The organism is Marinomonas sp. CT5 (assembly GCF_018336975.1).
In the GTDB taxonomy this organism is placed as follows: Bacteria; Pseudomonadota; Gammaproteobacteria; order Pseudomonadales; family Marinomonadaceae; genus Marinomonas.
In genome coordinates this window covers 768,572-826,242 of sequence record NZ_CP025572.1, presented here as the reverse complement: position 1 = coordinate 826,242, position 57,671 = coordinate 768,572, and the positions used below count along the sequence as shown (strand labels likewise).

The window sequence follows — 57,671 nt, the reverse complement described above, 5'->3', positions numbered from 1 at the left end:
AAACGAAACATCTTAGGTAAGCTGCGTAGTAACGATTCCGTTTTAAGCGCTTTGCCCGCTTCTTTGGTATCTAGTGGTTGCTCAAGCAAATCGATTACTGGTGGCATAGCGTAAAGGCCAACCAACAAAATAACCATGTTGATACCATCCAGTAACTCCAGTTGTCCAAACGTAAAACGGTCTTCACTGGTAATAGGGTCTGCACCAACCATGGAGACAAAAATCCCAAAGCACGCACTAATCAAACCTTTTATTGGGCTTTCACCTAGCAAAAAGATAATACTGCACAAACCAAATACAGCGATCCAAAAGACTTCTGATGGGCCAAATAGTAGCGTGACTTTTGCCAATGGTGGCGCAAGTAACATCAAAGCCAACGCACTAGCAATACCGCCAATTGCAGAAGAAACCACCGCAATTTGCAATGCGAAACCGCCACGACCTTGCTGAGCCATAGGGTAACCATCAAAGCTGGTTGCTACCGCCGCAGGAGTGCCAGGTATACGTAACAAGACGGCTGGGATTGCACCACCATACATGGCCCCATTATAAATACCGGCCATCAAGCCCAACGCCACTAATGGGTCTAGACCAAATGTAAAAGGCACCAAAACAGAGATAGCCATGGTCGCACTAAGACCAGGCATAGCACCCACTGCGATACCGGATAAAACCCCGATCACAATGGCAAAAAAGTTATCTAACGTGAGTACGCTCGGAAGAGCTGAAATAAGATCCATATACATAATCTGTCACCTCTACCAAATAGAACCCATCGGGAAATCTTTAGCCATCGCCATACCAAAGATCAAATAAATACCTGCAACCACAATAACATCCGCTGCCACTAGCACTTTTAGGCTTCGACAACCAAAAAGATACGCCGCTAGCGGCACAAAAATAGCCGTAGTCAGATAAAACCCGAAAAAATCAACACTGGTGACAAATACAAAAACGGACAACAACGCGCCAAATACACGTCCTGGCGATTGCAGAGCCGGTTTATGTGGCTCGGTATTAGTTCGAGCCTTTCTAATGTCAGTCACAACTAAAATGACAGACAACACCATTAAAGCGATCAGCATAGCAACGGGTAACAACGAAGCATTACCTGTCAACTTCAATGCTGGAATGAGGAACGCAGCTGATGCAATAAAAATGCAGAATGCAATTACTATCATCGGCCGCAACAATGGTTTTGTATTGTTATTATTCATCACAAGCCACTACCTATTAGGTAAATAATTGTGCGGAGGTAATCCTCCGCACGGTATACGTTATTTCCAAGGTGTGGTTTCCCACACTTGTTTCGCTAATTTATACAGTTCACCATTTAGCTTTTTAAAATCAGGGCCGATAGACGCTTCGACTGGATTAGCCGTCGCCCTCATTTTAGCTAACATTTCAGGATCACTCGCTGCTTGAGAAAACGCCTCAAGTAGTTTTAGCTCCACATCTTTTGGCAAACCTGCTGGTGCAACAAAACCACGCAATGCACCGTTATAAAAATCTACACCTTGCTCTTTAAAGGTTTTGACATCCGGAGCAAACTCAGAACGCTTCGCTTTCGCCACACCAATGACATTAAGCTCATCTTTAAAAGCCGCCACTTCTGAAATATTCAAAACACCGGCAGCAACGTGTCCACCTAGGATGGCAGTACGTGCAGCGGAAGAGCCTTTAAAAGGAATGATAGTGAATTGGGTATCGGTAAGATTTTGAAATTTGGTTAGACCAAGGTGATCATCACCGCCAAGGCTAGACATACCAACAGTAATAGAGCGAGGGGCTTTCTTAGCTGCTTCAATCAATTGTTGAACACTAGTGATGCCGGACTTCTTAGATGTCACGATCACGTTTGGATCACTAACGATATTGGCAAGAAAGGTGAAACTGTCCGCTGTATACTTAGCTTTTCGATCCAATGTACGTGCCATCATACCAGGAAGGTTGTACGTACCAATGGTGTAACCATCAGGATCAGAATGAGCCACTTCAGTAATACCTATTTGACCACTGGCACCAGGCATGTTTTTCACTACAATGCTTGCATCATTACCTAGGTACTTTTCAACATAAGGTGCAACATTACGCGCCATAACGTCTGTGCCACCACCTGCTGAGAACCCAACAATTAAAGTAATCGGTTTTTCTGGGTACTCAGCTAATGCAGCACCCGATGCGAATAATAAGGCACTCATAAGCGCAACTTTCTTTTTATAATTGAACATGCGTCTTCTCCGGAGATTTTAGGTTTAGTCGAGGGGCAATCCCCCTTTCTGTTGTTTAAGTCTTTCCTAAGACTTAAACACGCCAATAGCTAGCCACTTAACATTAAATGGCTAGCTAAAAACTTGCTGCTTATTCTGGGAATTTGCAGCCTTTTTCTTTAAGAGCAACATCAACCCAGCTACGGTCATTCGTTCTGGCGTTGATTGCGGCCATTTGTTTTACTTCTTTGTCTTGTTTTTCCATTGTGCTGGCGAGAATAGCTTCAGCGTGATCTAGTGGCACAGCTAAAACACCATCACAATCACCAATCACGATATCGCCTGGGTTAATGACCATGCCATCAATACTGATCGGTACATTGATTTCACCAGGGCCATCTTTATATGGACCACGGTGCGTTACACCTGCTGCAAATGTCGGCAGATTCGTTTCTACGAAAGCATCCAAGTCACGGATAGCACCGTTAAGAACAAAGCCTGCAACACCACGATTAATAGCGTGAGCCAACATAAGTTCACCCATCAAGGCGTTGCTTAAATCACCACCAGCATCAACCACAATCACATCACCTGGCTCCGCCATATCAATGGCTTTATGCAGCATCAAGTTATCACCTGGACGAGATTTCACTGTGATGGCAGAACCAATCATCGCGCCAGATGCGTGCATTGGACGAAGTGTCGGGCCCGCAGCAAAAACACGGTTCATTGAGTCAGAAACATTCGCTACAGGAAGTCCCGTAAAGGCTTTAATCATTTCTTCTGAGGCTTTGCGCTCACGTTTCAATATTTGAAAACCAATAGACATTTTTATTCTCCTTGCTGCACAAACTGTGCTGAATCTGCTAACAATTTGCGGTTAATAATGCGATGTGCTGGTAGGCGGTCACCTTCGGCAATCGCCACGACACCAGCGACGGCATCTTCACTGACTCGAGTACTGCCTTCCGTTGTGACACCACCAATATGAGGGGTCACAACAATGGCGTCTTCTTTTAGGAATGGGTGATCCGCTGTTGGTGGCTCTACTGCGAAAGTATCAAGCCCTGCACCAGCAAGATGACCGGATTGAATTGCGGCAACTAAAGCGGCCTCATCGATCAAACCACCACGAGCCGTATTGACGATGTAACTGCCCTTTGGCATACGAGCAATATTCTCGGCATTAATAATCTCGCGAGTTTGCTCAGTTAGTGGGCAATGTAGACTTAGCACATTGCTTTTCTCTAGCAAGGCTTCAATGGTGTCACAGCGAGTCACGCCATATTCAGCAAACACAGCATCATTAGCATAAGGGTCATAACCAAATAAATTCAGTCCGAAGCCTTTCGCCATCTTCGCGGTAGCTTGAGCGATTGCCCCCATACCAAAAAGACCCATATTTTTATTCGCCAGTTCAACACCAGAGAACCCAGGTTTTTCCCAACGTCCTGCTCGAAGACTATTATCTAGAGGCAACACTCGCTTCACTGTAGAAAGCATCAACGCAATAGAGTGCTCTGCCACAGATACCGCATTTGCCCCCGTCGCAACCACAACCGGAATGTTACGTTGCGCCGCGGCTTCGATATCGATGTTATCCACACCAACACCGTGCTTAGCAATAACTTTTAAATGAGGAAGACCCGCATCAAGGGTATCGGCATCCAAGCGACCCATACGGGAAATAATACCGACTGCTTGCGTTTCACGGAGCAAACTGGCAATCACATCGCTGTCTGCGTAAGGAGGAGTATGAATAGGGGTATAACCCTTTTCTTCTAAAAATTTGGTTGCACTAGGCGCCAAGCTAGGGCCTGTAACAAGGATATTTTTTGTTGTCATATTGTTTTTATCATCGTTTAGAAAAACTGTTATTAAAAAACGTCTTAACATTTAGTAAAAACGCTTAAAACCTAATGCAAATAGACTACAAAAAAGATTTAATTTAATATATCGAATAATATTTTACCTTTACTAAAGGTTTTCTTTATATATGAACACTAGGCATTTAAAAACTTTGCTCGCTATCCAAAAGTACGGCACTTTTTCTCAAGCTGCAGAAAGAGTAAATCTGACAGCCGCGGCAGTTGGTCAGCAAGTAGTTTCATTAGAACAAGAACTTAGAACCGAGTTATTTGATCGAAGCACTCGACCACCTACTTTCACACCACAAGGTTTAGAAGTGGTTGAAATGGCAAGCAAGATCATTCGATTGGAAGAAGATACGAAGTCGTCACTTCGAGGGGATCTAATCTCTGGCACCTTAATGATTGGTTCAGTGCGTTCAAGCGCGGTGAATGTGGTACCGGGAGCCATGGTCAAAATGCGTTCAAAATACCCTGATTTAAAAACAAACCTGCGTATCGGTCTTTCTTCACAACTGGTTTCAGATGTGGCTTCAGGTCATTTGGATGCCGCCATCATTGCGGAACATATTAGTATTCCTCAGCATTTGAATTGGCAGCCATTTTTAGACGAACCACTTTGGGTGGTTTTGCCAGAGGATATGAAAGTGCTACCACTGAAAGACATGCTCAACGAATCCCCCTTTATTCGCTTCAAAAGTGCGGTGCCCTTGGCCAATGTGATTGATACAGAGCTTTCCGCTTTGGGAGTCATTACCAATGACGTCGCTGAAGTAGACACTATTAATGCACTCATTACTTGCGTGCGTAGTGGCTTGGGCATAAGTGTCGTGCCGCATATGTTTCTTCAAGAACCGGAAATGGCCAGCCTGAAGAAAATTGAATTTGGTTCCCCACAGATTTCACGAAAAATAGGCATTGTGGAACGCATCACCAACCCTCGAAAAGTCATTATCGAAGAGTTACATAATCATTTGGCCGAACAGTGCGGCTTACATGGCATCCCACGAGCCAATGCAGCATCTTAAAGAAGAATGAAAGTATAAAACGAGGGTCAAGATTGCCCTCCCCCTCGTTTAGTTTTCACAACAATTTACTTCCAAGGCGTTTCTTGCCAGATTTTTTTAGCGATTGCGTTCTGCTCTTCCGCCAACGCTTCATAGGCAACACCGCTAGTATATTGAACTGGCGTGCCACGCTTTTTCATATCTGCTAGAAATTCAGGGTCTGTTGACAGCTTATCTAACGATGCTCTTAATTTTTTAAGAGTCGCATCTGGTAGACCGGCAGGAGCAACCAAGCCACGATAAGAGCCCATAACAACATTGTAGCCTACCTCTTTGCCCGTTGGGATATTTGGCGCTTGAGGCAAGCGTTTATCAGACAGAACAGCTAACACGCGTAACTCATCATCGAAACCGACCGTTTGACTAAAAGCCATAGTGCCCATATTGACGTGCCCACCCAAAATGGAAGTACGCGCCATAGCAGCACCTTTGAACGGAATATGCGTTAACTTAATATTGGCCGCTTTCGCAAACTGAATGGCTGAAAAGTGATCATTACCACCCAGTGCCGCCAACCCCACTGTCATCGCCCCATGCTTATCCTGAGCAACCTGAATTAATTGCTCAACAGAAGTGATACCTGACTTTTTGCTCACCACCAAGGTATTAGGATCAGAGACAAAATTCGCCAACCACGTAAAGCTTTCTGCATTGTAGTCTGCCTTACGGTCATAGGTTAGAGCTAATGCCGCTGGCAGGTTCATCGTCCCCAGGGTATAACCATCTGCATCGGCAGTCGCCACTTTTGTAAAACCAATTTGTCCGCCAGCACCTGGGTGATTTTTCACCACCACCGCGGCGTCTTTTCCAAGATAGTCTTCCAAATGCGTTGCAATCGTTCTAGCCATGACATCGGTTCCGCCACCAGCAGAATAGCCCACCACCACATCGATCGTTTTATCTGGGTATTCGCTTGCAAAGCTTAATGATGCAGACAGTGACGTCGCCAACACCAAAGCAGAAATCACGGAAGTCGGTTTCATTTTTTTCATGTTTCACCTTTTAGATTTATTTTATGTGAATAACCAAGCAGCGAATGACATCATTTACTGCCCATTTTTTACGGTATTACCTTGTAGCAGAACTCTTTTTAAAATCACTCTTTCCTATCAATTTGATACAGACAACTTGCGGTTGCCTGAAACACTTGGTTGCGTGCTTGAACACTCCAGTGCTCAGCGACTCGACAAAAGGCGTTCCACAACACGCCATAGGAATAACTCCCCTTATCGACAGGAAAATTACTCTCGAACATACAACGCTCATGACCAAACAGCTCAATACAAGTGTTGATATAAGGAGCGATACAACTAGCCAGCTCTATAGAAGAAGGCGGACGCGATTTTAAATGGAATTCAAACCCCATTATCGGCATACCGAACCCACCCAATTTAATAAACACATTAGGGCAATCCGCCAATTCAGTAAGCGCAGCTCGCCAATCAGCAAAATGCCGATCGCGATCAAACTGATAAGATCCAAGACCTAATGGACCACCCGCATGGTTAATAACAATGCGTAACTCAGGTTGGGCTTGGGCCAGCCTCGCCACTTCCGTCAATTGGGTTTGATATACCCACAAATCCAATAACAAGTCTCGCTGTACTAACTGCTCTGCCCCAGCGATGAACGCCTTTGTGAGCATAAGCCCTTCAGGCACTGGCACAGGGTTGGAACGAATAACGGGGTCAGGGTGGGAGGCAACAGGCGTTCGCACGCCTTTAAACAAATGCCCTCCGGCTTCTTGCATGGCATCGAGTACAGGCGCGACTTCTCGCCCTAATAACAAATCCGCACCACCGACAATGGCCGCTGCCACTTCTGTTTTGCCGTAATAACCACTACGAGCTTGCGCAGCTATGCCACGGACAAACTCCACTTCTCCAACTGGCCTCATCTTCTCTGGCCCATCTTGGCGATACATAGAGCGACATTGCACAAAGACAGAAGCCACCACATTGCGGCCACTAAAGCCGATGTCATCCACGTATTCTTCCAATAAATACCGAAAGCCAGAGCGATCCCATAGATGATGATGCGCATCGACAATCGCTAATTCAGGAAATAATGGCGCCTCTTCCACTTGTGACAACCATTCCTTATTAGGGTTAGGGTTTGGCGAATTAACCAACATGCGTTGCTGCCAAGCTTCCAGCACTTTGTCTTGATGAGTTGAATTAGAAGAATGAGACATTCGATTCCTTTAAACGCAACCGCGCTTTGTGCTATCTAAAATCGATAAAGCGTGGCTGGGTTGCGACTGAAACAGGCAATAAACTGTTCAGTCGTCAGCACATCTTTATAAAAATTCAGCATATCAGTCGTTTTGGGTAAAGGTTCCGCCGTCATCACATGAGGCCAGTCACTGCCCCACAGACAACGCTCCGTATACTGACCCGCTAAAGTCTGAACGATGGAGGTTAAATCTTGGTAGCGACCAACTTGCTGGCTCACCCGAGTCGGCGCCAGCTTGATCCATACTCGCCCCGTGTCAAGCAAACGACATAGCTGAGTGCGTTGCTCTAGGTTAAGTGGATCGCAATGTCCAAAATGATCGAGTACGACCGATTGGCCAGCAGGAAGCCTATCCAAAAGCGATCTCAGGCGTTCGTAGCGAGCCGGTTCAGTATTAATCTCCACATGCCAATCCACTTCAGCGCCTTTCGCTGCAAGCTCTGGCAAGCGATCTAGATCATTAATACCAAGCCGCGTCCTATCTTGAATCCTCAGTGCCCGCACTCCAGCACGGGCAAGTGTTTCAAGATCGCCACTTTGCTCATCAATCATAGCGACTCCACGTAACGACAATTGATCGTGATGCAACAGCGTCTCTAGCAACCTAGAATTGTCCGTTCCATCAATAGATGCTTGTATCACCACAGCTCGACCCATGTCTTTTGTAGTTGCTTCTACAATGAAATCGGACAGATCTTTAGCAGGCGCGACATATTTAGAAGATTGGATTACCTCATCATGGCTAAAAACATGCATGTGGCTATCACATAGGATGAAATCAGAATCAGGCATCAGACGATCCTTTTTGACGCTTATTTTTTAACACTGAAATCACCACACTGATCAATATACTGGCCGCTGTTAAACCAAATATTGATAAAGCAATGTTTGAGTGCCAAAAGATATCCAAACTGCCATTGCTGGTCAGCAATGCCTGACGCACACTCTGTTCGAGAGGTGTGCCAAGAATTAACCCAATAAGCAGCGGAGGTAATGGAAAACCACCTCGACGCAAAAGGAACCCAACAAAACCAGCTCCCAGCATGACCCAAACATCCACCAGGCTATTGTTTACGGAGAAGGCACCTAATAATGCCAAAATAGTAATAGTTGGAAACAAATGACGCGGCTGAATACGTATGACATGAACAGCCACTTTAAACAGTAACAAACCAAAAATAATTGTTGGAATCGATGACAAGATCAGGGCTTCAAAGATGGCATACACTTCAAGTCCATAATCACGGAATAAAAAAGGCCCCGGTGCTAACCCTTGCAACATAAAGGCACCAAGAATAACCGCCGTCACGGCATCGCCCGGAATACCCAAAGCTAATGTTGGTATCAGCGCTCCACCCGTTACCGCATTATTGGCCGCCTCTGGAGCCGCAATACCTTCATCCGCTCCATTACCAAATTTTTTCGGCTGTTTTGAACGAGCTCGCGCTAAGCTATAGCTCATAAACGCAGGGACAGTTGAACCAATACCAGGCAAAATACCTACAAAAGTACCAATCAAAGATGACCAAAGCAGCGTCGCACGCATGCGCCACATATCAATAAAGCGCACCTTGCTTGGCAAGATTTCCGGTATATCCATCTCCCCTTGATTTTCACTACGACGTTCAAATAACTTCAGAAACACTTCAGACATAGCAAACAGCCCAACCAATACAGGAATTAGCTGCAAACCATTCTCCATCGCAAAACTTTCAAAGGTAAAACGGGGTGTACCTTCTATAGGGTCTAACCCTACAATGCCAGCAAACACGCCTAATAACACCATCAAAGCCGCATCTAAACGAACCCCACCACCGAACAAGACAATAACAAGAAGGGCAAAAAACATCAGCGCAGCCATTTCAGCTGGGCCAAAGTTCAACGCCATGGAGGCAAGTGGTTCCGCCAGTACAATCAAAACGAGACAACTGAATATATTGCCCGCTACACTGGCATACAGCGCAATACGTAAAGCACGTCCGCCCTCTCCTCTTTTCGCCATGGCATGGCCGTCAATGGCCGTCGCAGCAGAAGAAGGCGTACCAGGTACATTTAATAAAATGGCAGAGATTGAACCACCGAAAATAGCACCTTGATACACACCAAGTAACAAGGTAATCGCTGGTATGGGCGGCATAGTAAAAGTAACTGGAATCAAGAGAGCAATGGCCATAGTCGGCCCAAGCCCTGGAATCGCGCCAATAATAATACCCGTTACGATCCCAACAACAGCGGCAACCAATACCCAGATATCCATTAATGCATTCAAAGCATCAAGTAACATGTTAATAAAGCTCCACCTACAGGATTATGGTAAAGGAATGGTGAGGCCATATTGGGCCCCAAAGGTTACGATTGCAGCAATAAGAAGAGGGAGGCCAACATATAGCCTAATATCTCGCTCACCAAGGATAAACGCCGTCACACTAGCGACCACAAATGAGCTAAGTAAAAAACCAACACTCGGCATAAACCATAGTGCCAAGCTTATAACCCCAACAACAAGAAACACCCGCGCCCATCCAACGAACGAACCAATTGGCTCATCCATTTTTTTCGCCCTAGCCATGCCAGACAGCAAAGCCAAAACAACAATGAGAACAAGTACGATGCGCGGAAAAAACCGCGCATCGAATGAAGAATCACCAAAGCTAAACACTTGCACTTGCGAATCAAGCAAGCAAAGTCCCAGCCCGGCGAAAACAGCTAACATCAGACAAATAAGTGACTGCAAGCCACTTTTTGCCAATAGCTTTGAAATGTACAAACTCATTACTTCTGACTCAACTCTTTAGCAACTTGACGAAAAGTCTCAAGATTAGCCTTGATCGTTTCACCTAGTTTCTTGCCCGACATTACCCTAACTGGCTGATTTAGCTTGGTCATGAAGGCTTTAAACTCATCGGATTTAGCAACTTTTGTGAAAGTCGCTTCAAGCTTGGCAACGATTTTAAGATCTGTTCCTGCTGGCGCCATGACACCAACCACAGATGGAAATTCAACATCGTATCCAGCTTCTTTTAGAGTTGGAACGGATTTAAAGTCTGGGTCACGACTGTCATCTAACACGCCCAATAATCTAAGTTTTGAATCCAAAACCAAATCACGGTATGCAGGTACAAGAGCCACATCTACATGACCACCTAACAATGCCGCTGTTGCCGATCCCGCACCATTAAAAGGTACATGTTTAAGTTTGGCTCCGGTTTCACGAGCAATCAATTCAAAGGACAAATGCGGTCCACCCATTGCACCCGCCGTGCCGTAGCTAATGGATTTGCCAGACTTAGCGGCCGCCATTAATTCTTTAAAAGACTTATATGGGCTATCGGCTTGCACCAACACGCCATGATATGGACCTGAGTAATTTAGAATCGGTGTAAAGTCTTTGACAGAGTCATAGCCAACTGGACGAACGGCCGGCGTAACAAACAAAGGAGAAGACGTTGTTGCGATGAGTGTGTAACCATCGTTTTTTGCTTTGGCAACAGAACGCATAGCGTTAGTTCCGCTACCACCTGGGCGGTTCTCAACAACGATAGGTTGCCCAAGCTCCGCTTCCGCTAAGCTGGAAAGCTTACGGGCAGAAATATCCGTTGTTCCACCTGCACCATAAGGTACAACCATAGTGATAGGGTGAGTGGGATAATCTGCAGCACTAACGCCTATAGAGACAACAGCAGATGACAATACTGCTCCTGCGAGGACTGTTTTAAATAAAGACATAATGGTGTGACCTTTTTTAAAAGTTATTTTTATAAGTTTAGCAGCAAAAAGGTATATCTCTTTAAGCTGTATTTACGAATTAATATTCGATATCATCGATAAATACTAATCGTTATTTTTTTCAAAATGATAAATATATTTGATCAATTAGACTTACGTGACCTCTACTACTTCCAATGTATTGCCACATTAGGCCATGTTGGTAAGGCCGCAGCTCAGCTCCATAAAACACAACCCGCCTTAACCGAAAGTGTCCGCCGCTTAGAAAGGAACCTAAATACCCAGCTCTTTATTAAACATGGCCGAAACATAAAACTCAGCCCTTCTGGTGAACTTCTCCTTCTGCGGTCCCACAAAATACTCAACAGCGCCAACGATATCGTTAAAGAAATTAAAGAATTCGATACCAGTGAGCATGGGCAAATTAAGCTTGGTGTTGTTCCTACGGCTGCACATCACTTGATATTACCCATCACGAAAATACTGACAAAAAACTTTCCTGATGTGCAGTTAAAGGCGGTAATAGGACAAACCGACTTTTTGTACGAACAGCTAGAGAAACGTGAAATTGACTTAGTTATTGGATTAAATGCAGATTTACACGAAAATTTTGAATGGATTCCTTTCTACCAAGACACCATGGTCGTCGTGGCCAATAGTTCTCATAAAGTGTTCCAAGAAGATATTAGTTTACAGAAATTAAGTCAGCACAAATGGGTGTTAGCACCGCCATCTGTTATGAGCCGACAATGGTTAGACCGAGCCTTTGAACTAAACAACTTACCCAAACCAGAGGTGCAGATTGAAACCAACTTATTATTGATGATTCCATCCGTTATCATGCAAACCGACCTGCTTAGTTTCATCTCAAGACGCAATTTAAGCTTTCCAATTACATCCGGTCAGTACCTAAAAGAAGTGCCAATAGCCGAACTTAATATGCAGAGGCAATATAATGTCATCAGTCGTAAAGACGGTTACTTATCACTGCCTGTGAACAACTTAAAAAACCTCTTAGTTGAACAGGGAGCCTCCATTTTCGAAAGCCAAGCCCAAAAAGAAGGTCTAATATAATTCCTGATCAGACTCTCGTTATCTAAGGAGTGCGATGCGACCGACTTTTACCTGCTGTCGACGAACACTAACCTTTGGCGCCAGTTGATATAAGTCACCATTGCGGCCAACTAACTGACTGGGTACATGACTCAGCTTCGCGACTTCACCATTCGCTTCTAAGTGCTGCGGCTCACCATGCACAGGAATCGCTACTTGCGGTTGCACCCAAGTGTAGAGTTGCTTTAGCTCACCTCGACAAGGGTGCCCGCTCACATGGATGGTTAAATCCGTTTCATGAGCTTGCAAGGTACGTATTTTTCGACCTTTAAACTGCTCGACCAACCGATCAATGGCTTGTTCGTTACCAGGAATACGCATCGAACTGAAAATCACCAAATCATCGGCTTCTAAATTCAAATCAAAACAATTGTCCGCGGCTAAGCGATTCAAGGTCGCCCTTGGCTCCCCTTGGCTTCCCGTCACCACAGCCAAGACTTCTTCTCTGGGCAAATAACCGAGATGCGCCGCGTCGATAATAGGCAAATCATCCGGCCAATGGCCTGTTACACGAGCCGCACTCACCATGTTTATCAGCGATCGACCAATCAAAGCAAGGTAACGGTCTGTTTCCTTTGCTATTTTTCCAAGCGCTACTAATCGCGCCACATTACTACTGAAACACCCCACCACCACACGATTCTTTTCCGCTGCAATGGTACTCAATAAACCTTTGTAACAATCGCTTTCTGAAGGTGAAAAACCCTCTTTAAGTGCGTTCGTTGAATCACAGACCATAGCAAGGATGTTTTCTTTGGCTAACGCTTGAAAGGCTGCGGGGGAAAACGCACCACCTAACATCGGTTTTTTATCGATTTTCCAATCACCCGTATGAAAAACACGACCCGCTGGCGTATCTATAGTCATCGCATAAGGCTCTGGAACCGAGTGTGTCAGTTCCAACCATTTGACATTAAACACGCCAATCTTTTTGGTTTCGTTTTCTTGCACTTCAATAATGGGCACTTGATCCGTTAAACCCACTTGAGCCAATTTACGGCGTAAAACTTCTGCCGTAAACGCTGTGGTGTAAACCGGACATTTGAAACGCCGCCACAAAAATGGCAAAGCGCCAACATGATCCTCATGGGCATGAGTAATAACAATGCCGGCTAAGCGCTCTTTTTGCTCACTAATAAAACGTGGGTCTGCACAAACGATTTCGGAAGTACGCAGATCATCAGGCGTTAATGGTTCATTAAAAGACACACCGCAATCGACCATTAACCATTGGCCATCATGGCCATATAGGTTCATGTTCATACCAATTTCACCGGTGCCGCCTAAAGGCAAAAACCATAAATCCTCTTGTGAGGGAATCAAAGATGAAATAACGCACTCCTAGTTGACCAATAAAGAAAAATTAACCGCTGTGTGTCTATAGTACGCACTTTCCGATAATATCTCAGCCTAGAAATCGGACGAAAAGTTTTCGTTTTTCTTTTACTTACAATGTTTTATCAATGGATTTAAAATTGAATATCTCTCCAAAGCTCCAAAACATACTTGGCAAAGCCATAACCTACTTTATTTTACTCTCCTGCGCGGCTATTTTTATCGTCTATCTTGTACAGCACTTTGGAGCACAATATGCCGAGAAAAAAATACAAGAGCAGTTAGAACTCTCAGGATTGGCTCCCCTTGTTCATTACGAAAGCATTCATTTAGACCCATTTACCCTAACGCCATCCTTAGAAAACGTGAGCTTTGGCAATGAATACTCACCCTGGTTACGCTTCGCAAGGATTTCCTTAAATAGTTACCCTATTAAATACCCTGATCTCGATATTGATTTCTGGATCAAAGAAAGTCCAATCGGCAGTTTGTCACGTGATACTCGTAGACTAATGAATGCAGCCAATATCGATACCTTATTAGGCAAAGGTTCTTTTACTTCCAAGATTGACAATGAAAACGTCACATCTCAATTCAAGTTAGATATAAAAGACGTAGGTAAACTGTCTTTATTTTCAAACATCAGCCTATTAGATAAAACCATCACTATGTCCAACTTTCGCTCAGATATGCTTGCCTCTCTGGCAATGGGTCAACCTGAAGCATTGCCCATTATTTACGGGGACGCGATTGAACTCCATTCAATAAAGATCAAGTTTGTAGAATCAGGATTAGCAGAACACCTATTTGCTCAATCAGACCTATTGCATAAATCAAGCACCATTCAACTAAAAGAGTTGAAATATGCAAGCCAAGCATTGGGCCTTGCAGCAGAAGATTCAAAAGAAGCGAAACACATTGCTGAGACATTAATGGCATTTTTAAAGCAGCCACAACAATTGAGCCTAGCAATATCACCTTCTTCAGCGATCAGCTTAAAAGAGCTTGCGTTAATGGCAAGACAAAATACGCTTTATAAAGACAGCACAATGACCTTGTCCAATGACTAAGGCGACTATGTGAGAAAAGCTCACTGCCTGCACTATACAGTCAGTGAGTGAGGACTATGATGAGCAATAGACAACTAAAAAGGCTTAAACGTTTCTCGGAAGGACTGATTAGACGTTGCTCTAGCAATGCCCTTCACCATTCTAAAAATCGACCACACCCAAATAAAAAACAATAAGATATAACCGATAAAAAAGAACGCCAGTATGACGCCAATTACACTCCAAAAGATGCCCCACCAAAAAGTACCAATTATATTGGCGTAATGGTCGTCAAAAAGTGTTCCTCGTGCTTCATCTACTTTCACCATCGCCCAGATGGCACCGATGAACCAAAAAACGCCGGTGAAAATTCCTAATAGCATAAAAATATAAGCAATCACCACATTACTTTTTGCATTTTCCTCGCGAGGCGTTAAATGCCTAAAGCGATTATCAGGTTCAAACCCAGACATATATAAACACTCCGTTATTCAATAAAATGTGTCTTAAAAAAATAATGGGGATACTTTTAAAATTATCGTCCCTTTTTCTCCAATTTTATGATTTCTTTTCAATTGGAATACTTGTAACGTGCTCTATTCCCAATCTATTTCTCATCAATACCGCCTAGGAATACCATGACAAATGTGACGATTTTAGTCGATGTTCAAAATGTTTATTACACCACCAGACAAGTATTTGGACGCTCTTTCGATTACAACACGTTTTGGCAGCAGGCCACAGAGGGCCGCAATGTTGTCAAAGCGATTGCTTACGCCATAGACAGAGGTGATGAAAAACAACGCCAATTTCAAAATATCTTAAGAGCGATTGGCTTTGAAGTGAAATTGAAGCCTTTTATTCAACGTTCTGATGGATCGGCAAAAGGCGACTGGGATGTGGGTATCGCCATCGATGGTATAGAACACGGTAAAGACAGTGATGTACTGGTACTACTTTCCGGTGACGGCGACTTCGATATTTTGGCCAAAACTCTAAGAGAGAAATACCAGACTAGAGTAGAAGTCTACGGTGTTGAATCATTAACTGCTCAGTCATTAATCAATGCAGCAGACGACTTCATAGCCATCGGTAACAAATTGTTACTTAAATAAATCTAACTCATCTATATTTTTAAGAGAGAATATGTCGGCTTAGTCACCACTATTGATTATTTTACATACTTAAAAAAGTAAAAAGATGACCACTCAGACAAATTTATTTTCAGAAACTCGAGACACCTTACATAAGTGGCTAAGCTTAGTAACGGGTGTGATTATGATGTTCTACTGCTTTGTTAATCTTGTCGTCTTGAACCAAATTTCTATTGGTGCTGCCGATGCAGTTTTTGGCCTTTTTAACCTATACTTTTTTAAATCTGCTCAGAAAGGAAAGATACTAAAATGGCATAGCCACATGTTAGTTCTTTCACTAACCTTATGCGTCTTCTTTGCATTTTATTCTGCCGACTTAAGAGCGGGCTCTATCTATTGGTTGCTTGTTTTACCGCCTTTATATTGTCTGCTTAAAGGCCTAAAACAGGGGCTTTTTTATACTATTCTATTCTCCATACCGGCCATCTTTATTCTCTTTATAAAATCAGATACAGAAGATTTCATTCCTTACCGATCTGTCCTAAATTTTATACTGGCTTATTTCTTGTCTTATTCCGTTTGCTTCTTATATGAAACGCAATATGCCAAAAGTGGCGTATTGCTAGAAAAAATGGCATTCCAAGACCCATTAACTGGTGCACAAAACCGCCATGCATTGAAATTATTTTTTGACGAATTTAATAAAGAACCTGTCGATCCATTTCAAGAAGAAGAGCAGGAAGAAACCCGCCTATTAATTATTGATATCGACCATTTCAAAAGTGTTAATGATGAATTTGGACATGATGTTGGTGATTCGGTACTGGTTGAAATGGCGGAGTTATTACGCGACTGCACTGATAATGGTCATGTTTATCGTATCGGTGGAGAAGAATTTCTTCTGGTACTAAAACAACACACATCTGTACAAGCATTTAACTTTGCAGAAGACATAAGAAAAACGGTTGAGAAAACAGTATTCAGAACTCACCACAAAAACATACAAATCACCGTCAGCATTGGCATTGCCCAACTTCAACAAGGACAATCCTTCAGAGAGTTTTTACGAATTGCAGATAAAAACCTCTACTCTGCAAAACATAAAGGTCGAAATGTAGTGCATTATGGGTCAACAAATTTTACTGAAGCCGTTTGAGGTAGGCCTTATTCACTAAAAACTAAGTGTTCTATTCCTTATATCCACATCGCTTAAGTGAATCACCAATGAGTATACGACAATACCCACATTCCTCTGTCTCTCCAGAAGAATTTCATAAATTTCTAAGTGCGTTAATTTGTGTTTTGAATAGCGTCTATTTTTTACTCAATATGATCACGTTACAGAAGTTTGGATTAGGTGCTGTTCAATTTAGCGTGGCTGTCTTTGCTGGCTTTTGCCTTTATAAGTCATCTAATGGCTTATATCGTCCTTGGCATAGTTATACCCTTCTGATTTCATTAACCATTAATATTCTACTGTCTATTGCGGTCATGGAGTTGGTAGCAGGAGCAACCTATTGGGGACTGGCCTTACCCTTTTGGTACTACAGTTTATTTGGTTTAAGAAAAGGTTTCATTTTTAGCGCCATTATTGTGCTATCAGCTGCGATGGTTATTTTCTTTCGAACTGACACTCAAGTCTTCATGCCTTATAGGACAATATTCAACTTTACCTTAGTTTATTGCTCTATTTGGCTTGTTTGTCATATATACGAAGTGCAACGGCAAAAAACCAGTGCCTTCCTACATACACTCGCTTTACAAGATGATCTAACGAACCTGAAAAATCGCCACGCGTTAAAAGCAGATTTTCGGGGTATCTATAAAAACTTTCAAAGCATCCACATGCTCATGATTGATATTGATCATTTCAAAAGCATCAATGACAAATATGGGCACGATATTGGCGACTCAGTACTTAATAAGGTCGCAGACCTACTTATAAAATCGGTTCAAGTAAAAGAGGTTTATCGTTTAGGTGGTGAAGAGTTCGTTACTCTATTAAAAAATATCAGTGATGAAGAGGCCTATAAACTGGCCGAGACAGTAAGAAAATCCATAGAGCAGGAAACCTTCTTCAGCCATAACGAACCAATAAAACTCACCGTAAGTATCGGAATTAGTTCCTTACAAAAAGAGCATGAATTTACCGATTTCCTTCGTACTGCAGATGAAAAACTCTATCAAGCTAAGCACGAAGGCAGAAATCGAGTCTGTTGCTAACGATGGAAAGTATCCAAAAATAGACTTTCCACCTTGTCTCGCGCCCAGGGTGTTTTACGCAAAAATTTTAGACTGGACTTCACCGATGGATCACTTTTAAAGCAATTAATATTGATGCGAATCGCTAACTCTTCCCACCCGTAATGCTCAACCAAATCTGTGACAACTTTTTCCAACTTCACGCCATGCAAAGGGTTATTCGCCTGTGTTCCGACCATATTTCTTCTCTTTCTATTGCTTAATTAACTATTTGACGATGAGTATACAACAAGCAAAAAAAAGCCGCTTAAAGAGAATGCGGCTAAAAGGTTTCACCTATTCCTGAAAGAGTGCTCTAATCTGTTAACGGAGTCCAAACACCATTATTTTGGCTAGAGTGCACACTTGCAGTTATAAAGCGCATGCCATGCAAACCATCAGACAAGCTTGGCAGATCATCGGACCTAGTATCATCAATAAGCTGTTGTGCAAACTCGCGATACAAGTTTGCGAATGCTTCTAAATAACCTTCCGGGTGCCCTGCGGGTATACGTGATGTATTGGCAGCTGCATCACTTAAATAACTATTTCCACGACGTAAGCTTTGACGAGGCAAGCCTATCGGCGAAAAGATCAGCTCATTCGGCGACTCTTGCGACCATTCCAGTCCAGCTTTCTCACCGTATACCCTCAAGCGCAGGGCATTCTCATTTCCCGGTGCCACTTGACTGGCCCACAAGTGACCTTTGGCGCCATTGTTGAAACGCATCAAAATATTGGCCTCATCGTCTAACTGGCGACCCTCTCCCCAACGAGATAAATCCGCCAATACTGTCTCTGCTTTTGTATCAGCAACAAAGCAGGCTAACTGATAGGCGTGACTGCCGATGTCTCCCATACAACCAGCGATACCGGATTGAGCTGGGTCCGAACGCCACATAGCTTGTTTATTACCCGTTTGTTCCAAAGGTTCCGTCAGCCAGTCTTGTGCGTATTCCACTTGAATAGAGCGAATGTTACCCAGTTTACTAGCCTTTACCATGGCCCTCGCCTCACGAACCATAGGGTAAGCAGAGTAATTATGGGTTAATAAAAACTGCGCTTGGCTATCTTCAGCAGCCTGATACAGTGCTTTTGCTTGCTCCAGAGTTGCTGTTAGTGGCTTATCACAGATCACATGAATTCCACGCTTTAAAAACGCCATGGCCACCGCCGCATGCAAGTGATTGGGAGTCACAATGGACACTACTTCGATACCATCTTCTCGCTCACTTTCCTGACGAGCCATATCGTCAAAGTCCACATAAGATCGAGCCAAACCTAACGCGCTAGCGGAGCGTTCGGCTTTCTCTTGTTGGCTTGATAAGGCTCCAGCCACCAGCTCATAGTGATCATCCAGTCGAGCAGCGAAGCGGTGCACTTCACCAATAAAAGCGCCTTCTCCACCACCCACCATGCCAAGACGTAAACGACGTTTGCTTGCTTCAGTCATTGTATTACTCCAATCCCAACATACGACGATTCGCCTGTGCATCCACTCCGCTATCTGCAAAATCATCAAAGGCTTTATCGGTCACACGGATAATAAAGTCTTGGATATGCTGTGCGCCTTCACGGGCACCGTCTTCTGGGTGCTTCAAACAACATTCCCATTCCAACACTGCCCAGCCTTTAAAATCATACGCAGCTAATTTGGAGAAGATGCCTTTAAAGTCCACTTGTCCATCGCCAATGGAACGAAAACGCCCAGGGCGATCCACCCAGTTTTGGAAGCCACCATAAACACCACACTTTCCATCTAAGTTGAGTTCCGCATCTTTGACATGGAACATTTTGATGCGCTCATGGTAATGATCGATGAAGGCCAGATAGTCCAAATGCTGTAGCACAAAATGGCTTGGATCATAGAGGATATTCGCTCGCGGATGATGATCTACTTCGGCGAGAAATCGCTCAAAGGTTACCCCATCATGAAGATCCTCACCTGGGTGGATTTCATAACATAGATCGACGCCAGCTTCGTCAAAAGCATCGAGAATCGGCTTCCAACGTCGGCCAAGCTCAGCAAAAGCTTCTTCTACCAAGCCTGCTGGACGTTGCGGCCAAGGGTAAAAATACGGCCAAGCTAGCGCACCGGAAAAGGTGGCGTGCTCGGTCAAACCAAGACGCTGCGAAGCTTTGGCAGCCATTTTTAATTGCTCTACAGCCCAGGCTTGGCGAGCGTTTGGGTTCCCCCGTACGCTAGGATCGGCAAAGCCGTCAAACGCCTCGTCATAGGCTGGATGAACCGCCACCAACTGACCTTGTAAATGGGTGGATAATTCAGAAATAACCACACCGTGTTTAGCCGCAGTGGCAATCAATTGCTCGCAATAAGCTTGGCTGTTAGCGGCTTTTTCTAGATCAATCAAACGTTTATCCCAAGTTGGAACTTGCACGCCTTTATAACCCAAAGAGGCCACCCAGCCACAAATAGCATCGAAACTATTGAATGGCGCGTCATCGCCCACAAACTGGGCAAGAAAAATCGCCGGTCCTTTTAAAGTTTGCATAATATCCTCCTAGAAACAGGCTGCAAGTAAGGCTTTTGCAGCCTCAGGGTCAAGTGCTCTTGGTCGATCACAGTGAGTGGTCATTTTGATCGACTGCCCACTTTCTCCTGACGCTAATATCGCTGTCATGACTTCTACGCCATGCAATGCTCTGTCCAGCGAACACATATGATCCCGCTCCATGTGAATTGCCATCACCATTTCCGCCAAACCAGCAGTACGATAGTTCGCTTTGGCGAACTCGCCATGAATTTGATTTGGTACCCCAAAAGGATGCTTCCACATATCCAAGGGCACTTCACGCCCCTCTTGAATAAGAGAAACCTTGCCACCAAAGTGATTCGGATCGGGAAGATAAAGCGACCCTTTACTGCCATATAATTCCATATTGGCATGTTGATGAGCTTGTACATCCCAACTTGCCCCCAAGGTAATAATGGCACCATTTTTAAAGGTCAAAATGGCATGTATCGTTGTCGGTGTTTCTACCTCTATCATCTCACCCGCCCTTGGTTGGCTGGTGATTTTACGTTGCTTACGTGGTATCACTGTTTTTGCAATGACAGAATCCACGGGACCTAATAGTTGAATCAAGTTAGCAATGTAATAGGGCCCTAAATCCAAAATCGGCCCCCCCCCTTCTTTAAAGAAAAAGTCCGGATTGGGATGCCAGCTTTCCATTCCAGCACTCATTACATGACAAGTACCAGAATACACATCGCCAATTTCCCCTTGATCCAATAAGTGACGGGCAAATTGATGAGAACCGCCCATGAAGGTATCTGGCGCACTCCCCACTTTGAGCCCTTTCTCAAGTGAAAGCGCTTTCATTTTTTGCCCTTCTTCAAGACTCAAAACCAAAGGCTTTTCCGAATAAACATGTTTACCTGCTTCAAGTACTTTCATACTCACTTCATAATGGGCAGCAGGAATTGTTAAATTGACAATAATATCAATGCCTTCAGAGGCTAATAATGCTTCAACGCTATAAGATTCAATACCATATTTTTGCGCTTTCATTGCAGCAAGCTCGACGTTTAAATCAGCACAAGCGACAATTTTGAAACCGCAGAATTGTGGCGCTAAAGAAAAGTAACTATCCGATATATTGCCACAACCAATCACCCCAACATTCAAAATGGTTTTCATGCATTCACTCCTTGAGCTAAGGCTTTTGCACCAGTTAAGGCACGATTAGCAAAACGAGATAAATCGTTAGGATTATCATGCTCCATAACAAAGGCATTCGCTGGTGTGGCACGAACCACAGGCCACCACTCTCCCCACGGTAATGTTCCGTAGGTGAAATCCGCCCAACCATCTTCATCTTCGCATTCCCCTTGAGGTGCTATATCTTTTAAATGCACAGCACAAATACGATCACGATATTTGGTTAACCATTCAGCTGGATCTTGTCCCCCCTTGACCACCCAGGACACATCCATCTCCCACTTTACATTCGGGCCACCGGCTAAAATATGTGTCATAGGCAAAGACCCATCGGCTAAAGGCTCAAATTCAAAATTATGGTTGTGCCAACCAAACTCAAAGCCAGCATTGATGGTTTTTTCTCTAATTGCTTCTAATCGCTGCCCGAGTTCAAACCAGCCTTGTGCACTGTCTGGACGTTGATCAGGCATAATAAAAGGGCAAATAATAGTGTGCATATTCAGCGTCTTCGCAATATACAAAGCCTGTTGAATGTTGTTTTCCAACATGGACAAATCAAAATGCCCTGTTGGCATGGTTAACTGATGTTTTGCCAATAAACTGACTAGCTCATCCAGTTGCGCATACAAGCCGCCATACCCTTCTACTTGTTGATAACCGGCTTGATGTAAAAGGCCAAATACGTCATCAAGAGAAGTCGTATTACGAGCACTATAAAGCTGAAATGAAAATTCGTTCATGTCTCTTCCTTTTTGTTTTTATTAGTAAGATATCTTTTGATGTTGACGGCTAGAGCCGCACTTCACTGTGCTTAGAAAACAAATGCGCTTTTTTAGGATCAAGATAAATATCTACCTCGGAGCCCCAAGCAAGTTGATGATCACCATGTATTTTTACTGACCATTTACGTTCCATAAAATCAAACCAAACAATGGTTTCGTCCCCCATTGGCTCAACAATATCAATACTAACGGAAGCCAATTTCACATAGCCGTCACGGGGCTCAACTGCCAAATGCTCAGGGCGAATACCTAAATAGGCAGGTTCATCATGGTCTCCTTGGTTTACAAACTCATACCCTAAGACATTGACGCGATAATCTTGGTAAACAAAGTTGTCACCAACAATACGACCTTCCAACAAGTTCATGCTTGGCGAGCCAATAAACTGCGCAACAAAAAGGTTACATGGTTTGTGATAAATATCCGCAGGAGAGCTTAATTGTTGAATCTCGCCATCTTTCATAATGGCAATACGATCTGCTAGTGTCAGTGCTTCTACTTGATCATGGGTCACATACACCATAGTGTTTTTTAACTTCTGATGCAGGCGTTTAATTTCGACACGTAAATCGGCACGTAACTTGGCATCTAAATTAGACAAAGGTTCATCGAATAAAAAGACATCCACATCCCGAACTAAAGCTCGACCTATCGCTACCCGCTGTCGCTGTCCACCAGACAGTTCCGATGGTTTGCGATCTAATAACGGCTCGATCTGCAAAATTTTCGCTGCACGATCCACTCGCTCACGTATTTCCTCTTTTGCCATCCCTTTCACTTTCAAGCCAAAAGATAAATTCTTTTCTACCGTCATTTGTGGATACAAGGCATAAGACTGAAAAACCATACCAATGCCACGATCTTTCGGCTCTTCCCAGGTTACATTTCGGTCGTTAATCCAAATTTGCCCAGCCGTAATATCCAGCAAACCAGCAATACAATTAAGCAAAGTCGATTTACCGCAACCTGAAGACCCAAGCAAAACTAAAAACTCACCTTTTTTGATATCAAGATTAAGCTGCTTTAACACATGAGCATCTTGGTATTTAAGATCTAATTCTTTAATAGATACACTGTTCATAGTCTTACCCCTTCACCGCGCCAGCCGCTATGCCACGCACAAAATATTTACCGGACAACAAGTAAATCGCCAACGGCACCAAGGCTGTCAAAATCGTTGCCGCCATGTTGACGTTGTATTCACGAATACCAAATGTGGTGGCCACAATATTATTCAACTGAACCGTCATTGGCAGATTCTCTCGACCGGCAAAAATCAGCCCCAATAAAAAATCATTCCAAATGCCAGTTGTCTGTAAAATCACTGCGACTACCGTTACAGGAATGGATAAAGGCATCATGATTTGCAAAAAAATCTGCCAAAAATTCGCCCCATCAACTCTAGCGGCTTTGAATAACTCATCCGGTAATGAGGAAAAATAGTTGCGAAATAGCAAGGTCATAATGGGCATACCAAAAATGGTGTGGATCAAAATAATTCCAGCTAAAGAACCATATAACCCAGTTTCCCGCAGAAAAATAATCAATGGAAAAATCACGACTTGAAAAGGCACAAAGGCGCCAAACAGTAAAATACCGAATAGCAAATTAGAGCCCTTAAAGCGCCAAAATGACAAGGCATAACCATTTAATGAACCAAGGATTATAGATATCGCCACACTGGGGATGGTAATTTTTACCGAATTCCAAAACCCCGCTTGAATACCATTACATTCAACCCCTGTACAAGCTTCGGACCATGCTTTTACCCAAGCCGAAAAATTGGGATCACCTGGTAAAGCAAACAATTCCCCAAGACGAATTTCAGGCATTCCTTTCATGGATGTAACCAACATCACATACAAAGGAATACAAAAGAAAATCGCAGCACTAAATAAAAAGGCATACACGCCAAATCGTGAGACAGTCGTCTTTTTTGGCTTTGGCCCTTGCGGACCAGTTAATTGAATCTGTTCCATGATCGACTCCTAATGTTTCGTTGGACGAACATATTCGCGATAAATCCAAGGACCAATCACCAATAAAACGGGAAGCAACATCATGGTCGCTGCGGCCATACCTAAACCAACGTTGCTGCGTACCGTGATATAATCAATGACAAACTTCGCAGGCATCTCAGTCGCCATACCTGGACCACCGCCAGTTTGCGCAACAATCAGGTCATAAACCCGTACCACCCCAACGGCCAATAACACAACAGAAGTGATCATCACAGGTCGCATCATGGGTAAAACAATGAAAAGATAAGTTTTCCACGTTGGAATGCCGTCCACACGAGCCGCTTTCCAAATCTCACCATCAATGCCCCGTAACCCGGCTAACATAAGCGCCATGACAAGCCCAGAAGATTGCCAAACCGCAGCAATCAATACGCCATAAATGGCGTACTCAGAACTCACCAAAGGCGCAAATTCAAACGACTCCCAGCCCATACGCTGGACGACATTTTGGATTCCTAAAGAAGGCTCCATCATCCATTGCCAAACCAACCCCGTCACCACTAGGGACATGGCATAAGGATAAAGAAATAGAGTGCGAAAACCGCTTTCAAAGCGTACTTTCTGATCCAGAAAGACCGCCATAAAAAAACCAGATACTAAACATAAAGCAATAAATAGCACGCCGTATAAGAAGACATTTTCAACGGATACTAACCATCGAGAAGTCCCCCATAAGCGCTCATATTGATCGAATCCAACCCACTTAAAATTAGGAAACAAACGAGATTTGGTAAACGAAAGCATCACCGAATAACCAACGCAAACCACAAACACTCCAATAGCGACAACAGCCATAGGGACACTTGCGATTAATGAAGAAATTTGGATGCGTTTGGCACGTCGTGGTTTAGACGCTTTTACTGAAGTAGCCATAGTCTCTTCCATCTTAAACTCCTTTTAAAGCCAAGATTGAACCGCCAATACAACTTTCTATATTCGTAGCAGAATAAAAAATTGGCGGCCATTCATGTGCGGAGATTACTCCGCGTCTTCGATAATGCCTTTGAAAATTTTCAAAGCACTGTCAACAGACATACTTGGCTCATTCCAGAAGGTAGAGACGAGGTCTTGTATCTGGCCATTGGTGTCTTCAGTGATATAGGCATTGGCAGGAGCCATAGTCGCTTCTGGGTCATCCAATAAAGCGAGGCCTTTTTTCATACAGGCATCCGCAACATCGAGGTCGACATCGCCACGAACAGGTAAAGAACCTTTGGCATTGTTAAATTTAGCTTGAATGTATGGGCTCAACATCATAGAAGCCATTTTCATTTGGGCAGCTTCAAGAGCTTTGTCCGAGGTTTTAGGGAAGATAAATGCATCGCCACCTAAAGTAAGAGAAGGTCGTTTAGCAGGGCCAGGAATACAACCATAGTCGACCTCAGCAACTTCACCTGCGGCCGCAAACTCACCACGAGCCCAATCCCCCATGACTTGCGCTGCCGCTTTACCAGTAATAACCATGTTGGTGGCATCATTCCAGTTACGACCTGGCGAACCTTCGTCAATGAAATTCCTTAACGCACCAAATGTCTCGAATACAGTACGCATTTGTTCACTGCCAGCGGCGTCTACGCTTTTATCTTTCCATAAGCGCTTCCAAAACTCTTTATCGGTGACTCCGATTAAAACAACGTCAAACAAATGACGTTCTTGCCAGCCTTGCCCACCCAAGGCCAAAGGAATGTAACCGGCTTCACGAATTTTTGGTGCAACCGCTAAAAACTCCTTCCACGTATGCGGTTCCTTCACTCCGACATCGGCAAAGACTTTTTTGTTAGTCCATAACCATTGATTAGAGTGTATATTGATTGGCACACAGTAAATGCCACCGTCTTTCATACAAGGGTTTAAGATGCTGGAAGGACGAATAAAGCTTTTCCAACCTTCTTTTTCAGCAACAGGAGAAAGATCAAGGAGAAGGCCTTCTTCAATCAATTCTTCAAACTGACGAGAAGTATTGAATTGTGCCGCCCCCGGTGCGTCACCACCAAGAATACGCTGCATAGTCAACGCCCGAGCATTTTCTCCCAGTGCGACAGCTGTATCGGCCCATTTATCCTTGCCTAGTTTGTCAAATTCTTCAGCCAACACGGTGACGGCTTTTTGCTCGCCACCCGATGTCCACCAATGAATTACTTCAACATCAGCCGCTTGAACCGATACACTCATAAATCCTGCCCCGATTGTGGCAGCAAACAGTTTTTTACCCATCATATTATTTTTATCCTCTATTGGGTTTTTGTCCTCCACCCTTCCTTAGGGAAGGGTTAAGTTGAAGCGGTAAAACTGGAACATGAAACCGCTTTCATGAACAAATATTAACCAACAAAAGAGTGCCGTCAATATTTTTCACTATTTTTTTACACAGTTGAGGAGTGCGTTCTAAGCAGACTGACGAATAACTAATTCGGGAGAGAAAGCGTGTTTGATGGTGTATTGTGTTCCATAAATAGTATTTAAAAGCAGGTAAGCTGCGGCTTCTGCCATTTCATACAAAGGAAGTTTTATGGTGGTAATACTCGGAGAATAATATTGTGACATATCAAGGTCATCAAAGCCGATAATGGCAATATCATCAGGGACTTTAATACCCTGTTGGGCACAGACATGAAGCGCCCCCATAGCCATAATATCATTAGCGAAAAAAATCGCGGTTGGCTTATCTTCAAGGGCAAGAATAGACTTCATTTGACACATACCAGAGCTCGAACTAAATGTTCCTTCATACTGAGAATGTAGAGACAACCCCGCTCTTTGTAATGCTTTTTGACACCCTAAATAACGCTGATAAGCATCATGCTTCCATAACGGTCCTGTCACAGTCGCAATTTTTTTATGCCCTTTATCAATAAGGTATTGAGTGGCCATTTCACCGCCCGCAAAATTATCAAAAAAAATGCGATGATCTTCGCCACTAGGAAAGTTCTGATTTAAGACAAACACTGGACATCGAAGATTAATTTGAGAGATCTCTTCTTCTGGTAAAAAATTAGTGATCAATACTAGGGCATCAACTTGGCGTTTAATCAAAAAATCTACGGCCTCACGCTCTCCTTCCAAAGAGCCATTGCCACTGGCAATAATAACGTGCCTATCGCCTCCACGTAATGCTTTTTCAACACCACTAGCCGCAGGACCGTAATAGGCCGTATCGATCCGCGAAGCCACTAAACCAATGGTATAGGTTTTATTACTCGCCAATGATCTAGCAGCCTGATTAGGGCTGTAGGAAAGCTTATCAACCGCATCCATCACTCGATTCCGCGTTTCCTCTTTCACTGGCGTAGTGCCACTTAATACACGAGAAACCGTCGCTTTAGAAACACCGGCAAGTGTGGCTACCTGAGTAATAGTGCTGGTTGTTTTTTTCAAACTGCTATCCTAGAAAAAAGAAAACGCCAAAAAATGATTATACTTCGACTGTATGATTATCCTGTGGTAATTCTGTAACCGGTAAAATAAATAATACGACGGCATTTGACTATTACAACAAATCCCCGAAAAATAACGAAAAAATATAGGAGTAATTTCATGGGTATTTTATCTGGCCTCAAAGGGCTATTTGCGGGTGGCGAAAGCGCACCAGAAAAAGCAGAAGACGTCGTTGAACACAAAGGTTTCTCTATCACCCCAGCACCAATGAAAGATGGTGGGCAATACAGAGTGGCGGCAACCATCACCAAAGGTGAAGGCGAGGAGCAAAAAACACATAACTTTATTCGCTCAGATCTCATGCCGAACCGCGATGAATGTATTGAAATAACCTTACGCAAAGCCAAGCTAACCATCGACCAACTTGGCGAGAATATTTTTCGTTAATTCAAAGGAAAAACAGAATGAGCGCACCAATAGGACAACACTGGCAACAAGTTAGCGAATGTGAAGACCTATTGGGCGCTGACTTTCACGCACGCACCTTTGCCTTTGCGGGGCCGAGAACTCAAGTTCACACCACGCTAATCCACCACACAGGTAACCCAGACGCAACAAAAGCCATTTTATACGTGCATGGCTACACAGATTACTTTTTCCAGACAGGATTAGCTGAACATTTTGTTAAGTTGGGTTATCGGTTCTATGCCATAGATTTACAAGGCTACGGTCGATCCATTCGTCCTTCCACACCTCCAAACTGGTGTGAATCCATTGAACAATATGGCCAAGATTTAGACATTGCCTTGGCGACAATGAAACAAGATGGTGTGGATCAGGTTGTCCTACTTGGGCATTCTACTGGTGGTTTAGTGCTATCGACTTATTTAGCACAACCCTATGCTCCTCCAGAACGAGAAAGCCATTACAACAAAGCCTTTCCTGAAGTCATTGGACTCATGCTAAACAGTCCCTTTCTCGCCCTACCTTTCCCACCAGCTGTATTAAACTACGTCAGCTGGCCAGTACGAATCTTAGTATCTTTGTTGCCTTTTTCGTACTTAAGAGCCAAAAAAATCAACATTTACTCAAAATCACTTCATACCATTTATGGCGGTGAGTGGGATTACCGATTAGATTGGAAGCCTTCTCAGGGCTTTGATTTATCATTTCATTGGTTAAGAGAAGTGATTGTGGCTCAGCGTAATTTAGCCCATCAACAGCTTAGTATCTCTACTCTAATGTGCCACTCGGAGCAGAGTAGTATCGGCAAACTCACGGTGGAAGAAACACAACAAGGCGATGGTGTGTTAGACGTCGATAGTATGCAGCAGGCCGCCGAAAGAACCTTCACTAATTTAACCAAAGTCAGCATAGCAAAGGGCTTTCACGACTTATATTTATCCCATCCGCCTGCTCGCAAGGCCTATTTATCCGCCATGACAAATTGGCTGGAAAACCTCGATTAATAACAACAGATAACAAAACGCTAATGATCAAGAGCCTTGGCGTTTCATCACCCAGTCCAACAGACAGGTAGGTAGGAAGCGTTTCATAAAGACCGCCGCATAAGTTGGCAAGGTCACATAGTAGCGGGCTCTTGGTCGAGTAGATTCCAATGCATGAATCAGTTTTTCGACCACCGCACAGGCAGGCAAGGTTTGTGAGGAAGTGACTCCTTCTTTACTCAAACGCGCAATGGCATCGGCATAACCTTGTTGGTGACGACTATTTTCTATGTCGATGTTATCTTTTAGAGCAAGCAAGGCATTCGCACGAAAACGGCTTTCAATCGGACCTGGCTCAATTAAACACACCTTAATTGGCGTATCTGATAACTCCAAACGCAGTGTATCCGTTAAACCTTCCAAGGCAAATTTACTGGCGTTATAAGCCCCGCGGAAAGGTGCGGCCACTAAGCCAAGCACAGAACTGTTATTGATGATCCGTCCATAGCCTTGAGCCATCATGACTTTCAACACTTTCGTTGTCAGCTCGTGCGTTCCAAAAAAATTGCATTCAAATTGTGCTCGTAACGCTTCAACAGGTAAATCCTCAACCGCCCCTGGTTGTCCATAAGCACCATTATTAAACAGCGCAAACAACTGACCATTGGTAATAGCCAAGGTTTCTTGCAACCCCTTTTCTATCGAAGCTGAGTCGGCCAGATCTAATTGAACAACATGCTTAATACCCTGTGCCTGCAAAACCTCTACATCTTCTTGTTTACGGCAACTTGCAACGACCAGAAAATCACGCTCTTGAAGCATTTTTGCCGCTTCTAGCCCAATCCCTGTGGAACATCCAGTAATCAAAATAGAGTATTGCATTACGCTTCCTTATGAAAAAAACATTCAGAGCTTGGATGGTAGCAAAATAGATTGAAAATGTGCGCTCTCTGTTCTCTTCAAAATCCAATAAATAACATCCTAAAATTTTATTCATAAACCCAATGAGAAAAAGAAACGGTTTCTCATTGATTCAGCTGCCCCAATGCCGTATCCACCAAAGCTAACAACTCATCTATTGCTTGAGTTGCCTGCTGGAAATACGTTTTTGCAGCAATCACAGGAGCCTCTGACCCGAGCAACTCCTGCTTTATGCAACCAAGAAAGTTAGCCACGACTTGCTCACCATGTTGCAGATTAAACTCATTCATCTGCGGGTACTCTGTCGCATGATGCTTCAGAGTGGCGAAGGCCTTTCCTGCTAGCAACTCAATTTTCTGATAAAGAAAATGCATTCTTACTCGTTGTTCAACACTACTTTGTCCAGCCGCAGCGATGCCAGTGCCCAAAGCACGCGCCTGACCAGCCCATTCCGCTGCTTGAATCACCTCACGCCAGATGCAAGGCAAGTAACCAAGTTCAGGCAAACCTTGAGTTAAATCTATTTCGCTGGCGACATCTTCCATCAAAAATATACTGTTGCGGATAATTAAATGATGCTGAACAAGATTATTCGCCCGATCACTATTACGCCCTTCACGCAAACGCGACCAGTGATCAATCACACCGCTCCAAGCGTTCCGGTGTGCACCATTAAACTCTTGAGCGGTGAGAATATGTTGATCCAATTTTTTACGGGTTATGGCAAGATCCTGACTCATACTGGTGTCGCCACAGAGCACACCATTACTCAGACCTCGATGACGCTGAAACTCGGCAATAAGTATTCGTAGCAATGCCAATTGGCGAATGTTCAATTGAATATGTAAGCGCTTTTTTTGTTGCAAACGCCAATGCAGGCTATAAAACAACAATGCGAATATAATCAGAGCGGTAAACAAAAGCGGTAAAGTATAGTCAGCATTCATACTAAGATTATCCTGTCAGATGAGCCAAATGGTGAGCGATGGTTCGTGCCTGATCGGCAGCTTGCAGATTATCAGCATTCCCCCGACGAACACGCTCAGCCAATTCTGCGATTTCCGCTACAGCCTGTCCCTGTTGCTCGGTACTGGCCGCTACTTGACTCACTTGTCCTGTTAATTGATGAGTATGTTGGTGAACTTGATTCAATAGTGAGCGTACCGATTCTGAGTCTTCAGCACTGCGGTTCGCCACACTGGTCAAATCAGAAACCTGAACAGCGGCTTCCTTAATGTACTGCTGTACTGATTCGATATTGCGACTAATTTCTGTCGCCGACTCTTGACTATGCATGGCCAAACGACGCACTTCATCAGCCACCACAGCAAAACCACGACCACTTTCGCCAGCACGGGCCGCTTCAATAGCTGCATTAAGAGCAAGTAAGTTGGTTTGATCGGCTATACTGCGGATAGTACCGGACATTTCATTGATCACATGTGAATTGCTACTGAGTTGACGAATGAGTTCATCCGTTGCCATGGCTTGCTGCGCCATCTCGGACATCTGCCGCACCAGATTGGTGAGCTGTTTAATCCCATCGGCTAACTGTTCACTAGCGACAATGCTAGTCTGTCGAGAGTCTGCCGCCAATGCCGCCACCTGTACAATGCTCACATTCAATTCTTCTACCGCCGCCGCCGCGACTGACGCCGAATCACTTTGCCCTTCGGCATTACGAGTCACCAAAGCAGCGCTTTGTTCAAGCTCATGGGAAGAATGTGATATCTCATCCAAACGCTGCTGTAACAGCTGTTGTTGACGTTTTTCGCGGTTTAACCACTGCTGAAAACCACGACTAACAGACTTTAACAAAATCCACTGGGTCGCGCTGACAGACTCATTTTCATTGTCCGGTGTCGTCTCATCGTAATTGTATTGCAGCTGATGGACCTCTTGTTTTAAAAGCCATAAACTGGTGAGCGAGAAATAAGCAAATGTTACCCACAATAACTCTACAAACCTTGTCGGTACGACTAGCGTGGTCAGGTACGCAACGAGGGAGAACACCAATAACATACACAGCATTCTCGTGATGCCTAGTGTGTGTAACAACAAAAACGCTGGGTAAGTAAACCACTTCATATTCCTGTACCTCCAATGCTGTACAAAAAAGGCGCCTGAATCTGCTGCTAAATTACTGCTGCAGATTCAGGCGCCTTTGCCTAGCAGGAGCAAGCCCCGCTGATTTGATGTATCTAAAGTAGATTAAAGCAATAATAATGCCATAGAACCTAATGAACATTATTTAAGCAAAAGAAATGTTAAGTAGTGTTTTCTTGACTTTGATCACAATATTCAGCATTCCTCGGGCCCATAATATTTACTTATAAAATACACATAAATAACGAAGGGATGTCACATGAAGCTCAGTTCAATAAAGGTAAGCTACAAACTATGGGGGCTTATTAGTAGCTTAGTTACCTTGCTCATTGTTTTTAGCGTTATCGCCTACAGTGAACTACACAGTGAGCTGCTAAACTCACGCCAACAACAAGTCAAAGAGCAAGTGGATAACGCTTACTCCCTAGTAAAATACTATGGTGACCAAGCCGATGTTATTGGTGAAGCTCAAGCCAAAAAATCCGCGCTAGCGGCACTATCAGCACTACGCTTTGGTTCAGATGGTTACTTCTGGGTCAATGACATGCAAGCCAAACTACTTATGCACCCATTTAAACCTCAAAATGCTGGCAAAGACATGTCAAATGTCACTGATGTAAACGGTTTTCATCATTGGCAAGAAATGGTTTCTGTGGTGAAAAAACACGGCGAAGGTTATGTACATTACGCCTATAAAGGGCCACAAGTTTCACAACCTGAAGACAAAGTCTCTTACGTAAAAGGTTACAAACCATGGGGATGGGTGATTGGCAGCGGTGTACTATACAGTGATGTAAAAGCGACTTTCTGGCATGCGGCGCGAAAATCGGCCATTGTCGAAATAATGCTAGTCGTTCTTGCTCTTATTGTAAGTGTCACCATTGTGCGTAATATCACACGTCCACTGAAAACGGTAACAGAACACCTGCAACATATCTCTGATGGTGACTTAACCAAACAGCTCAATATGCAACGTAAAGACGAAATAGGCATATTAGCCAATGCGGCAAACCATGTATCAGTATCACTTAATGATACCTTGCTAGAAGTCGACCATGCCGTCACTGAACTGCAAGCCGTTTGTGTGCAAATGCAAGGTAACAGCCTGCACACTAAGCAAGGCATGGATCACCAATTCCAAGAAGTCGAAATGCTTGCTACTGCAATGAACGAGATGTCTTATTCCATTCGTGACGTTGCGCAACATGCCAAAGACACAGCAGATGCGACGCAAACCGTACAAAACATTACTCGTCAAAGCAGCCAAGACTTAGACGCCACCAATGAGGACATCCAAAGCCTAACCAAAAATATAGAAGGCGCTAACGATGTCATCATCAAACTGCTTGAGCAAACCGGTGATATTGACTCCGTCTTAGGTGTAATTGGTGATATTTCCGAACAAACAAATTTACTTGCCTTAAATGCAGCAATCGAAGCGGCACGTGCTGGAGAGCTGGGTCGAGGATTTGCCGTTGTGGCCGATGAGGTTCGCTCATTGGCTAGCCGAACACAAGGTTCAACGGTCGAAATTCGCGCAATCATAGAAAAACTACAGCACCAATCAAAAGAAGCCTCAACGTCAATGGCTAGCAGCACTGAACAAGCTGAGCGTGGTGCCGATAGAATGCATGATGCCGCTGAAAACCTGAAAAATATGCTAGCCCAAGTGGATGACGTATCCGCCCGCAGCCATCAAATCGCGTCGGCGGCAGAACAGCAAGGCGCAGTGGCAGAAGAAATGAACCACAATATTATGGGCATTCGTGAGGTCTCTGAAAAAGTATTAGAAGATTCGCAGCAAGTGTCTGATGGCAGTACCATGATTGCCAAAATGACCGATGAGTTAAGTAAAAAAATCAAACAATTCCAGTTTGCTTGATTACCCCACCCTCCAATAAAAAGAGATGAGCGAGCCACTCATCTCTTTTTTTGCCTGAAGCAAAAACAAAAATTACCTTTCCACATTTTTAAAGAAATCCCCCATTAAATATCATTTTGAGGAATTTTCTTAGTAACTTATTACAGCTGAATAGCCTATATTCATCACTAGATGAATTAATCAAATTGGAACTAGCAATGACAACTCAAATAGGCCGCCCCAAGCAATCTGAAAACCAGCAAAACTGTGCTCGTAATAATTTGATTGCGGCGGCTAAACGTTGCTTCTCTGAGCACGGTTATGACAAGGTTTCGACACGAAAAATTGCGCTTTCAGCGGGAGTTGATGCGGCCATGATTCGTTATTACTTCGGTTCTAAAGCCGGCTTATTTGAAGCCATCATAGAAGAAACCTTAGCGCCAGTTATCAAACAATTCCAAGCCGACATAGATCCAAATACTCCACCAAACCCATTACTGCTTATGCAAACGTATTATCGCATGATTGCTAAGAACCCCATGCTGCCAAAACTGATTCTTCCCATCCTTAGCCAACAAGATAATCCCGATGCTTTTAGCATTGTAACGGGCGTCATCGGTAACATCCTAAAACGTTCTGAAAAATGGATCGAAGTGTTTGAACAACAAAAACAAATTAACCCCAATCTTAACCCTGAATGGATTCGGCTCAGCTTTGTCAGTCTCATGGTCTTCCCGATACTGGCACCCAAATATATTCAACAACAACTTGGAATCGAACTCACAGAAGACCGTTTATTAAGTCTTGCCGATCACAATCAGACTTTATTAGAACAAGGTTTTTTTACTTCTCCATCAGAACCTAACCAGACAAAAGGTGAGCAAAAATGAAGCGGCATCACACTCTACTAGTCACACTGCTATTCACTTTACTGACCGCTTGCCAATCGGAGGAACCGACTTATGCCATGGGGAATGTCGAGCGCGATAGAATTATCTTGTCAGCTCCTGCCTCAGAACAAATTGTGTTGGTGAATGTCGAGGAAGGACAAAGCGTCGCCAAAGGCGATGCCCTGTTACAGTTAGACACTCGCAGTGCGGATGCGCTTATTGCGCAACGCAGGGCAGAGCTTGATCAAGCCAATGCTGCACTGAGTGCGCTAACGGCTGGCACACGACCAGAACAATTAAGCGCCTCATTAGCCGCGTTAGAAGCCACACAAGCGGCTAGTAAAGAAGCCGAATTAAAGTACCAACGTATCGAACAGCTTTATAAAAGCAAAGTGGTCGGCAAAGCCGATTTTGATGCTGCCAAAGCCACCAGAGACAGCAGTAAAGCCAAAGCACAGCAAGCCCATGACCAATGGCTAGAACTAAAAAATGGCGCTAGAGAAGAAGATATAGCTCAATCCAACGCGAAAGTTCAAGCCGCAAAAGCCGCATTATCCTGGCAGACCAAAGCTCGCGAAGACCTCACCATAAAAGCACCGCTTGACGGTACCATTGACACACTGCCTTGGCACATGGGTGATCGTGTCAGCGCTGGCACACAACTCATCAGTTTACTTTCCTCTGGACATCCTTATGCAAGAGTCTATTTACCTGCCAGCGCACTCACCAAGGTAAAAGCAGGCGATGCTATTGATGTTTATGCCGATGATATCAACTCTCCGATTCAAGGACGTGTTCGAAATATTCGCTCACAGCCAGCTTATACACCGTTTTATGCGCTCAACGAACGAGATAGAGCTCGGCTTATGTACTTAACTGATATCGACCTTATTGACGCCGACAAACTCCCTACAGGATTAGCTGTAGAGGTACGCTTACCATGACTTTCGACCACTGCGAAAAAATACAATACGCCATTGAAGCCAAAGGGCTAACCAAACGCTTTGGCGATAATATTGCGGTAAACAAACTCGATTTAAACATCCCAAAAGGCAGTATTTATGGCTTTCTTGGACCCAATGGTTGCGGAAAATCCACCAGCATCCGACTGCTAACAGGCTTATTAGAAGCCACCGAAGGCGAAGTCAGTATTTTAGGTCGGTCATTATCAGGACATGAAGAATCTCTGAAGAAACGCATCGGCTACATGACACAGAAATTCTCTTTATACGACAACCTAACCGTGCGAGAAAATCTAAATTTTGTTGGTGCCATTTATGGTTTTGCTGGAAAGCGTAAAAAATCTCGGATCGAAGAACTGCTCGCACTGTATGATTTGGAAAAACAAACCAAGCAATTTGCAGGTTCTATGAGTGGTGGTCAAAAACAACGTCTCGCTCTGGCCTGCGCCACGTTACATTCTCCAGAATTACTCTTTCTCGACGAGCCAACCTCGGCCGTCGACCCAGAAAACCGTCGCGAATTCTGGGAAAGGTTGTTCGACCTCTGCGCCGCTGGCACCACTATTCTAGTGTCCACCCATTACATGGATGAAGCCGAACGTTGCCATGCTTTGGCAATCATGGAAGAAGGTAATAAACGCGCTGATGGCTCACCTCAAGCACTAATGGACGCCATGCCAGCCACTGTGGTGGAAGTCAGCGGAAACAAATTAAGACAACTCAAACAAACACTGAGTCAACACCAAGACATACTCTCAGCCGCACAAATCGGATCTCACCTCAGAGTGCTAGTGAAAAAAAAAGTACAGAACCCTCTCGATTACATCTCAACACTCAGCGATGGCAGAGAAACCATATTGGCTCGCCCTAGTCTTGAAGATGTATTTGTCACCTGCACAGGAGGACGCAATGGGGATTAGCATATGGATCAGAGTCTATGCCATTTTCATTAAGGAGCTAAAACAGCTTTCCCGCGACAGAATGACCTTCGGCATGATTGTGATGATTCCACTGGTACAGCTCATGCTGTTTGGCTATGCAATTAACACCGACGCCAGACACATTCCAGTTGGCCTTGTTGATCTTAGCCAGACATCCGAAAGCCGTGCTGTCGAACAAGCGCTTGTAGCGACACAATCGGTCGACTTTATTGCTCGATATCGTTCCATAAAAGACGCCGAGATTGCCATCACCAAAGGCGAAATTAGAGCGGCTCTTTATTTACCTGCGGATATGACTCGTCGTCTCTTCAATCATCCACACTACGATCATAAACAGATAAATTCCCCCCTCACCCTGCCGATTGGCCAATGGATTGTCGATGGCTCAGATACCGTCATAGCCTCCTCCATCAGAGCATTACGCAATATGCCTTTAGATGAAGTGGGCAACCATACAGCAATACGAACCGCCCCGAGCTTCGAAGTTGTACAATACTTCAACCCTGAACAAAGAACTGTCGTGAATATTGTTCCTGGTTTAGTGGCCGTGATTCTCACCATGACAATGATTTTATTTACTTCAGCCGCCATCGTTCGGGAACATGAGCACGGCAATATGGAATTTCTCATCACCACACCCGTCCGACCAATGGAACTCATGATAGGAAAAATAGCCCCCTATGTTCTGGTCGGACTATTACAAGTCGCCATTATTTTATGTGTGGGTCATTGGGTATTTTCAGTGCCAATACAAGGCAATTTACTGTCACTAATCGGCGGTTCCATGTTATTTATTTTTGCCAGCTTGACCCTTGGACTGGTGCTATCAACCATTGCCAAAACGCAATTGCAGGCGATGCAAATGACCATCTTTATTCTCCTGCCATCCATATTATTGTCCGGCTTTATGTTTCCTTACGATGCTATGCCAGTGGCTGCACAATGGATTGCCGAGGCCCTGCCCGTCACCCATTTCATGCGCATGATCCGCGCTATCGCCTTGCGCGACGCCAGCCTACTTTTATTGGGTAAAGATGCATTATGGTTAGGATTGTTCACTGTAGGCGGAATCATCATGGCGTCATTACGCTTCAAGAAAAAACTGAGGTAACTTAAAAATAGACTAAGTACAAAGAATCAAACGAAGCAGAAACAGAAAAACCAGTCTTGAATTGAACAATGATCTGTTAAAGCGTCTTAATGTATTCACTTGGCGTGACGCCAAACGACTTAAAGAAACGCTGACTAAATCGCTCTTGAGACTGGTAACCGCACCGAACCGCTATGTCTATTTGTTGCCGATGACCTTGTTGCATCAAACTTATAGCATGGTTCATTCGCACTCGAGTTAACAGAGTTCTAAACTGCGTATTGTCTTCTTTCAAGCGACGAATTAAAGTCGCTCGGCTCATTAAAAAGTGCTCAGCTACTTGCTCCAATTGATAATCCTCCCATGGTGCTTGTTGTAAAAACTCAGTCACTTTTTGTTCAAAAGAAACGGCATGTCCGTCAAAAATTAGGTGTAACTTTCCTACTTCAGCGAGCTGTTGATAAAAGCCATTTAGCCAATAAGCTTGTGCCGCCTCACTCAACTCATTTATGTCTAACTCCAGCAAAAAATCAAGACTCGCCATTAAACCATGGGTGGGTTTAAAACGAGGCAACTTCTCGTCATTTACAGACTTGCTTAGCTGTATCATTGACTCAGGTGGAGGTAATATAAAGCTCATTTGTACGGACAGAAAACGTTCTTTTGTTGGCTCATTTTCAAAAGTCAGTTTTTGTCCTGCTTTTGTTAACAAGATAGTTGATGCATCAAAGTCCACAACGTCTTCATTCCAGAATAAGCGTTTTCGGCCTGAACGAATTTTGAAAAGGCTAGGAGTAAGAATGGCCACATTGCGCAGTCGTTGTGTTTGCAATCCATACACTTGACTGACTTTAAAAGCGGGACGCATTTTTACTCCTAGTAGATAATTAACGATTATAAGGCGCGATTAGCATTGCCTTACCAATTGCCATGCTACGAACGGTAAAACCAGCTAACGCGGCCGATGCATCGACACTTAAATCCAGCTTTTCCACAGGCAACGCCCAAACAGTAAATTGGTAGCGATGCATATTATCTCCTTGAGGAGGGCAAACGCCGCCAAAACCAACAATACCGTAATCAGATTTCAGCTCTGTGGCACCAAACTTAGCTAAATCTGCTCCCTGAGGCAAAGAAGTTACCGAAGCAGGTATATTCAATGCTGACCAATGCCACCAGCCACTGCCTGATGGTGCATCTGGGTCATAAACAGTAATAGCAAAACTCTTTGTGCCTTTTGGCGCACCCACCCACTGAAGTTGAGGAGATTTATTCAATCCTGAACAACCAAAACCGTCAAACTCGAAGGCTTGCGGTATTTTCTGCCCCTCTTGAATATCTTGGCTGGTTAGCTCAAATGCATAGCCACTCATAGATACTAAGCTACTCAAAGCCGCGGCAGCAAAAAACTCTTTATTCATTATGTTCCCCTTACTGTTTCCAACTTAAGAGTGGTTATAGTAAGAGCTCCCAACAACACAAACCCTACTAAAAGTATCTATTTAAAACAATTCAAAATACTTTTTGATACTTTTGGCATAAACAAACAATTACTCCAGTTTCCGATATAAAGACCTCAAACTGATTCCTGCGATTTTAGCCACTTGCTCTTTGTCGTCTTGATAAAACGCCATAAGCTCTGACAGATAACGCTTTTCTGCGGTTTTTAAATCCATCCATTCTTTGTCTTCACCCGAATGAGTAACATTGAATGATTGTGGAGCGAATGCCGTCTCCGCCAAAGGATCGAGCTCTCGATCAATCTCTAAACATGCTTGAATCGTGTTTTGTTCAATCAAGTTCGTATCTGTTAAGAGAGTTGCTCGATTAAGAATGTTGCTCAATTCACGAATATTACCGGGGAAGTTATATTGCTTTAACACTTGCATCGCTGAATCAGTAAGATGGTACTCCTTACGCTTACTAATGCGTTTTAACAAAGTGTTAGTAAGTAAAACCAGATCGTCTTGTCGTTCTCGCAAAGAAGGCACATGGATAGGAAATACATTAATCCGATAATACAAATCTTGGCGAAACTCACCTGTTTTCACCATTTGAGCAAGGTTCTTATGAGTCGCGCAGACTAATCGGAAATTCGTATTTTTCACACTTGAAGAACCTACCGGACGAAAAGCCCCCGTTTCAATGAGTCGCAATAGCTTAACTTGCATTGAGAGCGGCACATCACCGATTTCGTCTAGAAAAAGCGTACCACCATTAGCCAGCTCAACTAAACCAACACGATTACTATGAGCACCGGTAAAAGAGCCTTTCACATGCCCAAACAACTCGCTTTCAAACAAAGAATCAGTCAGTCCTGCACACTCCAATGTCACCATTGAGTTATTTGCTCTGTGACTACCTTGGTGAAGTGCATGAGCGACTAGCTCCTTACCGCTGCCGGATTCTCCAAGCAACAAAACAGACGCATCACTGTGGCTTACACGAGTGATCTTTTCCAACATGTCATTAAACGCTTTACTAGACCCCACTAATTTCTGACTACTGTCTTGAACACTGGCAACTGACACAGAGCGTAATAATTCAACAAAAAATAACAGTTGCCCTTGTTCATCATGAATTGGCAACATTTCCACATCAACATGCTCTTTGCCTCTGGGCGTTTGATGGATATGCAGCACTCGCTCTTTGCGGCCAGATTGCAAGGTCGCTGACAAAGGACAATCCTCACCCGCTTCATCACAGGGAACACTATAACCATGGGAGACTTCAAAGCAGCGTTTATTTTGCTGCAAAGGAACTTCTCCAAATTCGTCTCGATAGTGCTGATTAATGGCAAGAATTCGATAATCCACCGATACTAAAATGGCTGGACAATCATAGCCTTCTAACATGCTGGCTAGGCTTTTATAGGAAGAGGAATCAGACGCGATAATATTCATCACAAATTTGCCATTTTTGTCAAAAACTATAGTCAAATATGACAATAGACATAACATTAGTCAATTCTAATTTAACAAATTTTATCTGAAATAAAATTAAACCCTTTTATTTCAATAGTTTATTTGAAACCAAAAACCTTGGCACACTTTCTGCTCTATTAGAATTATTAATCCATCAAATGAGCAGATCATTTGAGTTTATGGAAAATTAGATAACGAGGTGAAACATGACAAATACAATAGTAACCAAACCTGAAGTGGCGGCATTTTTCGACAAAGACTCCAGTACCTTTTCTTATGTCGTTAAAGACCCTGCGTCTTCTAGTTGTGCCATAGTTGATAGTGTATTGGATTTCGACTATGCCTCTGGTGGTACTTCCCACAAAAGTGCAGATGAAATCATTGAGTACGTCACAACGCACAAACTAAAAGTAGAATGGTTAATTGAGACTCATGTCCATGCAGACCACCTTTCTGCTGCGCCTTACATTCAAAGCAAAGTTGGTGGAAAAATTGGTATTGGCGAACAAATCACCACAGTCCAAGAAACCTTTGCCAAGGTGTTTAACGAAGGCGCTGACTTTTTACATGATGGCTCTCAGTTTGATTATCTGTTCAAAGACGGGGAGCAATTCACCATTGGTGAAATGCAATGTACGGCGCTTCATACACCAGGTCATACACCAGCCTGCTTCACCCATGTTTTAGGTGATGCGATCTTTGTTGGTGACACTTTATTTATGCCTGATGCTGGTACCGCCCGTGCGGACTTCCCCGGTGGCGATGCTGGCGTATTATTTGATTCGGTACAAAAAATCCTAGCGCTACCAGAAGACCATCGCATTTTCATGTGTCATGACTACTGCCCAAATGGTCGCGAATTGGAATATGAAACCACAGTAAAAGCCCAACGCAAGCTAAACATTCACGTCAAAGAAGGCATGAGCAAGGAAAGCTTTGTTGAATTGCGTGAAACGCGCGACAAGACATTGGCCATGCCTCGTCTGATTTTGCCATCTCTGCAAATCAATATGAGAGCAGGACATATGCCAGAAGCAGAAAGTAACGGTTTGTCTTACTTAAAGATTCCTTTGAATGCGTTTAAGTAAACCGTAACAACAAGAGCAACTAACGACCAATAATAAATAGATGCCGTTTCACGAAGTCACAATTGCAGTAATCGTGCAGGGGCCCAAATCGAGAGAATAGCCATGTTACGTAAACAAATCACAGACACCTATTCGGTGTCTGAACAAATAAGCTTAGCCGATGTAGACGTTTTAGCAGAATCCGGTGTCACGCTTATCATCTGTAACCGACCAGATGGTGAAGAAGAAGGACAACTGCCTTTTGCCGAAGTGGCCGCTTACGCTAAAGAAAAAAATATTCAAACTGAACATATCCCATTTGTTGGTGGACAAATGACAGCTTCAGACGTCACGGCATTTCAAGCCGCTATTAAAGATGCGGATAATGTTCACGCTTATTGCCGAACAGGTAACCGCTCAAGCCAAATTTGGCAGGCCGCTCAAGAAGCGTCAACAACGGCATCCCCTCAAAGCAGCACAGCAACAGCTCAATACGATGTTGTGGTGGTTGGCGCCGGTTCGGCAGGTATTTCAACAGCCTCCAGTTTATTAAAACGCAAACCAAACTTAAAAATTTGTTTAATTGACCCAGCTGAAAGTCATTTTTATCAACCCGGCTGGACGCTTGTTGGCGGTGGTGTTTTCAAGGCCGCCAATACCCGCCGTAACATGACTGACGTCATTCCTGCCAATACAAAGTGGCTAAAAGAATCAGTAAAAACCTTTTTGCCAAATGAGAACCAAGTTGTGCTCGAAAACGGCCAGCACATCGCTTATCAATACTTGGTTGTGGCAGCAGGAATCAAACTTAACTGGGATGCCATTGAAGGTTTATCAGAAACGTTAGGGCGCAACGGCGTAACATCAAATTACCGATATAATTTAGCCCCTTACACATGGGAATTAGTCAAAAACTTAAAGGGTGGTAAAGCCATATTTACCCAGCCTCCTATGCCGATCAAATGCGCGGGAGCCCCTCAGAAAGCCATGTATTTGTCTTGCGACCATTGGTTGAAAAAAGATAAGCAGCAAGACATTGATGTAGCTTTCTACAATGCTGGAGCCGTATTATTTGGCGTCCCTGAATACGTACCGGCGTTAGAAAGTTACATTCAAAAATACCAAATAAACACCCACTTCACCCACAACTTAATCAAGGTAGATGGGCCAAATAAACGCGCCTATTTCGCTACTACAGACCAAAATGGCGATCAAACCATCGTAGAAACAGAGTTCGATATGCTGCATGTTTGCCCACCACAAACCGCACCAGACTTTATTCGCCAAAGCCCATTAGTCGATGATGCTGGCTGGGTCGATGTGGATAAAGAAACCTTGCAACACACTCAATTCAAGAATATCTGGTCATTAGGTGATGTTTCCAACACCCCGAACGCAAAAACCATGGCGGCGGCTCGTAAACAAGCCCCAGTCGTTGCACAAAACATTGTTGATGCGATAGACGGAAAAACACTCAGAGCGATCTACGACGGTTATGGGTCCTGCCCACTTACGGTCGAACGCGGCAAAATTGTATTGGCGGAATTTGGTTACGGAGGAAAACTGTTACCCACTTTCCCTAAATGGCTGAATGATGGCACAAAACCAACTTATCTTGCCTGGATGCTGAAAGAAGATTTACTGCCTCCTTTCTACTGGCATGGCATGTTAAAAGGTTATGAATGGTTCGTTAAGCCAACAATGCGTAAGTAACGAGAGCATTAACATGACCATTGAACGTTTCATTCCCGCCCTATCTTGGCTAAAAACCTATAACCGAGGTCAATTTAGCCAAGACGCCACCGCCGCGTTTATCGTTACTATGTTGCTGATTCCTCAGTCACTGGCTTACGCCATGCTGGCTGGAGTGCCACCAGAAGTCGGCCTATATTCCAGTATATTGCCTTTGGTTTTATATGCTTTATTTGGCACCAGTACATCTCTATCGGTTGGCCCTGTTGCTGTCGCATCACTGATGACGGCAACATCGCTAGCAGTGATTGCTGAACAAGGCACCGCTAGTTACTTAACTGGCGCAATCACTCTGGCGCTGTTATCTGGCACCATGTTAGTCATCATGGGGGTAATGAAACTCGGCATGATCACTAACCTGCTATCTCACTCAGTCATTTCTGGGTTTATTTCTGCGTCTGGCATTATCATAGCGCTCAGTCAGCTAAAGCATATTTTGGGCATTCAAGCCCATGGCGACAACGTTGTCACGCAATTGCTTTCCATGCTGGAAAACATCGGCCAATTTAAACCAATCACGTTTGTCATTGGTGTTGCTGTGATCGCATTTTTACTGCTCGCTCGTCGTCACGCAAAAGCGTTTTTGATTATGCTAAACGTTCCCGAAACCTCCGCCGCGTCGTTGGCGAAAACGGCTCCGATTCTTGGCGTGCTTTCAAGCCTTGCGGTTGTTTATCTCTATGATCTGCAATCTCATGGTGTCGCAATAACAGGACACATTCCAGCAGGACTGCCGAGCTTGATATTTACCTTACCATCGCTGGAATTGGTTAAAGAACTTGCCTTACCTGCCCTGATGATTTCGATCATTGGCTATGTGGAATCTATCTCAGTTGGCAAAACTCTAGGTGCCAAAAGGCGGGAAAAAGTCAAACCCAACCAAGAACTCATTGGTTTAGGTGCCGCAAACATTGCATCAGGAGTATCTGGGGGCTTTCCTGTGACAGGGGGATTCTCTCGTTCTGTGGTGAACTTTGATGCCGGTGCGGTGACTCAGCTTGCCAGCATCATGACAGCTATGGGTATTATGATTGCGTCTTTATTATTAACGCCGATGTTGTACTTTTTACCCAAAGCCACACTGGCGGCAACCATCATTGTGGCTGTCACAACGTTAATCGATTTCTCCATTTTGAAAAAAACTTGGCAATTTTCACGCAGCGATTTCTATGCCGTGCTCGCAACCATAGTGATCACATTATTAATGGGGGTAGAAATTGGTGTGGCTTCTGGTGTGACGCTATCAATTGCCTTGCATTTATATCGCACATCCAAACCACACGTGGCAGAAGTTGGACTGATCAAAGGATCTGAACATTTTCGTAATGTAAAACGCTACGAAGTGGAAACCTCACCTAAGCTACTGTGTTTACGACCCGATGAAAGCTTGTTTTTTGCCAACGCAAGCTTTTTGGAAGATCACATTATTGACACCATTAGCCAACGCAAAGAAATCAACCACGTGGTCATTCAATGCAGCGCGGTCAATGAAATTGACTTCAGCGCCTTGGAAATGCTCGAAGCCCTGAATCTACAACTAAAAAGCTTAAACGTTAAACTCTCTCTTTCCGAGGTAAAAGGCCCTGTCATGGATCACTTAGCATGCAGCGGATTCTTACAACACTTAAATGGCAAGGTGTATTTATCCCAATACCAAGCGTTTAAAGAAATTACGGATAGTTAGAAAAGGGACAAACAAGCCCTGTTGCCTCAGCATATGGATAAAAGCCTGTTATTTGAGGTCACCAAAACTGGAGACCTCAAATTTACATTAGTGTTTCTGTATTACTTTGCAGCAACCGTAAGCTGCTGTTGCTCACCAAGTCCGTCTATGCCCAGTTTCATTGTCTGTCCGGGCTTCAAATAAACGGCATTAGGCTTAATCCCCATTCCAACTCCCGGCGGAGTTCCCGTAGAAATAATATCCCCTGGTTGCAAACTCATGCAGCGGCTTAAATAAGCAATAATTTCAGGGATCTTAAAAATTAAAGTATTGGTGTTCCCATTTTGATAACGATGACCATCGACTTCCAACCACAACTTTAATTCATGAGGATTGGGAACCTCATCTTTTGTTACTAACCAAGGGCCTATTGGGCCAAACGTATCAAAGCCTTTTCCTTTATCCCAAGTACCACCACGCTCAATTTGCCATTCACGTTCTGAGACATCGTTGATAACACAGTATCCCGCAATATAGTCCATTGCATCAGACTCAGATATGTAGCGGCCAGCTTTACCTATTACAACCCCCAGCTCGACTTCCCAATCCGTTTTTGTGGAACCAATCGGTATTTCAACGTCATCATTTGGTCCCGATATCGCGCTCGTCCATTTATTGAAAATAACTGGTTCTTCTGGCACAGGCATATTGGCTTCTGCGGCATGATCCGCATAGTTCAGACCGATACAAATGAACTTTCCAACGCGATTCACACATGGGCCAATACGTGGATTTCCAGCGACCTTAGGAAGCGAGTTTATATCCAGTTTTCTCAACGTAGAAAGTGATTCATCATTTAAAACCGGGCCAGAAATATCATCTATATAGCCAGATAGATCGCGAATTTGGCCTAGATCATCAAGCACACCTGGTTGCTCCGATCCTTTCATCCCATATCGTAATAATTTCAATGTGATCTCCTACCACTTCCACTACTGTTTTTCGGTACGTACAAACACTAAATGCTCATACCACCATCAATAATTTGAACTGTACCAGTTGTATAACTAGACTGATCTGATCCTAAATACAGGGCTAATTTGGCAATTTCATCAGCATGGCCTATTCGTCCCATTGGCTGTCGCTCAATAAATTGATTGAAGACGGCCTCCTCTGCCACCCCTTGTTGCAACGCTTGCTCAGAGATTCGTTGACGCAAAGAAGGCGAATCCACAGTACCTGAGCATATAGCATTACAACGAATACCTTTACCAATAAAGTCTGCAGCAACGGATTTGGTCAGTCCTATCACAGCGGCTTTACTTGCCGTATAAGCAAACCGATTAGGTACGCCTTTAATACTTGACGCCACAGATGCCATATTGATGATTGAGCCTCCTCCCTGCTCAATCATTCCAGGTAAAAAAGCACGGATCATTTTATACATGGCTGTTACATTCAGATCGAATGATTGACGCCATGCCAATTCATCACACATCAGAATATCGCCAGCATGTACATAACCAGCACAATTAAAAAGGACATCGATATTGCCAACTTGATCTTGCAGGCTGGTGATTCCAGCTTCCGATGTCACATCAAGATAAAGTGCATTTAATTGAGGTATTGTTTGCAAGTTACGAACATCAATATCCGTCGCAAACACTTCCGCGACGGCATTCAAAAAAGCTTGTGCACTGGACAAACCAATCCCTTGTCCTGCGGCTGTTATCAGTACTTTTTTTCCCTTCATTGAGATACATCCTTACTACCTAGTTACTCTTCAATCGGGCGTTTCGTGCTTACACCATTTACTAAGCGTTCGATATTCAACGGGTTACTATTTTTCAATGCATCAGGAAGAAGTGAGTTTGGATAGTTCTGAAAACAAACTGGACGTAGGAATCGATCGATAGACAGAGTGCCTACCGAGGTACCACGAGCATCTGAAGTGGCCGGAAATGGTCCACCATGAACCATAGCATCACACACCTCAACGCCTGTTGGGTAACCATTAATTAATACCCGACCTGCTTTTTCCTCAAGTAACGAAAGTAATACTTGAGACTGTGCAAGTTCCTCGGGCTCCCCAATTAACGTGGCCGTTAGTTGACCATGCATCGCCGAAATACCGTCTTGTAACTCTTCCATGTTATTTACTTCAACAATAACAGTGGCTGGACCAAAAACTTCTTCTTGCAGTAACTCACTACCACTCATCAACAAGCTGGATTCGGCCTGAAATAAATACGCCGTTGCTTTATTTTCAAGATTTTCGCCATTAGCTAACATTTTAATTGAAGGATGATTTTGTAATGCTTCACACCCTTGTCGATAACTCTTCAAAGTACCACTATTTAGCATTGTCTTACTTGGTTTGAGCGATATTTCAGAAGCGAGTTGCTTAATAAAAGCGCTAAAATTGGCAGATCGAATACCAATTACCATACCTGGGTTAGTACAAAATTGCCCAACCCCCAAAACCACAGAATCGGCTAGTTGCGTTGCGATGACGTCACCTCTGTTTTCTAAAGCCTGAGGTAACACAACCACCGGATTGATACTGCTCATTTCGGCGAATACTGGAATGGGCTGTGGTCTAGCCGCCGCCATATCACATATAGCCTTACCACCAGATAAAGAACCAGTAAAACCAACGGCTTTAATCGCAGGATGATTAACTAATGCTTTACCAACACCAGAGCCAAATATCATGCTGAAAACACCATCAGGCATTGATGTTTGCTCAGCAGCTCTCAGAATGGCAAGAGCCACTTTTTCCGCAGTTCCCATATGTCCGCTATGTGCTTTGAATACGACAGGACAACCTGCGGCAAGCGCTGAGGCTGTATCACCACCAGCCGTTGAAAAGGCTAAGGGAAAGTTACTTGCCCCAAATACTGCGATAGGACCAAGACCAATACGACATTGTCGTATGTCAGCGCGAGGTAAAGGACGTCTATCAGGCATTGAGGTATCTATTCTGGCATCGTAAAAGTCACCACGGGTCAATAGCTCTGCGAACAACCTCATTTGATTACTTGTACGACTGCATTCGCCTTTTATACGAGCTTCATCTAAAGCCGTTTCTTGTTGAACCAATTCCACAAACTCGTCACCAAGAGTGTCTAATTCATCGGCAATCTTGTTCAAAAACTCTGCGCGACGAGTTGCGGATAACTTGCTGTAAAGCGGAAAGGCCGATGAAGCGACACGACAGGCGGAATCCACTTCATCCATCGTGGCTTGATAAAATGAAGGAGGCAATTCAAGTCCAGTTGTGGCATTACGACTCTTTAAAACCACATCTCCTTTTGCACTGCGAGTATTTCCAATGAAATTGTAACCGTTGTAATCAGACATAAAATTCCCATACCGTTGTTGTTATTTACGGTAATTTAGGTCTGATAATGATCACTTACCAATGGTTTTTATTGATCAATTGATAACTAAAAAATATCAATTGATTGTTTTTCAGCCGCTAATATTTGTTTAGCATTATGCTGAAGAATATTGGCAAACTCTAAAGCTGGCCCCACTAGCTCTTCATTTTTTCTTGTTAAAATACCGTAATATTGTGGTACTAAATCCAGAGGGGTTTTAAGTACCGACAAAACGCCGCTTTCTACATGAGGCTTCACCATCACACTGGGCAACATGCCAATCATTGGTCCTCGCTGTAGCAACTCAAGAAAAGTCTGTACCGATATGGTCACCACAATATCTTGCGGCAGTGCCACCCCAGCTTTAGCGAAAGATTCTTCCATACGATCTCTAATTGGTGTTCCCTTAGGGTATAACAACCAGGGCCACTCAAAGAGCTTTTCAAGCGAAACGGTTTCTTCTCCGCTAAGAGGATGGTTTGAGTTAACCACTAAGCAAAACTTTTCAGGGGCCAAAGGCGTAAAGTCAAAATCTTGCTGCTGTCCTTGTTCTGAAAATCGACCTATTGCTAAATCCAGCGTCTTCTCTTCTAACATTTTCATCAAGTTTCCACTTGTTTGCTCAACAACTTCGACATTCAACAAAGGAGAGCGTTTCTTTATCTCCATAATGGCTTCGGGAAGGACCGCTGAGGTAGCTGCAAAAATCCCTCCTACTTTTAAATAACCATGCCCTCCTTTGTGCAAGCTAGTAATTTGCTCAACAAAGCCATTTGCATCATTTAATGTTGTATGTGCATATCGAATTACATGCTCTCCTAAAGTAGTCGGCACCATACTTCGTGGCTGTCGATCGAACACGTCAAACCCCAGTAAGCCCTCGATTTCTTTTAGCATTTTACTCACGGCTGGCTGGCTCAAATTCATCTGCTGTGCTGTCAAATGCATATTTTTTGTTCGTCCCAGAGAGTCCAACAAATACAGATGCCTAAATTTTATCCAGTTACAAAATGTAGAAAATGAAAAATGCGACATAACCCCTCCTCAAATCAATAACTAGCAGTTATCAAATATTAACTATATGTCATTGGATTTTATCGATTCTCCACCTTAATGTACATTCCAACAAGAATAAGGAAATACCAATTATGTCGATCAAACTTACAACGAAAAATACTCTACCAGTCGATGCAGACCAAGCGACTCTTATTGGCCGCGTTTGGTCTCCAGGTAATCCATCAGGACCCTCACTTGTTGTCATTCGTGAAAACAGTGTTTTTGATATATCTACACACTTTGCCACCCTAAGCGAATTCCTAGAAAACGATCACCCTGTAGAACAACTTAACGCTGTCAAAGGAAAATTCCTATGCAGCCTAGAGGATCTACTGGACAATACCCATGATTCAGCCAACACAGATCAGGCCTATTTACTTGCCCCAGCCGATCTTCAAGTTATTAAAGCGGCAGGAGTCACATTTGCTTCAAGCATGATTGAACGAGTCATTGAAGAACAAGCAGGAGGAAACCCTTCAAAGGCTGAAGCGATCCGAACCTTAGTAGAAGGTGTGATTGGCGATAACCTAAGCTCTGTTGAGCCAGGCTCAGAAAAAGCCATTCAGTTAAAAGAACTGTTAATCGAGAAAGGGATGTGGTCACAATATCTAGAAGTGGGTATTGGTCCAGATGCTGAGATTTTCACAAAGGCCCCTGTTTTATCGGCTATCGGAAGCGGAAAATCCATTGGTATTCACCCTAAATCTGAATGGAATAACCCTGAACCTGAAATCGTTTTAGCGGTAAACAGCAAAGGGAAAATTCAAGGTGCAACCTTAGGCAACGATGTTAATTTACGTGATTTCGAAGGACGTAGTGCCCTGCTACTTAGCAAAGCAAAAGACAACAACGCCTCTTGTGCCATTGGTCCTTTTATTCGATTATTTGACGAGAACTTCACCTTAGAAGATATACATACTTGTGAAGTCACTCTGCAAGTAAAAGGCACCGACGGTTACACCTTAGAAGGGCTGTCTTCTATGATAAAAATCAGTCGTAGTCCCTTAGACCTTGTTAACCAAACGATTAACGAAAACCACCAGTATCCAGATGGCTTTCTGTTATTTCTAGGAACGCTCTTCTCACCAACTCAAGACCGTGATCATACTGGCGCAGGCTTTACGCATAAGCTAGGTGACACCGTTATTATTAACAGCCCAAAACTTGGCACGCTACATAACACAGTCACATACAGTAGCAATGCAAAGCCATGGGAGTTTGGAATCAACTCGCTGATCAATAATTTGACTCACCGCGGTTTATTAAAAGCTAAAAATAACGTTGTCAGTGAATAACAAGATGCACCATAGATGAAGATTTGGTGATGAGAATAGCGCCGCATAATTAAAAAATACAGAGATACTCAAATGCAAAATAATAATAAGTTTCGCTTACGTAGCCAGCAATGGTTTGATGACCCAAGCCATGCCGATATGACTGCATTGTATGTAGAGCGCTACATGAACCAAGGACTGACTCGTGAAGAGCTTCAATCAGGTCGCCCTATTATAGGTATAGCGCAGACAGGAAGTGACTTAACGCCTTGTAATCGTCATCACGTCCAATTAGCACAACGTATTAAAGAAGGTATCCGTGATGCGGGCGGTATACCAATGGAATTTCCAGTCCACCCCATTGCTGAGCAAAGCCGTCGACCTACCGCCGCTCTGGATCGTAATTTAGCGTATTTAGGCTTAGTCGAAATACTTCATGGCTACCCTTTAGACGGTGTCGTACTCACCACAGGCTGCGACAAAACAACTCCCGCCTGCCTCATGGCAGCCGCCACAACTGACTTACCAGCCATTGTGTTATCTGGCGGTCCGATGTTGGATGGACATCATAAAGGTGAGCTAATCGGTTCAGGCACCGTGATCTGGAGCTCTCGTAAATTATTGGCAACCGGTAAGATTGACTACGAAGGCTTTATGGAGATGACCACCGCGGCCTCCCCATCCATCGGTCATTGCAATACCATGGGGACAGCATTATCCATGAATGCTTTAGCCGAAGCCTTAGGTATGTCTTTACCAGGTTGCGCCAGTATCCCAGCCCCTTATAGAGAGCGCGGACAAATGGCATATGCGACAGGCAAACGTATCTGTGAGTTAGTTCTCGACGATATTCGCCCTTCACAGATAATGACAAAAGAGTCATTTCATAATGCCATCGTGGTTGCTTCCGCACTTGGTGCATCAACAAACTGCCCTCCTCATCTAATCGCCATTGCACGTCATATGGGCATCGATTTATCGCTCAATGACTGGCAGGAAGTCGGTGAAAATGTGCCACTAATCGTGAATTGTATGCCTGCGGGTAAACATCTAGGTGAAGGGTTTCATCGTGCAGGCGGAGTACCTGCTGTGCTTCATGAGCTTCAAAAGTCAGGCTATCTCCATGAACAATGTGAAACCGTTAGCGGCAAAACCATCGGGGAAATTGCTACCGCTAGTCCGACTCATAATGCCGATGTTATTTATGAATGCGCAGCACCACTCAAACATCGAGCTGGTTTTATCATTCTAAGTGGTAACTTTTTTGATAGCGCCATAATGAAAATGTCTGTGGTGGGTGACGCATTCAAAAAAACTTATTTATCTGAGCCAGGTGCAGAAAACTCATTTGAAGCCCGTGCCATCGTATTTGAGGGGCCGGAGGATTACCACGCTAGAATAGAAGATCCAGAGCTCAACATAGATGAAAAATGTATTTTGGTGATTCGTGGGGCTGGTACTGTTGGATATCCAGGTAGCGCTGAAGTCGTCAATATGGACCCACCCTCTAAATTAATGCAACAAGGAGTGTCATCATTGCCGTGTCTTGGTGATGGTCGCCAAAGTGGTACTTCTGCAAGCCCATCCATTCTAAATATGTCTCCTGAAGCCGCTGTCGGTGGTGGTATTGCCCTACTTTGTACCAATGACAAACTTCTAATCAACCTAAATGATCGTTCAATCAATCTTTTAATTGATGATGAAGAAATGACCAAACGTCGTGAGGAATGGACACCAAACATTCCAACCTCTCAAACGCCTTGGCAAGAACTGTATCGTCAGCTTGTTGGACAACTTTCAACGGGAGGCTGCTTAGAACCGGCCACCTTACATTTAAAAGTAATATCCAAAGACAATCCACCTAGACACTCACATTAGAATATTTACTCTCACGTAATTAAAATAATAACGGTGAAAAAATGAAAAATATAATCAATAAATTTGAACGATTCATTGAATATATGATGGCTTTAACTTTGGCTGTAATGTTCTCGGCTGTATTTATAAATGTTGTTTTACGATATTTTTTTGGCTCAGGCATTGCGGCTTCGGAAGAGTTATCAAGACTTTTATTTGTATGGTTAATCTTCATGGGGGCTACGCTTGCTATTGGGCGAAACTCCCATATTGGATTTGATCTTATTCAAAGAAAACTGCCTAAAAAATTACGATTGATATGCGTCATAATCAGTCATTCCTTTATGTTATATGCCTTATATTTATTTTTAGAAGGAAGCTGGAAACAATACAATATCGGTTGGAATATAAATTCAACCGTCATGAAATACCCTTTAGCCTTTATGTATTCTACTGGACTCTTCGCTTCCATCGGTATGGGCTTTTATATTATTAGAAACATTATATTAGTCATTTTAAAAAGTGAACATTCACACATTCCAGGTAATACAAAAACATCACCAGAGCAACTCAAGGAGAATAACTAATGGCATTAGGAATTTTTCTATTAAGTTTAGCTGGCTTTATGTTTTTAGGTATGCCAATCGCATTTGCCTTGATCTTAACTGGCGTGACATTAATGTGGCATCTTGATTTCTTTGATGCTCAATTAATAGCACAGAATCTTATCAACGGTGCAGATAGCTTTCCTTTAATGGCAGTGCCATTTTTCATCCTTGCAGGGGAAGTCATGAATGCAGGGGGAATATCCAAACGCATCATAAACCTTGCAATTAGTTGCGTAGGCCATAGACGCGGGGGCTTGGGGTATGTGGCGATCATTGCAGCCGTCATACTGGCGAGCTTATCGGGTTCAGCGATTGCAGATACAGCAGCACTAGCAACCCTGCTTCTTCCTATGATGCGCAACAATGGTTATCCAATTGGTCGCTCAGCAGGACTCATTGCCGCAGGAGGCATTATTGCTCCAATCATACCTCCTAGCATGCCATTTATCATTTTTGGTGTGACAGCAAATCTATCCATCAGCAAGCTCTTTATGGCAGGCATTGTGCCTGGAATCATAATGGGGCTAGGCTTGGTCTTAGCTTGGAAATGGAGTATGAAAACCGTTGATGTGGAACCTCAACCACGCCAAAGTATAAAAGCCAGGTTAAGCGTTGCAAAAGATGGATTTTTTGCATTACTTATGCCGGTCATTATCATCGGTGGGTTACGGGGAGGGCTTTTCACGCCAACCGAAGCGGCTGTGATTGCTGCTGGATACGCGATGATAATTAGCCTTCTGGTGTATCGAGAATTAAAAATCCCCGACCTAATCCCTCTTTTCATTCAAGCAGCCTATACAACAAGTATTGTTATGTTTCTGTGTGCCGCCGCTATTGTTTCTTCTTATATGGTGACATTAGCAGATCTACCAGCAGAATTAATTAATATCTTAGCGCCTGTTATGGACAGTCCGAGAATATTAATGGCAACCATCGTGATCGTCATGTTACTGATTGGCATGGTCATGGATTTAACACCAACCATATTAATATTAGCCCCTGTCACCATCCCTTTAATTATTAAGGCGGGGATAGATCCTATTTATTTTGGCGTTATGTTTATTATGGTTGGCTGTGTTGGATTAATTACCCCACCGGTTGGCACCGTTCTAAGTGTTGTTTCGAGTGTCGCTAGAGAACCATTAGAAAAAATCACAAGAGGAATATTGCCTTTTCTATTGGCTTACATGGCAATAATCGTTCTATTTGTCGTCTTTCCAGAAATTATAACCGTACCAGCAAAACTGCTCTATTAAACCTAAAAAAGGAAAATAAAATGAAAAAAATAACAATATCAAATAAAGCATTTAAATCTATTTTAGCAATAGCGATAGGAACCAGTCTTACTATTGGTTCTATTAGTGCCAGCGCGCAGGATGTGAACTCTCGAATAATTCGATTTGGTTATGGATTAAATCAAGATAGTAAGCAAGGTAGAGCCGTGCAAACATTTACACAGGAAGTTAAACGCCTTTCTGATGGAAAATTCAAAGTAAAATCTTTTGCAAATGCCTTGCTGGGAAATGAAATTCAAATGCAAAATGCGCTCATTGGTGGAGCGCAAGAAATGATGATCACCTCGACGTCATCATTAATTGGCATAGATAAAAGTTTCGCGATTTGGGATTTACCCTTCATGTTTAAAGATGGTCCAGAAGCAGACAAAGTTCTAGATGGAAAATTTGGACAAGGTATGCTTGATGGGTTAGAGGAGCATGGAGTAGTCGGTCTTGTTTACTGGGAAAATGGGTTTCGTGATTTAACCAACTCAAAACGCCCTATCAAAACAATGGACGACCTAAAAGGAGTAAAACTTAGGGTTATGCAAAACCCTATGTACTTAGAGCTCTTCAACCAAATGGGCGCTAACGCTGTCCCTATGGCCTTTTCAGAACTCTTTACTGCGTTAGAAACTGGAGCGGTAGATGGGCAAGAGAACCCATATAGCACGATTCAATCCAGTAAATTCTATGAAGTTCAGAAGTACCTTAGCCAAACACACCACGTCTATAGTCCATGGGTTATGTTAATCAGTAAACCTTTCTGGGATAAGCTTAGCGATGATGAAAAAACCATCATTAAAAAAGCCGCCATTGTCTCCCGAGAAGCGGAAAGAAAAGATAGCAGACAACAAGCTGAAAAATCTCTGGCTTTCTTAAAAACCAAAATGGAAGTGAACAGCATTTCACCTGAAGAAATGGATAAGATGAAAGCTTCAGCAAAAACGGTTATTGACGGTCAAGCAAAAGAACTAGGACAAGATTTACTTGATCAATTCTTTGCAGCGATTAAAGAAGCAAAAAGTAAATAAATCATCATCGGTAGCATTTTCTAGGAAATGCTACCGATTTACTATCCTGATCCGCAATAACGAGTAATCCAATGAGAGAAAGCAGCCTAGACGCAAAGAGTTTCTTAAAAAAAATAGAAGAAATCGTTCAAAAGAAAAACCTTATTACACATGAAAAAAAAGCAGCCAGCTACTACAAAGGGTTTCGTTTTGGAGAAGGAAAAGCCTTGGCTGTTATTCTCCCCGACTCACTCATTCAATTATGGCAAGTAGCCAGTACTTGTGTTGATGCTGATGTCATTATGATTATTCAAGCCGCGAATACAGGGTTAACTGGAGGCTCCACTCCTTATGGAGAGTATGATCGGGATCTCGTCATAATTAGCACAGTCAAAATAAAGAACATACAAATACTCGATAAAGGAAAACAAGTCATCTCCTTTCCAGGTAGCCGTCTTTATGAACTAGAAAAAGCGCTCAATATTTATGACCGAGAACCACACTCGGTCATTGGCTCATCCTGTATTGGAGCTTCGATTATAGGAGGCGTGTGCAACAACTCAGGAGGCGCTTTACTCCAACGTGGACCCGCTTACACAGAAATGGCTCTATATGCACGCATAGATGAAAATCATAAGTTAACGCTTGTCAATCATCTCGGTATTAATCTAGGTAAAGACCCCGAAACAATCTTACATTCTCTAGAAAACACGACTTATAAAGAAAGTGATATCGAATACCCACAGCGAGCAGCCAGTAACAACGAATATCAGCAGCGAGTACGAGACATCAAAGCCAACACTCCTTCTCGTTTTAATAATGATAATAGGCTGTTGTACGAGGCCTCAGGGTGCGCTGGAAAGCTCATTGTTTTTGCCGTTCGTTTAGACACATTTCCCAAGACTAAAAAAGAACAAGTCTTCTATATTGGAGCCAATCACACCGATACATTAACAAAAATACGACATGATATTCTGAGTCATTTTAAAAACCTCCCCATATCTGGCGAATACATGCATCGAGACTACTTTGATGTCTGTGAAAAATATGGCAAAGACTCTTTTTTAGTAATAGAGAAACTGGGTAGCGATAAAATGCCTAAGTTATTCTCAATCAAAAATAGCATTGACAGAACCTGTGACAAATATTCTTTTTTACCCAAAAATATCTCAGACAAGATTCTGCAATGGACCTCCTATTTATTCCCTAACCATTTACCTTTACGTTTACGACAATACCGTGATCAATTCGAACACCACTTGATGTTGCATATGTCTGATGAGGGTGTTGATGAAGCTAAAGAGTATTTAAAGCGTTTTTTTGAATCTAATGAAGGCAACTATTTAGAGTGCAGTGCGGAAGAAGGAAAAAAGGCCTTTCTAAATAGATTTGTCGCGGGGGGAGCGGCAAAACGATATCACACTCTGAACCCACAATTCGGCCCGATAATGGCACTTGATATTGCCTTACGTCGCAACGAAAAAGAATGGTTTGAGACACTTCCCCCTGAACTAGATAAGCTAATGGAAGCGAAATTGTATAATGGGCACTTTATGTGTCACGTAATGCACCAAGACTACATTCTCAAATCTGGTGTTGACGAAAATAAGGTTAAAAATCAACTACTGGCTTTTTTTGATGAAAAAGGAGCTGAATACCCAGCAGAACATAATGTTGGTCAGCTGTATAAGGCTAAAGAAGCACTAAAAGCGTTTTACAAGAAAAATGATCCTACCAATAGTTTGAACCCAGGAATTGGCAAAACTCAAAAAGGCAAAA

55 protein-coding genes (1 of these 55 cut by a window edge) are annotated in these 57,671 nt (G+C 43.5%); 22 read left to right on the top strand and 33 right to left on the bottom strand.

What is annotated here, in order from left to right; genetic code table 11:
* The 5 genes from C0J08_RS03960 to C0J08_RS03940 form a co-directional block, all read right to left on the bottom strand.
* Positions 1-746 carry the 5' end (the start) of a tripartite tricarboxylate transporter permease gene (locus C0J08_RS03960; RefSeq protein WP_212654825.1) on the bottom strand. 757 nt of this gene lie to the left of the window's left edge, so 746 of the gene's 1,503 nt are visible here — the first part of the coding sequence; it begins with the start codon at positions 744-746; its stop codon lies off the left edge, out of view.
* Between the two features lie 12 nt (positions 747-758).
* Positions 759-1,217, bottom strand: a complete 459-nt coding sequence (locus C0J08_RS03955) for a tripartite tricarboxylate transporter TctB family protein (protein ID WP_249344631.1) — start codon at positions 1,215-1,217, stop codon at positions 759-761.
* A gap of 60 nt (positions 1,218-1,277) precedes the next feature.
* Positions 1,278-2,231 (bottom strand): Bug family tripartite tricarboxylate transporter substrate binding protein, encoded by a 954-nt coding sequence (locus tag C0J08_RS03950; RefSeq protein ID WP_212654823.1) that lies wholly within the window; start codon positions 2,229-2,231, stop codon positions 1,278-1,280.
* 130 nt (positions 2,232-2,361) lie between these two features.
* A complete protein-coding gene (locus tag C0J08_RS03945; protein WP_212654822.1) occupies positions 2,362-3,039 on the bottom strand; it encodes an RraA family protein in 678 nt (225 codons plus the stop codon).
* Positions 3,040-3,041: 2 nt separating this feature from the next.
* The gene (locus C0J08_RS03940) at positions 3,042-4,055 is read right to left on the bottom strand and encodes a hydroxyacid dehydrogenase (protein ID WP_212654821.1); all 1,014 of its coding nucleotides are present in this window, start codon (positions 4,053-4,055) and stop codon (positions 3,042-3,044) included.
* A gap of 151 nt (positions 4,056-4,206) precedes the next feature.
* Between C0J08_RS03940 and C0J08_RS03935 the strand changes: the two genes are divergently transcribed.
* A complete protein-coding gene (locus tag C0J08_RS03935) occupies positions 4,207-5,106 on the top strand; it encodes a LysR family transcriptional regulator (RefSeq protein ID WP_212654820.1) in 900 nt (299 codons plus the stop codon).
* A 65-nt stretch (positions 5,107-5,171) separates the two neighbouring features.
* Here C0J08_RS03935 and C0J08_RS03930 read toward each other — a convergent pair whose 3' ends face one another.
* From C0J08_RS03930 to C0J08_RS03905, 6 genes are all read right to left on the bottom strand, one after another.
* The gene (locus C0J08_RS03930) at positions 5,172-6,137 is read right to left on the bottom strand and encodes a Bug family tripartite tricarboxylate transporter substrate binding protein (RefSeq protein ID WP_212654819.1); all 966 of its coding nucleotides are present in this window, start codon (positions 6,135-6,137) and stop codon (positions 5,172-5,174) included.
* A gap of 104 nt (positions 6,138-6,241) precedes the next feature.
* Complete coding sequence (locus C0J08_RS03925; RefSeq protein WP_212654818.1) at positions 6,242-7,339, bottom strand: amidohydrolase family protein; 1,098 nt, start codon at positions 7,337-7,339, stop codon at positions 6,242-6,244.
* Between the two features lie 35 nt (positions 7,340-7,374).
* Positions 7,375-8,172, bottom strand: a complete 798-nt coding sequence (locus C0J08_RS03920) for an amidohydrolase family protein (protein ID WP_212654817.1) — start codon at positions 8,170-8,172, stop codon at positions 7,375-7,377.
* Positions 8,165-9,664 carry a tripartite tricarboxylate transporter permease gene (locus C0J08_RS03915; protein WP_212654816.1) on the bottom strand — a complete coding sequence of 500 codons (1,500 nt, stop codon included), beginning with the start codon at positions 9,662-9,664 and terminating at the stop codon, positions 8,165-8,167. The genes C0J08_RS03920 and C0J08_RS03915 overlap by 8 nt, the downstream gene beginning before the upstream one ends.
* A gap of 24 nt (positions 9,665-9,688) precedes the next feature.
* Positions 9,689-10,153, bottom strand: a complete 465-nt coding sequence (locus C0J08_RS03910) for a tripartite tricarboxylate transporter TctB family protein (RefSeq protein WP_212654815.1) — start codon at positions 10,151-10,153, stop codon at positions 9,689-9,691.
* Positions 10,153-11,106 carry a Bug family tripartite tricarboxylate transporter substrate binding protein gene (locus C0J08_RS03905; RefSeq protein WP_212654814.1) on the bottom strand — a complete coding sequence of 318 codons (954 nt, stop codon included), beginning with the start codon at positions 11,104-11,106 and terminating at the stop codon, positions 10,153-10,155. Before C0J08_RS03905 ends, C0J08_RS03910 begins: the two co-directional genes overlap by 1 nt.
* A gap of 126 nt (positions 11,107-11,232) precedes the next feature.
* On the opposite strand from C0J08_RS03905, the gene C0J08_RS03900 reads away from it, so the two are divergent.
* Positions 11,233-12,180: a LysR family transcriptional regulator gene (locus C0J08_RS03900; protein WP_212654813.1), complete on the top strand. Its 948-nt coding sequence runs from the start codon at positions 11,233-11,235 to the stop codon at positions 12,178-12,180.
* Positions 12,181-12,198: 18 nt separating this feature from the next.
* Here C0J08_RS03900 and C0J08_RS03895 read toward each other — a convergent pair whose 3' ends face one another.
* Positions 12,199-13,542 (bottom strand): ribonuclease J, encoded by a 1,344-nt coding sequence (locus C0J08_RS03895; protein WP_212654812.1) that lies wholly within the window; start codon positions 13,540-13,542, stop codon positions 12,199-12,201.
* A 152-nt stretch (positions 13,543-13,694) separates the two neighbouring features.
* Between C0J08_RS03895 and C0J08_RS03890 the strand changes: the two genes are divergently transcribed.
* The gene (locus C0J08_RS03890) at positions 13,695-14,624 is read left to right on the top strand and encodes an aq_1923 C-terminal domain (protein ID WP_212654811.1); all 930 of its coding nucleotides are present in this window, start codon (positions 13,695-13,697) and stop codon (positions 14,622-14,624) included.
* 74 nt (positions 14,625-14,698) lie between these two features.
* Here C0J08_RS03890 and C0J08_RS03885 read toward each other — a convergent pair whose 3' ends face one another.
* Complete coding sequence (locus C0J08_RS03885; RefSeq protein ID WP_212654810.1) at positions 14,699-15,076, bottom strand: DUF4870 family protein; 378 nt, start codon at positions 15,074-15,076, stop codon at positions 14,699-14,701.
* 165 nt (positions 15,077-15,241) lie between these two features.
* On the opposite strand from C0J08_RS03885, the gene C0J08_RS03880 reads away from it, so the two are divergent.
* The 3 genes from C0J08_RS03880 (at position 15,242) to C0J08_RS03870 (ending at position 17,920) form a co-directional block, all read left to right on the top strand.
* A complete protein-coding gene (locus C0J08_RS03880; protein WP_212654809.1) occupies positions 15,242-15,718 on the top strand; it encodes an NYN domain-containing protein in 477 nt (158 codons plus the stop codon).
* Between the two features lie 85 nt (positions 15,719-15,803).
* Positions 15,804-16,853, top strand: coding sequence for a GGDEF domain-containing protein (locus C0J08_RS03875; RefSeq protein WP_249344492.1), 1,050 nt, complete (start codon positions 15,804-15,806; stop codon positions 16,851-16,853).
* A 68-nt stretch (positions 16,854-16,921) separates the two neighbouring features.
* Complete coding sequence (locus C0J08_RS03870) at positions 16,922-17,920, top strand: GGDEF domain-containing protein (RefSeq protein WP_212654808.1); 999 nt, start codon at positions 16,922-16,924, stop codon at positions 17,918-17,920.
* On the opposite strand, the gene C0J08_RS03865 is transcribed toward C0J08_RS03870, so the two are convergent.
* The 10 genes from C0J08_RS03865 to C0J08_RS03820 form a co-directional block, all read right to left on the bottom strand.
* Positions 17,917-18,138: a VF530 family protein gene (locus C0J08_RS03865; RefSeq protein WP_212654807.1), complete on the bottom strand. Its 222-nt coding sequence runs from the start codon at positions 18,136-18,138 to the stop codon at positions 17,917-17,919. The two genes, C0J08_RS03870 and C0J08_RS03865, sit on opposite strands and share 4 nt — an antisense overlap.
* A 116-nt stretch (positions 18,139-18,254) precedes the next feature.
* Complete coding sequence (locus C0J08_RS03860) at positions 18,255-19,391, bottom strand: Gfo/Idh/MocA family protein (RefSeq protein WP_212654806.1); 1,137 nt, start codon at positions 19,389-19,391, stop codon at positions 18,255-18,257.
* 4 nt (positions 19,392-19,395) lie between these two features.
* Complete coding sequence (locus C0J08_RS03855) at positions 19,396-20,451, bottom strand: sugar phosphate isomerase/epimerase family protein (protein WP_212654805.1); 1,056 nt, start codon at positions 20,449-20,451, stop codon at positions 19,396-19,398.
* A 9-nt stretch (positions 20,452-20,460) separates the two neighbouring features.
* Positions 20,461-21,600: a Gfo/Idh/MocA family protein gene (locus C0J08_RS03850; RefSeq protein ID WP_212654804.1), complete on the bottom strand. Its 1,140-nt coding sequence runs from the start codon at positions 21,598-21,600 to the stop codon at positions 20,461-20,463.
* Positions 21,597-22,361 carry a sugar phosphate isomerase/epimerase family protein gene (locus tag C0J08_RS03845; protein WP_212654803.1) on the bottom strand — a complete coding sequence of 255 codons (765 nt, stop codon included), beginning with the start codon at positions 22,359-22,361 and terminating at the stop codon, positions 21,597-21,599. The genes C0J08_RS03850 and C0J08_RS03845 overlap by 4 nt, the downstream gene beginning before the upstream one ends.
* Positions 22,362-22,410: 49 nt before the next feature.
* A complete protein-coding gene (locus C0J08_RS03840; RefSeq protein WP_212654802.1) occupies positions 22,411-23,484 on the bottom strand; it encodes an ABC transporter ATP-binding protein in 1,074 nt (357 codons plus the stop codon).
* A gap of 4 nt (positions 23,485-23,488) precedes the next feature.
* The gene (locus C0J08_RS03835; RefSeq protein WP_212654801.1) at positions 23,489-24,382 is read right to left on the bottom strand and encodes a carbohydrate ABC transporter permease; all 894 of its coding nucleotides are present in this window, start codon (positions 24,380-24,382) and stop codon (positions 23,489-23,491) included.
* Between the two features lie 9 nt (positions 24,383-24,391).
* Positions 24,392-25,309 carry a carbohydrate ABC transporter permease gene (locus C0J08_RS03830; protein ID WP_212654800.1) on the bottom strand — a complete coding sequence of 306 codons (918 nt, stop codon included), beginning with the start codon at positions 25,307-25,309 and terminating at the stop codon, positions 24,392-24,394.
* Between the two features lie 93 nt (positions 25,310-25,402).
* Positions 25,403-26,641, bottom strand: coding sequence for an ABC transporter substrate-binding protein (locus C0J08_RS03825; protein WP_212654799.1), 1,239 nt, complete (start codon positions 26,639-26,641; stop codon positions 25,403-25,405).
* A 168-nt stretch (positions 26,642-26,809) separates the two neighbouring features.
* On the bottom strand, positions 26,810-27,799 hold the full coding sequence (locus C0J08_RS03820) for a LacI family DNA-binding transcriptional regulator (protein WP_212654798.1): 990 nt from the start codon (positions 27,797-27,799) through the stop codon (positions 26,810-26,812).
* A gap of 159 nt (positions 27,800-27,958) precedes the next feature.
* On the opposite strand from C0J08_RS03820, the gene C0J08_RS03815 reads away from it, so the two are divergent.
* Together C0J08_RS03815 and C0J08_RS03810 are read left to right on the top strand one after the other, a co-directional pair.
* Entirely contained in the window at positions 27,959-28,246 is a 288-nt protein-coding gene (locus tag C0J08_RS03815; RefSeq protein WP_212654797.1) for an HlyU family transcriptional regulator, read from the top strand.
* Between the two features lie 17 nt (positions 28,247-28,263).
* Positions 28,264-29,268 (top strand): alpha/beta hydrolase, encoded by a 1,005-nt coding sequence (locus C0J08_RS03810; protein WP_212654796.1) that lies wholly within the window; start codon positions 28,264-28,266, stop codon positions 29,266-29,268.
* A gap of 27 nt (positions 29,269-29,295) precedes the next feature.
* Here C0J08_RS03810 and C0J08_RS03805 read toward each other — a convergent pair whose 3' ends face one another.
* The 3 genes from C0J08_RS03805 to C0J08_RS03795 all read right to left on the bottom strand — a co-directional run bounded on the left by C0J08_RS03805 (position 29,296) and on the right by C0J08_RS03795 (position 32,256).
* Positions 29,296-30,129, bottom strand: a complete 834-nt coding sequence (locus C0J08_RS03805; protein ID WP_212654795.1) for an SDR family NAD(P)-dependent oxidoreductase — start codon at positions 30,127-30,129, stop codon at positions 29,296-29,298.
* 143 nt (positions 30,130-30,272) lie between these two features.
* Positions 30,273-31,115: a nitrate- and nitrite sensing domain-containing protein gene (locus C0J08_RS03800; protein ID WP_212654794.1), complete on the bottom strand. Its 843-nt coding sequence runs from the start codon at positions 31,113-31,115 to the stop codon at positions 30,273-30,275.
* A 7-nt stretch (positions 31,116-31,122) separates the two neighbouring features.
* Positions 31,123-32,256 (bottom strand): methyl-accepting chemotaxis protein, encoded by a 1,134-nt coding sequence (locus C0J08_RS03795; RefSeq protein WP_212654793.1) that lies wholly within the window; start codon positions 32,254-32,256, stop codon positions 31,123-31,125.
* A 277-nt stretch (positions 32,257-32,533) separates the two neighbouring features.
* Here C0J08_RS03795 and C0J08_RS03790 point away from each other — a divergent pair, with 277 nt between their 5' ends.
* The 5 genes from C0J08_RS03790 to C0J08_RS03770 all read left to right on the top strand — a co-directional run bounded on the left by C0J08_RS03790 (position 32,534) and on the right by C0J08_RS03770 (position 38,039).
* The gene (locus C0J08_RS03790; protein ID WP_212654792.1) at positions 32,534-34,156 is read left to right on the top strand and encodes a methyl-accepting chemotaxis protein; all 1,623 of its coding nucleotides are present in this window, start codon (positions 32,534-32,536) and stop codon (positions 34,154-34,156) included.
* A 197-nt stretch (positions 34,157-34,353) separates the two neighbouring features.
* The gene (locus tag C0J08_RS03785; RefSeq protein WP_212654791.1) at positions 34,354-35,025 is read left to right on the top strand and encodes a TetR/AcrR family transcriptional regulator; all 672 of its coding nucleotides are present in this window, start codon (positions 34,354-34,356) and stop codon (positions 35,023-35,025) included.
* Entirely contained in the window at positions 35,022-35,969 is a 948-nt protein-coding gene (locus C0J08_RS03780; RefSeq protein ID WP_212654790.1) for an HlyD family secretion protein, read from the top strand. The genes C0J08_RS03785 and C0J08_RS03780 overlap by 4 nt, the downstream gene beginning before the upstream one ends.
* A complete protein-coding gene (locus C0J08_RS03775; RefSeq protein WP_212654789.1) occupies positions 35,966-36,907 on the top strand; it encodes an ABC transporter ATP-binding protein in 942 nt (313 codons plus the stop codon). Before C0J08_RS03780 ends, C0J08_RS03775 begins: the two co-directional genes overlap by 4 nt.
* Positions 36,897-38,039 (top strand): ABC transporter permease, encoded by a 1,143-nt coding sequence (locus C0J08_RS03770; RefSeq protein WP_212654788.1) that lies wholly within the window; start codon positions 36,897-36,899, stop codon positions 38,037-38,039. The genes C0J08_RS03775 and C0J08_RS03770 overlap by 11 nt, the downstream gene beginning before the upstream one ends.
* Before the next feature lie 76 nt (positions 38,040-38,115).
* Here the strand turns inward: C0J08_RS03770 and C0J08_RS03765 are convergent, their stop codons facing one another.
* The 3 genes from C0J08_RS03765 to C0J08_RS03755 all read right to left on the bottom strand — a co-directional run bounded on the left by C0J08_RS03765 (position 38,116) and on the right by C0J08_RS03755 (position 40,921).
* Entirely contained in the window at positions 38,116-38,886 is a 771-nt protein-coding gene (locus C0J08_RS03765) for a helix-turn-helix transcriptional regulator (protein ID WP_212654787.1), read from the bottom strand.
* Positions 38,887-38,905: 19 nt separating this feature from the next.
* Complete coding sequence (locus tag C0J08_RS03760) at positions 38,906-39,439, bottom strand: YbhB/YbcL family Raf kinase inhibitor-like protein (RefSeq protein ID WP_212654786.1); 534 nt, start codon at positions 39,437-39,439, stop codon at positions 38,906-38,908.
* 129 nt (positions 39,440-39,568) lie between these two features.
* Positions 39,569-40,921, bottom strand: a complete 1,353-nt coding sequence (locus tag C0J08_RS03755; protein ID WP_249344630.1) for a sigma-54 interaction domain-containing protein — start codon at positions 40,919-40,921, stop codon at positions 39,569-39,571.
* Between the two features lie 227 nt (positions 40,922-41,148).
* On the opposite strand from C0J08_RS03755, the gene C0J08_RS03750 reads away from it, so the two are divergent.
* The 3 genes from C0J08_RS03750 (at position 41,149) to C0J08_RS03740 (ending at position 45,445) form a co-directional block, all read left to right on the top strand.
* Positions 41,149-42,030, top strand: a complete 882-nt coding sequence (locus tag C0J08_RS03750; RefSeq protein ID WP_212654784.1) for an MBL fold metallo-hydrolase — start codon at positions 41,149-41,151, stop codon at positions 42,028-42,030.
* Positions 42,031-42,132: 102 nt separating this feature from the next.
* Positions 42,133-43,722 (top strand): bifunctional protein tyrosine phosphatase family protein/NAD(P)/FAD-dependent oxidoreductase, encoded by a 1,590-nt coding sequence (locus C0J08_RS03745; protein WP_212654783.1) that lies wholly within the window; start codon positions 42,133-42,135, stop codon positions 43,720-43,722.
* A 13-nt stretch (positions 43,723-43,735) separates the two neighbouring features.
* On the top strand, positions 43,736-45,445 hold the full coding sequence (locus tag C0J08_RS03740; RefSeq protein ID WP_212654782.1) for a SulP family inorganic anion transporter: 1,710 nt from the start codon (positions 43,736-43,738) through the stop codon (positions 45,443-45,445).
* Positions 45,446-45,546: 101 nt separating this feature from the next.
* Here the strand turns inward: C0J08_RS03740 and C0J08_RS03735 are convergent, their stop codons facing one another.
* The 4 genes from C0J08_RS03735 to C0J08_RS03720 form a co-directional block, all read right to left on the bottom strand.
* On the bottom strand, positions 45,547-46,395 hold the full coding sequence (locus tag C0J08_RS03735; protein WP_212654781.1) for a fumarylacetoacetate hydrolase family protein: 849 nt from the start codon (positions 46,393-46,395) through the stop codon (positions 45,547-45,549).
* Between the two features lie 47 nt (positions 46,396-46,442).
* Entirely contained in the window at positions 46,443-47,177 is a 735-nt protein-coding gene (locus C0J08_RS03730; protein ID WP_212654780.1) for an SDR family oxidoreductase, read from the bottom strand.
* Positions 47,178-47,200: 23 nt separating this feature from the next.
* Positions 47,201-48,787: an aldehyde dehydrogenase (NADP(+)) gene (locus tag C0J08_RS03725; RefSeq protein WP_212654779.1), complete on the bottom strand. Its 1,587-nt coding sequence runs from the start codon at positions 48,785-48,787 to the stop codon at positions 47,201-47,203.
* A gap of 86 nt (positions 48,788-48,873) precedes the next feature.
* Positions 48,874-49,842 (bottom strand): LysR family transcriptional regulator, encoded by a 969-nt coding sequence (locus C0J08_RS03720; RefSeq protein ID WP_212654778.1) that lies wholly within the window; start codon positions 49,840-49,842, stop codon positions 48,874-48,876.
* Positions 49,843-49,955: 113 nt separating this feature from the next.
* Between C0J08_RS03720 and C0J08_RS03715 the strand changes: the two genes are divergently transcribed.
* The 6 genes from C0J08_RS03715 to dld all read left to right on the top strand — a co-directional run.
* On the top strand, positions 49,956-51,158 hold the full coding sequence (locus C0J08_RS03715) for a fumarylacetoacetate hydrolase family protein (RefSeq protein WP_212654777.1): 1,203 nt from the start codon (positions 49,956-49,958) through the stop codon (positions 51,156-51,158).
* Between the two features lie 72 nt (positions 51,159-51,230).
* On the top strand, positions 51,231-53,015 hold the full coding sequence (locus C0J08_RS03710; RefSeq protein WP_212654776.1) for an IlvD/Edd family dehydratase: 1,785 nt from the start codon (positions 51,231-51,233) through the stop codon (positions 53,013-53,015).
* A gap of 41 nt (positions 53,016-53,056) precedes the next feature.
* On the top strand, positions 53,057-53,581 hold the full coding sequence (locus C0J08_RS03705) for a TRAP transporter small permease (RefSeq protein WP_212654775.1): 525 nt from the start codon (positions 53,057-53,059) through the stop codon (positions 53,579-53,581).
* Complete coding sequence (locus C0J08_RS03700) at positions 53,581-54,858, top strand: TRAP transporter large permease subunit (protein WP_212654774.1); 1,278 nt, start codon at positions 53,581-53,583, stop codon at positions 54,856-54,858. The genes C0J08_RS03705 and C0J08_RS03700 overlap by 1 nt, the downstream gene beginning before the upstream one ends.
* A gap of 20 nt (positions 54,859-54,878) precedes the next feature.
* Positions 54,879-55,913, top strand: a complete 1,035-nt coding sequence (locus tag C0J08_RS03695) for a TRAP transporter substrate-binding protein (protein ID WP_212654773.1) — start codon at positions 54,879-54,881, stop codon at positions 55,911-55,913.
* 71 nt (positions 55,914-55,984) lie between these two features.
* Positions 55,985-57,671, top strand: a 1,687-nt coding sequence (gene dld / locus C0J08_RS03690) for a D-lactate dehydrogenase (RefSeq protein WP_212654772.1), incomplete at its 3' end; no start/stop codon positions are given.

Excerpts from the sequence above, each read along its gene's own strand:
- C0J08_RS03925 (WP_212654818.1), bottom strand. The coding sequence starts at position 7,339 with ATGTCTCATTCTTCTAATTCAACTCATCAAGACAAAGTGCTGGAAGCT.
- C0J08_RS03795 (WP_212654793.1), bottom strand. The coding sequence starts at position 32,256 with ATGAAGTGGTTTACTTACCCAGCGTTTTTGTTGTTACACACACTAGGC.
- C0J08_RS03720 (WP_212654778.1), bottom strand. The coding sequence starts at position 49,842 with ATGTCGCATTTTTCATTTTCTACATTTTGTAACTGGATAAAATTTAGG.
- C0J08_RS03700 (WP_212654774.1), top strand. The coding sequence starts at position 53,581 with ATGGCATTAGGAATTTTTCTATTAAGTTTAGCTGGCTTTATGTTTTTA.
- C0J08_RS03940 (WP_212654821.1), bottom strand. The coding sequence starts at position 4,055 with ATGACAACAAAAAATATCCTTGTTACAGGCCCTAGCTTGGCGCCTAGT.
- C0J08_RS03785 (WP_212654791.1), top strand. The coding sequence starts at position 34,354 with ATGACAACTCAAATAGGCCGCCCCAAGCAATCTGAAAACCAGCAAAAC.
- C0J08_RS03915 (WP_212654816.1), bottom strand. The coding sequence starts at position 9,664 with ATGTTACTTGATGCTTTGAATGCATTAATGGATATCTGGGTATTGGTT.
- C0J08_RS03920 (WP_212654817.1), bottom strand. The coding sequence starts at position 8,172 with ATGCCTGATTCTGATTTCATCCTATGTGATAGCCACATGCATGTTTTT.
- C0J08_RS03810 (WP_212654796.1), top strand. The coding sequence starts at position 28,264 with ATGAGCGCACCAATAGGACAACACTGGCAACAAGTTAGCGAATGTGAA.
- C0J08_RS03705 (WP_212654775.1), top strand. The coding sequence starts at position 53,057 with ATGAAAAATATAATCAATAAATTTGAACGATTCATTGAATATATGATG.
- C0J08_RS03740 (WP_212654782.1), top strand. The coding sequence starts at position 43,736 with ATGACCATTGAACGTTTCATTCCCGCCCTATCTTGGCTAAAAACCTAT.
- C0J08_RS03865 (WP_212654807.1), bottom strand. The coding sequence starts at position 18,138 with ATGGTCGGAACACAGGCGAATAACCCTTTGCATGGCGTGAAGTTGGAA.
- C0J08_RS03775 (WP_212654789.1), top strand. The coding sequence starts at position 35,966 with ATGACTTTCGACCACTGCGAAAAAATACAATACGCCATTGAAGCCAAA.
- C0J08_RS03765 (WP_212654787.1), bottom strand. The coding sequence starts at position 38,886 with ATGCGTCCCGCTTTTAAAGTCAGTCAAGTGTATGGATTGCAAACACAA.
- C0J08_RS03830 (WP_212654800.1), bottom strand. The coding sequence starts at position 25,309 with ATGGAAGAGACTATGGCTACTTCAGTAAAAGCGTCTAAACCACGACGT.
- C0J08_RS03755 (WP_249344630.1), bottom strand. The coding sequence starts at position 40,921 with ATGAATATTATCGCGTCTGATTCCTCTTCCTATAAAAGCCTAGCCAGC.
- C0J08_RS03805 (WP_212654795.1), bottom strand. The coding sequence starts at position 30,129 with ATGCAATACTCTATTTTGATTACTGGATGTTCCACAGGGATTGGGCTA.
- C0J08_RS03850 (WP_212654804.1), bottom strand. The coding sequence starts at position 21,600 with ATGAAAACCATTTTGAATGTTGGGGTGATTGGTTGTGGCAATATATCG.
- C0J08_RS03730 (WP_212654780.1), bottom strand. The coding sequence starts at position 47,177 with ATGAAGGGAAAAAAAGTACTGATAACAGCCGCAGGACAAGGGATTGGT.
- C0J08_RS03695 (WP_212654773.1), top strand. The coding sequence starts at position 54,879 with ATGAAAAAAATAACAATATCAAATAAAGCATTTAAATCTATTTTAGCA.
- C0J08_RS03935 (WP_212654820.1), top strand. The coding sequence starts at position 4,207 with ATGAACACTAGGCATTTAAAAACTTTGCTCGCTATCCAAAAGTACGGC.
- C0J08_RS03950 (WP_212654823.1), bottom strand. The coding sequence starts at position 2,231 with ATGTTCAATTATAAAAAGAAAGTTGCGCTTATGAGTGCCTTATTATTC.
- C0J08_RS03855 (WP_212654805.1), bottom strand. The coding sequence starts at position 20,451 with ATGCAAACTTTAAAAGGACCGGCGATTTTTCTTGCCCAGTTTGTGGGC.
- C0J08_RS03790 (WP_212654792.1), top strand. The coding sequence starts at position 32,534 with ATGAAGCTCAGTTCAATAAAGGTAAGCTACAAACTATGGGGGCTTATT.
- C0J08_RS03825 (WP_212654799.1), bottom strand. The coding sequence starts at position 26,641 with ATGATGGGTAAAAAACTGTTTGCTGCCACAATCGGGGCAGGATTTATG.
- C0J08_RS03745 (WP_212654783.1), top strand. The coding sequence starts at position 42,133 with ATGTTACGTAAACAAATCACAGACACCTATTCGGTGTCTGAACAAATA.
- C0J08_RS03780 (WP_212654790.1), top strand. The coding sequence starts at position 35,022 with ATGAAGCGGCATCACACTCTACTAGTCACACTGCTATTCACTTTACTG.
- C0J08_RS03875 (WP_249344492.1), top strand. The coding sequence starts at position 15,804 with ATGACCACTCAGACAAATTTATTTTCAGAAACTCGAGACACCTTACAT.
- C0J08_RS03715 (WP_212654777.1), top strand. The coding sequence starts at position 49,956 with ATGTCGATCAAACTTACAACGAAAAATACTCTACCAGTCGATGCAGAC.
- C0J08_RS03870 (WP_212654808.1), top strand. The coding sequence starts at position 16,922 with ATGAGTATACGACAATACCCACATTCCTCTGTCTCTCCAGAAGAATTT.
- C0J08_RS03910 (WP_212654815.1), bottom strand. The coding sequence starts at position 10,153 with ATGAGTTTGTACATTTCAAAGCTATTGGCAAAAAGTGGCTTGCAGTCA.
- C0J08_RS03770 (WP_212654788.1), top strand. The coding sequence starts at position 36,897 with ATGGGGATTAGCATATGGATCAGAGTCTATGCCATTTTCATTAAGGAG.
- C0J08_RS03760 (WP_212654786.1), bottom strand. The coding sequence starts at position 39,439 with ATGAATAAAGAGTTTTTTGCTGCCGCGGCTTTGAGTAGCTTAGTATCT.
- C0J08_RS03860 (WP_212654806.1), bottom strand. The coding sequence starts at position 19,391 with ATGACTGAAGCAAGCAAACGTCGTTTACGTCTTGGCATGGTGGGTGGT.
- C0J08_RS03945 (WP_212654822.1), bottom strand. The coding sequence starts at position 3,039 with ATGTCTATTGGTTTTCAAATATTGAAACGTGAGCGCAAAGCCTCAGAA.
- C0J08_RS03845 (WP_212654803.1), bottom strand. The coding sequence starts at position 22,361 with ATGAACGAATTTTCATTTCAGCTTTATAGTGCTCGTAATACGACTTCT.
- C0J08_RS03885 (WP_212654810.1), bottom strand. The coding sequence starts at position 15,076 with ATGTCTGGGTTTGAACCTGATAATCGCTTTAGGCATTTAACGCCTCGC.
- C0J08_RS03880 (WP_212654809.1), top strand. The coding sequence starts at position 15,242 with ATGACAAATGTGACGATTTTAGTCGATGTTCAAAATGTTTATTACACC.
- C0J08_RS03815 (WP_212654797.1), top strand. The coding sequence starts at position 27,959 with ATGGGTATTTTATCTGGCCTCAAAGGGCTATTTGCGGGTGGCGAAAGC.
- C0J08_RS03835 (WP_212654801.1), bottom strand. The coding sequence starts at position 24,382 with ATGGAACAGATTCAATTAACTGGTCCGCAAGGGCCAAAGCCAAAAAAG.
- C0J08_RS03840 (WP_212654802.1), bottom strand. The coding sequence starts at position 23,484 with ATGAACAGTGTATCTATTAAAGAATTAGATCTTAAATACCAAGATGCT.
- C0J08_RS03900 (WP_212654813.1), top strand. The coding sequence starts at position 11,233 with ATGATAAATATATTTGATCAATTAGACTTACGTGACCTCTACTACTTC.
- C0J08_RS03750 (WP_212654784.1), top strand. The coding sequence starts at position 41,149 with ATGACAAATACAATAGTAACCAAACCTGAAGTGGCGGCATTTTTCGAC.
- C0J08_RS03800 (WP_212654794.1), bottom strand. The coding sequence starts at position 31,115 with ATGAATGCTGACTATACTTTACCGCTTTTGTTTACCGCTCTGATTATA.
- C0J08_RS03930 (WP_212654819.1), bottom strand. The coding sequence starts at position 6,137 with ATGAAAAAAATGAAACCGACTTCCGTGATTTCTGCTTTGGTGTTGGCG.
- C0J08_RS03905 (WP_212654814.1), bottom strand. The coding sequence starts at position 11,106 with ATGTCTTTATTTAAAACAGTCCTCGCAGGAGCAGTATTGTCATCTGCT.
- C0J08_RS03710 (WP_212654776.1), top strand. The coding sequence starts at position 51,231 with ATGCAAAATAATAATAAGTTTCGCTTACGTAGCCAGCAATGGTTTGAT.
- C0J08_RS03725 (WP_212654779.1), bottom strand. The coding sequence starts at position 48,787 with ATGTCTGATTACAACGGTTACAATTTCATTGGAAATACTCGCAGTGCA.
- C0J08_RS03955 (WP_249344631.1), bottom strand. The coding sequence starts at position 1,217 with ATGAATAATAACAATACAAAACCATTGTTGCGGCCGATGATAGTAATT.